The following is a 57,671-nucleotide window of genomic DNA, read 5'->3' as shown; positions in this document are numbered from 1 at the left end:
CGCGCAGCTCGTCGTCGGGGACGAATCCGGCCAGGTGTACGAGGTCGCCGGCGCTCTCCAGGTCGATCTGGCTCTGCAGCTCGGCCAGGTACGAACCTCGCCCGGCGATGGTGCAGTGCAGGTCGGGCACCTTGTCGCGCAGCCGGGCGACGGCTTCGGCGAGCACCTGGAAGCCCTTCTCGTACTGCACCCGCCCCCACGCGAGCACAAGTGCCGAGCGTTCCGGCGGCGGCTTCTCGCTCGGCGCCCAGAGAGCCGGGTCGACCCCGTTCGGCACCAGATGCAGCTTCTCGTGCGGCAGCTCGAAGCCGTCGACGACCTCACGGGTCATGAACTTCGAGCAGCAGATCACCTCACGTGCCTGGTACGTCAGCCACCACTCGACGGAGTTGACCACCGCCGGCTGACCGTCGGGCACGTGGCCGCCGTGGCGGCCGCGCTCGGTGGCGTGGATGGTGGCGACGAGGGGGACGTCGAACAGTACCTTCAGCGTGTCGGCGGCCCACGCCACCAGCCAGTCGTGCGCGTGGACGACGTCTGGGCGCCACGGGCCCAGCTGGGCGGCGAGTTGCACCAGATGGTGGTTCGCCGATGCCATCTGGGTGACGAAGTCGCGGTCGGGGATCCACGGCAGGTCGGCCCGGGCCCGCAGCACCCTCACACCGTCGATGAGCTGGTCCTCGGGGGCGCCCGGGTGGTGCAGGCTGAGCACGACCACCTCGTGGCCGGCGGCGGACATCGCCCTCGACAGACCGTCGACGTGAGCGGCGATGCCGCCGATGATCCGCGGCGGGTATTCCCAGGACACCATCAGCACTCGCACCGGCTCGAACGTAGCCGGGCCAGTACCCTCAGACGCGATGCCACAGACCACCTTGCTCGGCGATATCGACCTCTTCCTCTTCAACGAGGGCACCCATCGCGCGCTTTGGACCGTGCTCGGTGCCAACCACGTCGATACGGCCGACGGGCCGGCCGTGCGCTTCGCGGTCTGGGCGCCGAACGCCCGCGCCGTGTGGGTGGTGGGCGACTGGAACGAGTGGAAGCTCGGCCCCGATCCGCTCGCCCCCCAGGAGTCCTCGGGGATCTGGGCGGCCGACGTGGGCATCGCCGCTGCCGGTCAGCGCTACAAGTACGCGATCGAAGACCGGTGGGGCCACGTGATGTACCGCGCCGACCCGGTGGCCCGCCAGAGCGAGCGCCCGCCGTCCGACGCGAGCGTGGTGCCGGTGCTCGAGGAGTACGTGTGGGGCGACGAGGAGTGGATGGCACACCGCCGCCTGCACGGCGGCCAGCCGGACCAGCCGCTGCGCATCTACGAGGTGCACCTCGGCTCGTGGCGGCCCGAGCTCGACTACCGCGCCGCGGCCGAGCAGCTCGCCGAGCACGTGAGCGAGCTCGGCTTCACCCACGTCGAGCTGTTACCGCTCGCCGAGCATCCCTTCGGCGGCTCGTGGGGCTACCAGGTGACCGGCTACTACGCGCCGACCGCTCGCCACGGCGAGCCCGACGACCTGCGCGCGTTCGTCGACGTGCTGCACCGGCGGGGGATCGGTGTGCTCATGGACTGGGTGCCGGCCCACTTCCCCCGTGACGAGTGGGCGCTCGCCAAGTTCGACGGCACGGCGTTGTACGAGCACGCCGACCCACGCCTCGGCGAGCATCCCGACTGGGGCACGCTCGTGTTCAACTACGCCCGCCACGAAGTACGCAACTTCCTCGTCGCCAACGCGCTGTACTGGATGCGCGAGTTCCACGTCGACGGGCTGCGCGTCGACGCGGTGGCCTCGATGCTCTACCTCGACTACAGCCGCCCGGCGGGGCAATGGGTGCCGAACGAGTTCGGCGGGCGCGAGAACTTGGGCGCGATCGAGTTCTTGAAAGAGCTCAACACGGTCGTGTTCGCCGAGGAGCCGGGGGTGATGATGATCGCCGAGGAGTCCACCGCCTGGCCGAGCGTCACCCGGCAGGTCGACCACGGCGGCCTGGGCTTCAGCCACAAGTGGAACATGGGCTGGATGCACGACACGCTCGGCTACTTCGCTCACGACCCAGTGCACCGCCAGTGGCACCACCGCGATCTCACCTTCGGTCTGTTGTACGCCTTCAGCGAGCGGTTCGTGCTCCCGCTCAGCCACGACGAGGTGGTGCACGGCAAGGGCTCGCTGCTCGCGAAGATGCCAGGGGACGACTGGCAGCGGTTCGCCAACCTGCGGGCCCTCTACACGTGGATGTGGGCGATGCCGGGCGCGCCGCTCGTGTTCATGGGAGCAGAGCTCGCGCCGTGGACCGAGTGGAACGAGACCGAGAGCTTGCCCTGGCACCTGCTCGACCACGCCCCCCACCGCGGCGTGCGCGACCTGGTCGCGGCGTTGAACCACCTCGCTGCCGGTTGGCCCGCGGTCTGGGCGGGCGACCCCGACCCGGCGTCGTTCCGCTGGCTCGATGCCGACGACGCCGCGCAGTCCGTGTACGGGTTCTTGCGCTGGGGCACCGGCCGCGATCGCGACCTGGGCGCCGTCGCCTGCGTCGCCAACTTCACCCCGGTTCCCCGTCCCGGCTACCGGGTCGGGCTCTCCCACGCCGGGCCGTGGGAGGTGCTGGTCGACAGCGACGACGCTCGCTTCGGCGGAAGTGGCTTCCGCGCCGCCGCGGGCGGCACGGTCGAGGCGACCACCGAGGTGCCCTGGCAGGGTCAGCCGGCGTCCGCCGTCGTCGACCTGCCCCCGCTCGGCGTGCTCTGGCTCGGCTCTCGGCCCTGAACCGGCCACGACACCGCGAGCGCGGGCCGTGAGCGACTTCGCACGGCGTCACGGCGAGCTCCGCTCGGTCGTGACCGCGAGCATGACGCTCGGTCTGGCGGTCGGCGTCTTCGCGATCTCGTTCGGGGTCGGCGCCGTCGCCGCCGGGGCCTCGGTGTGGCAGACGTGTGCGATGTCGCTGCTCGTCTTCACCGGGGCCTCGCAGTTCTCCGCAGTCAGCGTCATCGGCGCGGGCGGGTCACTCGGGCTCGCCCTCGGCGGCGCCCTGCTGCTCGCCGCCCGCAACGCGGTCTACGGGTTGGCGATGGCCGATCGCATCGACGGTGGGCTCCTGCGCCGGCTTCTCGCCGCGCAGCTCACGATCGACGAGTCGACGGCGATGGCCGCCGCGCAACCCGACCGGCGATCGCAGAAGCTGGCGTTCTGGGTTACCGGGGTGTCGGTGTTCGTCTGGTGGAACCTCGGCACGCTCGTCGGTGCACTCGCCGGCAACGCCATCGACCCGCTCACGTTCGGTCTCGACGCGGCCTTCCCGGCGGCGTTCGTCGCGATGGTCTGGCCGCTGCTGCGCGAGCCGCTGGCCCGTCTGGCCGCCCTTCTCGGGGCGGTCGTCTGCTTGGCCACCATTCCGTTCACGCCGATCGGGGTGCCGATCCTGCTGGCCGCGACGGTGATCGTCGTCGGATGGAGGGCACCTCCGCCACCGCCGCCTCCGCCGTCACCGAATCCACCGGCCGCCGACGATGCGGGATCACGGCGATGACGTGGACGTTGGTGCTCGCCCTGGCCGCCGGCGCCTACGGGTGGAAGGTGCTCGGGATGGTGGTGCTCGGCGGGCGCACGATGCCGGCACCGATGATGCGCTGCTTGGCACTCATCCCCGCGGCGATGCTCGCCGCCCTCGTCGTCAAGGACACGTTCTCGTCCGGGCAATCGCTGGTGCTCGACGCCCGGGCCGCAGGTGTCGGCGTGGCGGTGATCGCCGCGTGGCGCCGCGCGCCGCTCGTCGTCGTGATCGCACTCGCCGCGGCGGTGACGGCCGGCGTCAGAGCCCTGTCCGGTTGAGCCTCGGGCGCCGGCCAGCGCTCAGGCGGTGGCGGCTTCGACGATGTCGTGCAGCCGGCGCAGGTTGAGCTGCCAGACCCGTCGAATCACGAACCTGCCGCCCAAGACCTCGCCGAGACGGCCGCCGAGGTACCAGGGCAAGCGCAGCTGCTCGCTCCAGGTGAACCGAGTGCGGGCGCCCGCATCGATCGGTTCGAGCTCGAACCTTCCCGAGCCGGTGACCACCCCGGTGTGACGCACGCCCATGGTGTGCGGAGGGTCCCACACGGTGATCTCCATCCGGTCGGTGAGCCGGATCGGGCCGAACTTCGTGTCGCACACGAAGCGCGTGCCGACCCCACGGGTATCGGGCCCCTCGAAGCGGATCGACTCGGCGTCGGCCATCCAGCGGACGTGGTCCTCGATCGGCTCCAGGATCGCCCACACCCGCTCCGGTGAGGCGGGCAGGTCGATGCCGACCGCGATGTCGTGACCGCGCGGGTCGGCCACCGGGCGCTTCAGGTGTGGATGCTGACGCGACGCAGCTCGGCGGCGGCGTCCTCGGGCGGGACGATGTTCAACAGCACGCCCGTGCCCTGCTCGAACCCGGCGGTGGTGACGAGCTTGGGCCACAGGTGCACATGCCAGTGGTACTGGCCCTCGTGGTGGTGGGGCGCGGTGTGGAACACGAGGTTGTACGAGACGTCGCCGAGCACCTCACGCAGGTGGCTCACCGAGTCGCGGATCGCCCGTCCGACTCCGGCCAGCGTCTCGTCGGAGGAGTCGGGCAGATGCAGGTGGTGCTCGCGGGGGATGAGCAACAACTCGTAGGGCGAGCCGCTCCAGAAGGGGCAGATGGCGATGGCGTCGTCGGTGGCGAAGACCACCCGCTCGCCACTCGCGAGTTCGGCCTCGATCGTGGTGCAGAGGATGCAGCCGCCTTCGAAGCGGGCGAAGGCGCGTTCCTCGTCGACGATCTCCCCGGGCACGAACGGCAGCCCGAGCAGCTGCCCGTGGGGGTGCGCCAGCGACGCCCCGGCCTCACGGCCGTGGTTGACGATCGCCTGCGTGTAGCGGATGTTCGGTGTGCGGGAGTGCTCGGTCAGGCGCCGCTTCAGGGCCTGCATCACCGTGGCCACCTGCTCGTCGGAGAACTCGCCGACGCTCTGGTCGTGGCGGGGACCGAGCACGAACACCTCGTGGATCCCGCTCGCCTCGGCCATGACGTGCACCGGCCCGAGGTTGCGCACCGCCAGGCGCTCGTCACCGTCGAAGGCCGGGTACAGGTTCGGGATCACCCGCATGACCCACGCCCCGGCCTCGTCGATGGTCTCGAGTGCCGGAAGCGTGGCCTCTTCGTTGCCGGGGCAGAGCGGGCAGGGACGCCCGAGATCGGCTTCTACCTGCACGGTGCGCGGCGCGAAGTCCGTCGGTCGGTGGGCCCGCTCGGCGACGATGGTCACCCACCTGCCGGTCATCGGGTTCAAGCGGAGCTGGCTCACGTCGCCTCAGGATACGACCGCGCGGTCGCCGAGGGTGCGATCGAGCCGGTACACCGAGATGTGACGTTCGCTGCGCTCGTCGAACGGGTCGCCGGCGAAGGATCCCCACCGCGACTCCAGCACCATCCCGGCGGCGACTGCCATCACGTCGAGCTGGGCGGGTGTGGCGTAGACGATGCTCCACGGTCGCAGTCGCACCCGCCCGTCAGCGGTGAGCTCGACGAACTGCCCCTCGGCGCGCTGCGACGCCGGATCGTGGACGTCGACGGACAGCACGACCCGGTCGGCGGCGATCGAGCGCACGCCGACGGTGGACTGGGCGGGGCGGTCCGGGTCGGGGACGAAGACCTCGACGACGAACCTGCCTTCGCCGGTGAGGCGGGAAGCGACGGCCGCGAAGCAAGCCTCCATCCGCTCCAGCGAGCGGAGGCCGAAGAGCGTGTTGTACGCGGCCAGCACGACCGCGTAGGGCGCGTCGGGCAGCCCCTCGACCATGTCGGCGCAAGTGAGCGTCACCCGTTGCGCTCCCGGCTTGGCACGCAGGCGGGCGAGCATCTCGGGGCTCACGTCCACCCCGTGCACCTCGAGCCCGGCGGCGGCGAGGGGCAGCGCGAGGCGGCCGGTGCCCACGCCGAGCTCCAGCAACGGCCCCGCGGGCGCGGAGCCGGCGAGGCGGACGAGGGCGGTGACCGCGGTGGCGACGTCCCCGGCGCCGACGTCGTCGGGGTACCACTCGTCGTACACGTCGGCGAAGGCCTTCCCGTAGGTGGTGTCGTCGTAGCCGTCCACCCGACGATTCCAGCACGCACCGAGCCCCGAGCGGCCGCGACGCGCACCGGTAGCTTGGACGGGGTGCTCGTGTACCTCGACCACGCGGCCACGACGCCGATGCACCCCGAGGCCGTCGCGGCGATGGCGCCCTACTTCGCCGACTCGTACGCGAACCCCTCCGGATCACACCGCCTCGCGCGCGCCGCTCGGCTGGCGGTCGACGAAGCACGGGACGCCGTGGCCGCCGAGATCGGCTGCCGTTCCGGCGAGGTCGTCTTCACCGGGTGCGGCACCGAGAGCGACAACGCGGCGATCACCGGCGTGCTCGCAGCTACCGGGGGAGGCAGGGCTGTGTGTCCCGCCGCCGAACACCATGCGGTGCTGCACTGCGTCGAGGCCGCGCAGGGAACCGTCGTCGGCGTCGACGGGAAGGGCTGCGTCGACCTCGACGCGCTCGCCGACGCGCTCGCCCGCGCAACTACCGACGACGCGGTGGTGCGGGTGGTGTCCGTCATGGCGGTCAACAACGAGGTCGGCTCGATCACCGACCTCGGCGCGGTGGCACGGCTGGTGCGCTCGCTCGCCCCGGACGCGGTGTTCCACACCGACGCGGTGCAGGCCGCGAACTGGCTGGCGCTACCCGAGCTGTGGTCGCACGTCGACCTGCTCTCGCTCAGCGCCCACAAGTTCGGCGGGCCGAAGGGGGTCGGCGTGCTGGCCGTGCGCGACGGCGTCACGCTGGAGCCGCTGCTGCGCGGCGGCGGCCAAGAGCGCGACCGCCGTAGCGGCACCCACAACGTCGCCGGCATCGTCGGTGCGGCGACCGCGCTCGGCAACGCCTGCGCCGAACGCGCGGCAGAGGTGGCCCGCCTCGGTGCCCTTCGCGACCGGCTCGTCGACGCGCTGGTCGGCGCCGACCTCGGTGTAATCGAGACCGTGCCGCGGTCCGCGAAGGTGGCCGGCTCGGCACACGTCTGCATCGAGGGCGTCGAGAACGAAGCCCTGCTCTACCTCCTCGACGAAGAGGGGTTGTGCGCGTCAGCGGCGTCCGCCTGTGCGAGCGGGGCGATGGAGCCCTCGCACGTGCTCGCGGCCATGGGGGTGCCGCGGGACACGGCGCTCGGTGCTCTGCGGATGACGCTCGGGCGCACCACCACCGCGGCCGACGTCGACCGCGCGATCGAGGTCGTCACCTCCGCTGTCTCACGTCTGCGCCAGGCCATGGGCCGAACACGTCCGGCCCGTTCCCAGACGGCGGGCACGTAGATGGCGCGGGTGCTGGTGGCGATGTCGGGTGGCGTCGACTCCTCCGTCGCCGCCCTGCTCGCGCGGCGCGCCGGCCACCACGTGGTCGGTGTCACGATGAGGCTCTGGGGTGGTGACAGCGACACGGGGTGCTGCAGCGTGGCCGACGTCGACGACGCGCGGCGGGTGGCGCAGCAGATCGGCATCGACCACCTCGTGTTCAACTTCTCCGACGACTTCGACCGCCACGTCGTCGGTCCCTACGTCGCCGCGCACTCCGCAGGCCGCACACCGAACCCCTGCATCGAGTGCAACCGGCACCTGAAGTTCACCCGGCTGTTCGATCGCGCGGCGTTGCTCGGCTTCGACCTCGTCGCGACCGGCCACCACGCCCGGGTCGAGCACCGTCGCGGGACGCCGCCCCACACCCTGGGGCTGGCCCGCGGCGCAGACCGGTCGAAGGACCAGAGCTACGTCGTGCACATGCTCGACTCCACCGAGCTGCGCCGGTTGTGGTTGCCGATCGGTGCGCTGCGCAAGGACGAGGTGCGCGCCGTCGCCGCGCAGGCCGGGCTGCGCACCGCGGCCAAGGCCGACAGCCAGGACGTCTGCTTCGTGTCGGCCGCAGCCGGTGGTCGCCGTGAGTTCCTGCGGCGGCGGATCCCGCTCCGCGCGGGCACCGTCGTCGACGCGACGGGCGCCGACGTGGGCAGCGTCGACGCGGTCGAGCTGGTCACGGTCGGCCAGCGCCGCGGACTCGGCCTGGCGGGTGGGGGTGATCCCCGTTTCGTCGTCGACGTCGACGTCGCTGCCGCGCGTGTCGTCGTCGGCAGCGCGGCCGAGCTGGCCCGGTCCGAGATCCGCCTCGAGCAGACGACCTGGGTGGACGAACCGGCCACGGGTGCGGTGCTCGTGCAGACGAGCGCCCACGGCGAGGCGCATCAAGCCTGCGTCGAGCCCGGCGCGGCGGGTACGGCCACGCTACGGCTCGAGCGTCCGGCGCGCAGGGTGGCGCCTGGGCAGAGCGTCGTGCTGTACGACCTCACCGACACCTGGGTGCTGGGCGGCGGCATCGCGAGCTGACGGCGAGTCAGCGGTTCACGATGGCGATGGCGCGCCCCGGTCGGCTCGGCGCGAGGAGCACCGCCCGCGCGTGCAGCGCGCGGCCGCCGGGGTGCGACGGAGTCCGGGCGAGGACGACGGTGGCCGCTTCGGCGAGCGACAGCTCGAGTGCATGGCCGAGTGCACCACCGGTGAGGTCTGCCGCCTCGGTGTCGGCCAAGGCGAGCGCGCAACCCCGCACCTCCGCGCGCGGGAACATCGCCGTCTCCGCGAGCACGGTGTGGTCGTGCACCACGAGCCCGGCCGGTACGACCACCAGCCAACGCCGGCTCAGTTGGTGGAACCTGCGGGAGAGAACCGCCACGAGCACCACCGCCGCGACGCTCACGAGCGCGCCAGCGACGTAGGCCCGCGCCGCGAGCAGCAGCGGCCCGGCGACGACCGCGGCCACGAGCAGCGCCCAGGCGATCGCAACGACCGGCAGCATCGGCCCCGGCGCGCGCAGGGGGAGCCTTCGCTCCTCGCCGTAGGCAGACGCCTGGACGAACACCTCGCCGACCTCTGCCGAGAGCACGAGCACGCTGGCGAGCAGACCGACCGCGGCCAGCACCGCGGCGAGGGCGCCCGCGCCCTCTACGGTCGCCCAGGCGTAGACCACCACCGACACCGGCACCGCGAGACGGGCGGCGGTGAGGGTGACGGTGCTCGGCACGAGCAGTGCGAGGAGGGTCAGCGACCACCCGAGCCACAGCATCACGGTCGCCACCACCTGCACCGGGCGGGAGTGGTCGGCGAGCACGTCGCCGAGCACCGCCAGCCCTCCGAGCAGCGCGAACCAAGCGAGGCGCAGGGCGGCGACGAGTGCTCGGGCGAGGCTCGACTGGTCGCCCGGTGGGGTCGTCGGTTGTGATCTGGTCTGTACGCGCACGGTGTTGGCCTCACGACTCACCAGAGCAGGGTTTGTCCGGTGGCCGAGGTCTCGACCAACCTAACGTCTGGGGGAAAGCGCACGCGGGGTGACGGCATCGACGGAAAGGGTGAAAAGGCGGTGAAGGTAGGGGCTCTGGCGATCGGAGGTACGGCGACCGGTGTCGGCAGCCTGCCCCACCGCGACGCCGAGGCCGCAGCTGCGTTCTCGCTGCGCTACACCCCAGAGCTGCCGGCGATCCCCAGCCTGCCCCGCCGTTCTCCCGCCGAGGGCATGATCGCCCAGGCGGTGGTCGGCATCCGCGGCGTCGGGCTCGGCCCATACGGCAGCTTCACCGTCGACCTCGACCGCATCGACCCGCTCGCCCCGGTAGCCACCGATATCGGCCACGACGCGTTCGGAGGGTTCAGGGCGTTCCTCGCCCTCGCCGCCGGGCGCACCGCGCCCGTCAAGTGGCAGCTCACCGGACCGGTCACGCTCGGCCTCGCCCTGATGAGGGCCGGAGTTCCGGCCTCGACCGCCTTCGACGTCGCCGTGCGCGCCGTGCGCTCCCGGGTGCAAGCGCTGCACGCCGAGGTCACCTCCGCGCTCCCCGCCGCGCCGCAGGTGGTGGTCGTCGACGAGCCGTCCATCGGCGAGATGATGTCGCCGAGCTTCCCGCTGCCGCCCGACGTGACGATCGACATCATCTCCGGGGCGCTCGCCGCGGTCGAGAACTACGCGCTGGCCGGCGTGCACTGCTGCGCCGACGCCGACTGGGCCTCGGTGCTCGCGAGCGGTCCGTCAGTGCTCTCGTTGCCGATGAGTCCCTCGCTCGCCGACGTCGCCGGCTACCTCTCCGGCTTCCTCGAGCGGGGCGGGATCATCGCGTGGGGGGTGATCCCGACGGACGGCCCGCTCAGCCGGTCCTGCGACCGCCCGTGGCGAAAGCTCAGCGCACTGTGGTGTCAGCTCGTCCAGCGTGGTTGCGACGCAGCCCGCCTGCGCCAACAGAGCCTGATCACCCCCTTGTGCGGGCTCGGGATGCACGCCGAGCAGGTCGCCGCGGGGGTGTTCGAGCAGGTCGGCATCGTCGCCTACCGCGTACGCACGCAGGCGCTGGCCACCCGCTTGAACCTCGGAGCTTGAACCGCGGCGCTGGCGCGCAGCCCTTGGGTAACGTCGACCGGGTGACAGCTCGCGACCCTGGCTCTCGTGCGGCCGAGCTGCGGGAGCTGATCGGCTACCACAACGAGCGCTACTACCTGGACGACGCTCCCGAGGTCGCCGACGCCGAGTACGACGCGCTCGTGCATGAGCTGCGCTCGATCGAGGCCGCGCACCCCGAGCTGGCCGTCGCCTCGCCGACGTCGAAGGTCGGCACGGCGACCGGGGCCACCACGTTCGCCGCCGTCACGCACCGGGTCCCGATGACGAGCCTCGACAACGCGATGAGCGGTGACGAGCTGACGGCTTGGGGCGAGCGGGTGCTCCGCGGGCTGCATGGCCAGGGCGACGCGGCGGTCACACCGCGCTACGTGTGTGAGCTGAAGATCGACGGGCTGGCGGTGAGCGTGCGCTACGAGCACGGCCGCTTCGTGCAGGCGGCGACCCGCGGCGACGGGCGTGTCGGAGAAGACGTCACCGCGAACGTGGCCACCATCGCCGGGCTGCCCCACCGCCTCGCGCCCGACGCGCTCGACGCGCTCGACGTGCCCGAGGTGCTCGAGGTGCGCGGCGAGGTGTACATGCCCGTCGCCGCCTTCGAGCGGCTGAAGGCGGCGAAGGAGGCCGAGAACGTCGAACGAATCGCCGCGGGCCGCAAACCCGAGCCGGTACCGGTCAACCCGCGCAACGCCGGCGCGGGCAGCCTGCGCCAGAAGGATCCAGCCGTCACCGCCGGCCGCGGCCTCGCGTTCTTCGCGTACCAGCTCGGCGAGGTCGTCGGCGGCCCGGCCTTCACGAGCCACCACCACACCCTCGAGCTGCTCTCCCGGCTCGGGTTGCCGGTCAGCCCGGAGACCCGATTGTTCGACTCGCTCGCCGACGTGGCGGCCCACTGCCTGCACTGGCAGGAGCGGCGCCACGACCTGCAATACGAGATCGACGGTGTGGTGGTGAAGGTCGACGACCTCGCCCAGCGCGAGCTGCTCGGGTTCACCTCGCGCGCTCCGCGGTGGGCGATCGCCTACAAGTTCCCCCCCGAGGAACGCACCACGATCTTGCGGGACATCCAGGTGTCGGTGGGGCGCACCGGCCGGGTGACGCCGTTCGCGGTGCTCGAGCCGGTCTTCGTCGGCGGTTCGACCGTCGCCATGGCGACGCTGCACAACGAGGACCAGGTCCGGGCGAAGGACGTGCGCCCCGGCGACACGGTCGTCGTGCGCAAGGCCGGCGACGTGATCCCCGAGGTGGTCGGGCCGGTCCTGTCGCTGCGGTCCGACCTCGCCGCGCCCTGGCAGTTCCCGACCACCTGTCCCTGCCCGCTGCAGACCGAGCTCGTACGCGCGCCCGGAGAAGCAGACACACGCTGTGTCGAGCCCGACTGCCCGTTCCAGCGCGACCAGCGCATCGTGCACTTCGCGAGCAGGGGGGCGATGGACATCGAGGGCCTCGGGGAGAAGACCGTGTTGCAGTTGAGCGAGGCCGGCTTGGTGCAGGACCCCGCCGACATCTACCGGCTCACCAGCGAAGACCTGCTCACGCTCGCCGGCTTCGCCCAGGTCAGCGCCGACAAGCTCGTCGCGGCGATCGACGGTTCCAAGGATCGCCCGCTGCCGAGGCTCATGACCGCGCTCGGCGTGAAGAACCTCGGCCCGGCTGCGTCAGAGGCGCTGGCGCGCGCGTTCGGCAACCTCGACGCCGTGCTCACCGCGTCGGAGGCCGACCTCGCGACGGTCGACGGCGTGGGCGCGGTGATCGCCGCATCGATAACCCGGTGGTACTCCGACCCGGCCCACCGGGCCTTCGTCGACAAGCTGCGTGAGTCGGGTGTCCAGTTCGGCAACGTGGTGGTCAGCCGCCAGCCCCAGGTGCTCGCCGGCAAGGCGGTGGTGGTCACCGGCACGCTCGACGGCTTCACGCGGGAAGAGGCCGAAGCTGCCATCAAGGACCGCGGCGGCAAGAGCCCCGCCAGTGTGTCGGCCAAGACCTTCGCGGTGGTGGTCGGTGCCGATCCCGGCGCGTCGAAGCTGGGCAAGGCCGAAGCCCTCGGCGTGCCGGTGCTCGACGAAGCCGGGTTCGGCGCGCTGCTCGCCACCGGGGAGCTGCCCGTGCGGTGAGGCGCCGGAGAGACGCTCAGAGCACCTCGAAGGTCCAGGTGAACGAGCGGGCCGCGGCCCTTCCCTCTTCGATCTTCCAGTAGAGCACCGTCGCCGTGTGCTCGCCCACGTGGTACTCCTCCACCTCGGCCCCCTCGGTCGGGCGGAAGCTGATCACGAAGTTGCCCGGGTCCCAGATGGCCGTCGCCGGCAGCTCCACCTGCTGACCGGGCTCGGCGGAACCTCCCGGACCGGACAGCTCGTCGAGACTGACCACGGTGAGCTCGACGCCGTCGAGGATCAGCGCCGCCTCGTGGTTGGCGGCGAGGTCGACGACGATCTCCGTCTGGCGCAGTACCTGCCTGTCGTTCGGAGTGGGCGAGATCGCCTCGATCTCGTCGGGCAGCCCGAGCGCGTCCGGGCCGGTGCGGCTGGCGTTCACACCTATCCCGATCAGCATCACCCCGACGGCGACCGCGAAGCTGACCGCGAGCAGCTCGCCGTTGATCCGCCGTCCGAGGAGCCGCACGGCGACATTCTCGCCGACCGGTGGGTGAACTCCACCGCGCCGGACACCGCCCTGTGCCGCCGCGGAAGTCACGCCGCGCTGTAGGTTCGCCGTCCGTGGCTGGAGGTGATACTGCAACTGGGCTCGCCGGTCGTGTGCTCGGAGGGCGGTACCGGCTCACGTCGCGCCGCGGCGGGGGCGGGTCGTCAGAGGTCTACGTCGCCACCGACATGCAGCTCGACCGCAGCGTGGCGGTGAAGCTGCTCGCGCCAGAGCTCACCGCCGACGCCGAGTTGGGCAAGCGTCTGCGTGCCGAGGCCCAGGTGGCGGCATCGCTCGACCATCCGAACGTCGTACGGGTGGAGGACTGGGGTCAAGAGGACATCGGCGGGCGGACACGTTCGTACCTCGTGCTCGAGTACCTGGCCGGCGGCAGCTTGCGCGACATGCTCGATCGCGGCCGCCTGCTCAGCCCCTCCCAGGCGCTCGTCGTCGGCCTCGACGTATGCCGTGGCCTCGACTACGCGCACCGGCGGGGCCTGGTCCACCACGACATCCGGCCGGGCTCGATCCTGTTCGGCGAGGATCGCCGGGCCCGCGTGGCCAACTTCGGTCTGGCCCGAGCGCTCTCCGAGCAGGCTTGGTCGTCGCCGTCGACTGTCGACCAGGACCGCGCGCGCTACGCCTCGCCCGAGCAGGGCCAAGGCCTGCCGGTGGACGAGCGCACCGACGTCTATTCGCTGTGCCTCACGTTGATCGAGTCGGTCACCGGGCAGGTTCCGTTCGAGGCCGACTCGGTCGTCGCGACGCTGTCGGCGCGCGCCGACCGGCTGATGCCCGTCTCCGCCGACCTCGGCCCTCTCGCCTCGGTGTTCGAAAAGGCGGGCCGCGCCGACCCAGGGGAGCGATCGACCGCGGCTGAGCTCGGCCGCTCGCTCGTGCAGGCCGCCGAGAAGCTTCCCCGCCCGGCCCCGATCGCCGTCGTCAGCTCGGGCATGTTCGCCGCGGACAACACCGCCACCCTGGCGCGCCCGACGACGAGCACTGCCGAAGCGGCGCGGCGGGGCTCGGCGACGGGCATGCGGATCAAGGAAGAGCCTGCCGACGACTCCGCCCCCGAGGCGGTCGACAAGCCGCACGTGCTGCGCTGGGCGCTCGCCGCGCTCGCGCTGGTGGCGCTGGTGGTAGGCGCGTTCGTCGCCTGGCGCGCGCTCTCGACGACGAGATACGACGTCCCCGACCTCGTCGGGCTAGATGTCGGCGCCGCGTTGAACCAGATCTCCGGCTATGACTGGGACGTACTCCAGACCGACGAGTCGAGCGAGACCGTCGAGAAGGACATCGTCTTGCGCACCGATCCCGCGGAGGGCGCGTCGATCGCGGAGGGCGGACGGTTGACGCTCGTCGTCTCGACCGGACCGGCGCCACGCGTCCTGCCCGAGATCGCGGGCATGTCGGTGGAAGAGGCGACAGCCGAGCTGGGCGCGCTCGACCTGGGGCTGCAGGTGGTCGCCGAGGTGCCCGACGAGGAGGTGCCGGCGGGGACGATCCTCACGTGGGCGGTGCCCGAGCAGCCCTCGCTGCTCGCCGGCGACGACGTGGTGCGCGGCACCACCGTGCACGCCACTGCCTCGAGCGGGCCGGCACCGCGCACGGTGCCGCCCGTGACCGGTCTGACACTCGACGCGGCCACCGCCGAGCTGGAGGCGCTGCGGCTGAAGGTGGAGCGCGGTGTCGACGTGTTCTCCGACAACATCCCGCCCGGCTCGGTCGTATCGCAGTCCGTGGAAGCGGGCAGCCAGGTGGAGCGTGACTCGAGCGTCGAGCTGTCGGTGTCGAAAGGCCCCGACCTGATTGCCGTTCCCCCGATCGCCGGCCTCGACTGCCCTGGTGTCACGAACGCACTGGAAGGTGCCGGTTTCACGATCGGCAGCCTGCTCGGCGTGTCCACCGCGAAGCCGGCGTCGATCCTCGTCGAGGGCCGCCCGATCGAGGTCGGCGAGTTGCTCCGCCGCGGCACCCCGATCGACCTGATCTGCCTGTAGGCCGGTTTCGGCGCGGCGCGCCGGCACCGTTACGCTCCCGCGAACACCACACCGGATCGAAGGACGGGGATCGCATCATGGGAGCACTGGACGGACGCGTGGCGATCATCACCGGGGCCGGGCGTGGCCTGGGACGCGAACACGCGCTGCTCTTCGCGGCAGAAGGCGCCAAGGTGGTCGTCAACGACCTCGGCGGAGCCAACGACGGCACCGGCACCGACCTCACTCCCGCCGAGCAGGTGGTGGCCGAGATCGTGGCTCTCGGCGGCGAGGCCATCGTCAACGGTGACAACGTGGCCGACTGGGAAGGCGCCCAGCGGATGGTCAACTCCGCCGTCGAGGCGTTCGGCGACCTCGACATCCTCGTCAACAACGCCGGCATCCTGCGCGATCGGGTGCTCGTCAACATGACCGAGGAGGAGTGGGACGCGGTGATCGCCGTGCACCTGAAGGGTCACTTCGCGCCCACCCGGTGGGCGGCGACCTACTGGCGCGAGCAGGCGAAGGCGGGGGTGCAAAAGCCCCGCAACGTAGTGCACACCTCGAGCACGTCGGGCCTGCTCTCCAACCCCGGGCAGTCGAACTACGGTGCCGCCAAGTCGGGCATCGCCACGTTCAGCCAGATCTGCGCGAAGGAGCTCGCTCGCTACGGGGTCAAGAGCAACTGCATCGCTCCCGCGGCGCGAACCCGGCTGACGCTCGCTACGCCCGGTCTCGGCGACATCATGGCCCCGAAGGAGGGCGCGTTCGACGTGTGGGATCCGGGCAACGTCAGCCCGCTCGTCGCGTACCTCGCCTCCACGGACTGCGCGTTCAACGGCGAGACGTTCTTCGTGCAGGGCGGGACCGTGACGCGGGTGCAGTCGTGGACGATGGCCGAAACGGCCCAGCACGACGGCCGGTGGACGGTGTCCGGGCTGACCGCCGCGCTCGCGGACCTCACCCCGAAGACCTGATCCGATCCCCGTGGGCGGCGGTCCGGCGCCGGCGGCGAAGGATCCAGCATCGGCGCCGCGCGACGAGGGCGACGCCCAGCACGCCTCGATGCGCGTCGACGCGGCCGGCGTCGACGAGTTGGGCGTGGTGCCCTGGCCGATCATCCTGCGTCGGCGCATCGCGCAGCGGGTAGGCCTCGACCGGCGGTGGGCGTCGCTGCTCGTGGTGCTGACCGGGCTGTTCACGGTCTCGTTCACGATCACTCTGCTCGCGGTGTCTCTCGGCACGATCGCCGACGACCTCGATTCGTCGATCAGTGTCGTCTCGTGGTCGATCACCGGGCCGATGCTGGCGTTCGGGGTGGTCGGCCCGGCCTACGGCAAGGCCGGCGACCTGTGGGGCCACAAGCGGGTGTTCGTGCTCGGCCTGCTCGGCTGTGGGATCTTCGCCGGTCTCACCGCCGTCGCCCCGAACGCGGCGTCGATGATCGCCTTCCGGATCCTGTCGGCGTCGGCCGGGGCGGCGACCGGGCCGTCGACGATGGCGTACATCAACCGCCTGTTCCGGCCGGAGGAACGGGTCAAGCCGCTCGGCTACTGGAGCCTCGTGAACGCCGGGGCTCCCGTCCTCGGTGTGGTCGCCGGTGCACCCCTGATCGATGCGGTCGGCTGGCGGGTGATCTTCGCCGTGCAGGCGCCGCTCTGCGGTCTCGGTGTGCTCATCGCGCTGTGGCTGCTGCCCGACACCGAGCGGATGCCCGGGGTGCGCTTCGACGTTCCCGGTTCGATCTCGCTCGGCCTCGGTGCGGCGTCGTTGCTGGCCGGCGTCAACCAGGGGCCGCGGTGGGGCTGGTCGAGCCCGGCCACGCTCGCGTGCTTCGTGGTCGGCGTCCTCGGGATCACGACGTTCGTCCTCGTCCAGCGCCGGTCCGTGGCGCCGCTGATGCCGCTGCACTGGTTCCGAACGCGCAACGTCGTGCTGCCCATCGCCTCCCAGACGCTGACCAACTTCGCCTACATGGGTGGCTTTTTGCTTGCTCCGCAGGTGCTCGGCAGGCTGCTCGACTACTCCACCGAGCGCACCGCCTTCGTGGTCATCGCCCGACCGCTCACGTTCGCGATCGTCGCGCCCCTCGCGGGCTACGTGACGATCCGCGTGGGCGAGCGCGTGTCGGGCGTCGTCGGAGCCCTGCTCGTGACCTCGTCGATGGTCGGCTTCGTGGCGATCCGGCCCGACACGGAGCTGTTGTTCGTCGTCGTCGCGCTGGCGTTGTCGGGAGCCGGCGTCGGCATCGCCGCGCCGGCGCTCACCTCGCTCGTCGCGAACGCGGTCGACGAGCGCGACCTCGGGGTGGCCGGGGCGCTCCAACAGCTCATGTCACAGCTCGGGGCGGTGCTCGGCTCGGTGGTGATGATCAGCGTGCAGCAGGCGGCGGAGGACTCCGGCGGGCTGCAGGGCTCGTTCCGCCCGGCGTTCACCGTTGCCGCCGCTTGCGCCGCGACGGGCGCCCTGGCGGCGTTCTTCGTGCGCTCCACATCGCGCACGGTGGCGTGACCTACCCCGTTCGACGCGTCCGCGGACGCGTCGGGGGTTTGGTGGCGTCGGGTCGGCGCGTCCGCGGACGCGCCGGGGGGTCGGTGTCACACCGGCTTCGTAGGCTGGTCGTAGCGCAGCTCGACCAGCCCTGCGGTTCCGGTGGTGCCGGGACAAGTGCCCCGACTGGGGTGCTGATCGGTGGTCCTTCATCCGGTTCGTTGTGTGGAGGTTCCCCGATGGCTGCCCGTGGTTGTTTGCTGCTCGATCGTTTGCGTGCGGTTGCCCACGCTTGGGCTCGTCATCAGAGCGAGCTGGTGATGTTGGCCGCCGAGCTCGCCGACGGCAGCGAGTGGATCGCGGACGGTTCGCCGACCGCGGCGCATTGGCTGGCCGCGGTCGCCGATGTAGAGACGTGCACCGCGCGTGAGTGGATCCGTATCGGACGCCAACTCGCCCGCCTGCCCGCGTCCGCGGACGCGTTCGTTGCGGGGCGGATCTCGTACTCCAAGGTCCGCACCCTGACCCGTATCGCCACCCCCGACAACGAGACCGACCTGGTCGCGATCGCCGAACACACCCCGGCGAGTGACCTCGCTCGGGAGCTCGCCCGGTGGATGCACCGCACCCACAGCGCAAGTGAGATCGCCGGTCATCAACACCGCCAGCGGGGGCTGCGCTGGCGTCACGAACCCGACGGCACCGTCGCGTTCAGCGCCCGGTTGGAGCCCTTGGCCGCTGGCAGGCTGATCGCCGCCTTGCAGGCCAAGGTGATGATCCACACCCGACCCACCACGGGACCCGGTGTCTGTGATGGGGGCTGGCCGAGCGTCGCGCAGCAGTACGCCGACGCGCTCGATGCGCTGGTCACGAACGGCACCGGGGGCATCTTGACCGAGGTGATCGTGCACGTACGCGGTGACGGCGTCACCCTCGACGACGGCACCCCGATCGCGGGTTCGATCGTCGAGCGGATCGCACCGGCAGCGTTCCTGCGGGTCCTCACCCACGACGCGAACCGGCGCCCGATCAATGCCTCGGGCCGCCACCGCCACCCCAGCACCCGTCAGAAACGAGTGGTCAAAGAACGCGACCGGTGCTGCGTCGACTGCGGACGCAACGAGCTCCTCGAGTACGACCACGTACCCGACTACGACACCACCCACCACACCCTCGTCGAAGAGCTACAACTCCGCTGCGCACCCTGCCACCAGGCCCGTCACAGAGAACGAGTGGTCGAAGGGGCTGATCGGCGCGCTACTCGGTGATCTGTTTGATCTCCTCGGCGATCTTCTGGGTGATCTCGGTCTGGGGCATGGCGGTCTGCAGCGCCATCATCTTCATCATGTCGCCCTGCACCTTGATCTTGCCGCCCATGAATGCCTGCATGCCGGCCGCCTGGTCGCCGAGGGCGAAGATCGCGCGTGCCGTCGCCCAGTCGGTGGTGATGGTGACGTCGGGTTCGTCGAGCTTGCCGAGCTCGACCTCCATCTCACCGTTGGACGTGTCGACGTAGGCCTCGATCGTGCCGCCGCCGAACGGAGCGTCGGTGATCACCTGGTTGACCTTGATCACCTGCGTCACCGGAGGATGCTGGTCGGCGTACTTGTGCCGGATCTCCTTGGCTGCCTGGATCCATGCTTCCGACAAGAAGGGGTGCGTCATGGGCGCCGACGCTACCGCGCGGCAGCGGTGACGGTCTCCGTGGAGGTCGTCACCGAGTCGACCAACGATTCGTCCAGCTCGACGCCCGTTCCTGGGCCGGTGGGCACCGGCACATGACCGTCGACGACCTGCATCGGTTCGGTGACGATGTCGCGCGTCCAGAACCGCGTGGAGGCCGAGATGTCTCCGGTGAGGGTGAAGCCGGGTAGCGCGGCGAGCGCCGCGTTCATCGCGCGTCCGATGCCGGTCTCGAGCATGCCGCCGCACCACACGGGCACCCCGTGCGCGGCGCACACGTCGTGGACGCGCCGGGCCTCGAGGTAGCCGCCCACGCGCCCGGCCTTCACGTTCACGATCGAGCAGGCCCCGAGCGCGATGGCGTCGGCGGCCGCCCGTGCGGACGTGATCGACTCGTCGAGGCAGACCGGCGTGGCGATGCGGGTGGCGAGCTCGGCGTGTCCGAGCAGGTCGTCCTCGGGCAGCGGCTGCTCGATCAGCAGCAGGCCGGCCTCGTCGAGCTGGGCGAGGTGCCGGGCGTCGCCACGGCGGTACGCGGCGTTCGCGTCCACTTGCAGAGGGAGCGCGTCGCCGAACTCGGCGCGCACCGCGCGGACGGGCTCGACGTCCCACCCCGGTTCGATCTTCAGCTTGATGCGTACGTATCCGGCGTCGAGGTATCCGCCGACGACGTCGATCAGCTCGGCGATCGAGCCGACGATGCCGACCGATACGCCGGAGGGGACCCGCTCACGCACGGCGCCGAGGTGCTCGGCCACCGATCGTCCCTGGGAACGCAACTCGGCGTCGAGCACTGCGCACTCGAGCGCGGCCTTGGCCATGCGGTGGCCCTTCACCGGGTCGAGCGCCACGGCCACCTCGTGGGCGGCCACCCGGGCACCGCGGTGCGCGAACAAGCGCGGTAGCAGGTGGGCGCGGATGACGTGCTGCGCGGCCTCGGTGTACTCGCTCGAGTAGAGCGGATCGTCGCCGGCCACACACTCGCCCCACCCGTCGCCGACGTCGGTCGTGACGTGGACGAGCAGCACGTCACGGTCGGTCTGCGTGCCGAACGAGGTGCGGAAGGGAGTGACGAGATCCAGCGCGATGCGGCGCAGCTCGACTGCGCGGAGTTGAGCGGGTTCCATCCGGTCCTCCATCGGTCAGGGGTGGACGGGGTCGGCCGGGGTGAGCACGTAGGCGCCGTCGGTGGTCAGCTCGGTGATCCGCCAGCCGGTGGCGAGGGGCCCGTCGAGCTCTTCGCGGAGACGGTGTCGCCAGGCCTTGGCTTCGAGCGGGGACTCACGTCGCATGGCGACGATGTCGTCCGGGGTCGGCACCACGCGCTGGGGGCGCGCGACTTCGGCGCTGCGGCGCCCCGGTCGGGGGCTGTGGGGGGTGCCCAGCTCCCACACCGCGAGCAGCCGGTCGGTCTCGTCGTCGCTGTTGATCTCGTCGTGCAGTGGGCCGTAGAAGTTGACGATGTACTCGTCGACGCTCACCCCCAGCACCTGCAGGTTGAACCACGCGTTGCGGCGCACGAGCGGGTCGAAGGTCCAGGTGATGCAGTGCAGGCCGTGCTGTAGCGCCCAGGCCCGCTGGTGGTACTTGATCAGGCGTCCGTAGCCCCGGTGCTGGTATGCGGGCACGATGCCGGTCACGTGCGAGTGCAGGCTCAGCTCGGTGCCGTGGCGACCGAGAAAGCCGAACGAACCCCCCACCCACCGCCCCGTGGAGTCGACCGCGGCCGACGCGTAGCCGCCGGCATGGGTGAGCGCGACGAGGAAGTCCGGGCTGACCAGGCTGCCTTCGGGGAAGGCCCACACCTCGTGGAACACCCTCATGAGGGCGCGCATCTCGTCGAGGTCGAACAGGTTGACGACCTTCAGATCACCCTGGTTCACGTGGTCGCCGCCGGAGCTCACGAGTGCCGACCCTACCGATCCGGCCGGCGTCACATTGGTCCACGGCGGTTGGCGCCGATAAGCATTGATCACGATGTCCCGCATCCTCGTCACCGAAGAGATCGCCGAGGGTGGTCTCGAGCGGCTCCGCGCAGCCGGCCACACCGTCGACGTCCAGCTCGGCCTCACCGGGGCCGGGTTGCTCGATGCCGTCGCCGACGCGAATGCCCTGATCATCCGCTCCGCCACGCAGGTCACCGCCGAGGTGCTCGCGGCGGCCTCCAGGCTGGTCGTCGTCGGCAGGGCCGGCATCGGCCTCGACAACGTCGACGTCGACGCCGCCACCCAGCGCGGGGTGATGGTGGTCAACGCCCCGCAGAGCAACATCGTCTCCGCCGCGGAGCACACGGTGGCGCTGCTCCTGGCGGTGGCCCGCAACGTGCCCCAGGCCCATGCCGCGTTGAAGCAGGGCCGCTGGGAGCGCAGCAGGTGGGAAGGGGTGGAGCTCGCCGACAAAACCCTCGGGGTGGTCGGCCTCGGCCGGATCGGCAAGCTCGTCGCGCAGCGGGCGCTCGCCTTCGGCATGCGGCTCGTCGCGTACGACCCGTTCGTGTCCACGGAGCGGGCCCGCCAGATGAGCGTCGAGCTGCTCCCGCTCGAGGATGTGGTCGCCCAGAGCGACTTCTTGACGGTTCACCTGCCGAAGACGAAAGAGACGGTCGGGCTGATCTCTGCCGACCTGCTCGCCCGGGCGAAGCCCGAGCTGCGCCTGGTCAACGTCGCCCGCGGCGGCATCGTCGACGAGGAGGCGCTCGCCGACGCGGTGTCCCGAGGCGTGATCGCGGGAGCTGCCCTCGACGTGTTCGCCACCGAACCCTGCACCGAGAGCCCGCTCTTCGGGCTCGACGACGTGATCGTCACCCCCCACCTCGGGGCCAGCACCCGTGAGGCCCAGGACAAGGCGGGCGACACGATCGCCGACCAGGTCCTGCTCGCACTCGCGGGGGACTTCGTACCGTTCGCGGTGAACGTGTCGGCGGTCGAGGCGAACGAGACCGTAAGGCCGTTCCTGCCGCTCGCCGAGCGCCTCGGACGGCTGTTCGCGACGCTGGCCGTGCAAGACGGCGAGGTGCGCCCCGGCCATCTCGAGGTGTGCGCCGAGGGCGAGATCGCCCGCTACGACAACAGGCTGCTCACCCTCAGCGCGCTGAAGGGGTTCTTTGGAGCGATCAGCGAGGAGCCGGTCAGCTACGTCAACGCGCCCCAGCTCGCCCGGGAGCACGGGGTCGAGGTGCGTGAGTCGGCGTGCGTCGATTCCGCCGACTTCGTCAACCTGGTCACGCTGCGCAGCGGGAGGCACTCGATCGCGGGCACCCTCACCGGGCGTCGCGGCGAGCCGCGGCTCGTGATGATCGACGAGCACACGTGCGACGTCCCGCCCGCCGAGCAGATGCTCGTCGTGCGCAACGACGACCGCCCGGGCGTGATCGGCGTCGTCGGTACCGTCCTCGGTGCCGCAGGGGTGAACATCGACGACATGGACGTCGGTCGGGCCCGTGAGCCCGGTTCGGCGCTCATGGTGATCGCCTCGTCGAGCGTGGTGCCCGACTCGGTCCTCGCCGAGCTGCGTGCCGCGCCGGGCATCACCTCGGTGCACGTACTGCACACCTGAGCCAACGCCCTGCCGCGGGCGGGGCTCAGGCGCGGTTGATCTCGTCGCGGGTGGCGGTGGCGGCCGCGAGCGCCGCCTCGGCGAAGTCTTCGCCGCTCGACGCGTACAGGATGGCCCTCGACGACGAGATCATCAGTCCGCCGTCGTCGGTGCGCCCCGCCCGGACGGTTGCGGTCACGTCGCCGCCCTGGGCTCCCACGCCGGGCACCAGCAACGGCATGTCGCCGACGAGGCCACGCACGACGGCCACGTCGGCGGGGTACGTGGCGCCGACGACGAGGCCGACCTCGCCGAGCTCGCTCCACCGCTCGGCGGCGAGCCTCGCGACGTGCACGTACAGCGGCTCACCGTCGACGAGCAGTTCCTGTATGTCGGCGCTGCCCGGGTTGGAGGTGCGGCACAGCACGATCGCCCCCCGGCCCTCGTAGGAGAGGAACGGCTCGACGGCGTCCGTGCCGAGGTATGGGTTGACGGTGACCGCGTCGGCGCCGTAGCGAGCGAACGCCTCGCGCGCGTAGTGCTCCGCGGTGGAGCCGATGTCGCCACGCTTCGCGTCGAGGACGAGCACGGTGTCGGGGTGATGCTCGCGGATGTGGTGGCACAACCGCTCGAGCTGGTCCTCGGCGCGCTGCGCGGCGAAGTGGGCGAACTGGGGCTTGAAGGCGCACACGACGCCTGCTGTGGCGTCGACGATCTCGCGGCAGAAGTGGAAGAGCGCGTCGTCGTAGCCGTCGAGGGGCAAGGGCAGCGCCAGCGGGTCGGGGTCGAGCCCGACGCACAGCAGCGACCCGGTGCGCAGCCACGCTGCGCGGAGCTTGGCGTGGAACGACATCGAGGGGAGGAGTTGTCCCCCTGCTAGCCCTCGACCGTGATCGCGGCCGTCGGGCACAGGTCTGCGGCCTGGACCACCTTCTCGCGCAGCTCCTCCGACGGCTCGCCCTGCAGGATGTAGAGGTAGCCGTCGCGGCGCACCTCGAACACCTCCGGGCAGACCTGCATGCAGGAACCCGTCGATGCGCACACGTCGAAGTCGACCGTGACCTTCATCCGCTCATCTCCCGTCGATCGTCACCCGCGCGTGCGGGCTCAGGCCTTGGCCCGACGATAGCCGTCGGCCTGCGCGTCGGCCGGGTCGGCGTAGCAGCGCTCGGGGATCGTGCGCTCGTAGAACCGGCCGCCCGGCACGTGGAAGATCCCCGAGCCGGCGTTGGCCTTGATCGGGTAGCCCGGGGGGCAGGCGCCGCCGATCGGCGGGCGCCAGCGAGGGGTGACCTCGGTGGCCGCGGCGAGCTCCGCGACCTCGGTCTGCTCCGACGGAGCGCTCGCCGCCGGGGCGTCGGGGGTGAAGCGCGGCCACTGCGGTTCGGGCAGGTTCTCCAGCTGAGCCGGCCGAGCACCGAAGCGGCGCCACGCGGCCAGCACGGCCGCGCCGAGCGCGGCCACGATGGCCAATCTCACCACCAAGCGACCGATGCGGCAGCGCATGGGGGCGAGCCTACGCGCGTGGGCAGCGCCGTCAGTGGAGGTGGCGCTCGTAGGCCGAGAGCACGGCGCGCAGCGAGGCGGTGATGATGTTGGGATCGGTGCCGACTCCCCACAGCACCTGCCCGTCGCCGTTGGTCGTCTCGACGTAGGCCACCGCCGTCGCCTCGGAGCCCTGCCCGACAGCGTGCTCGGCGTAGTCGACGACGTCGACCACCGCGCCGAGACCATCGCGCATCGCATGCACGAACGCGTCGATCGGGCCATTGCCGGCACCGGTGATCGTGCGGTGCTCACCGTCGACGACGAGCTGCGCGGTGATCCTCGACCCGGTGCCGTCGCTCGCGCTCTTCAGCTCGTGGCTGACGAGGCGCAGCCGGGGCGTGGGCGGGAGGTATTCGGCCTCGAAGGCCTCCCACATCGCGACCGGGCTGATCTCGGTGCCGAGATCCTCGGTGACCTTCTGGATGCTCTTCGAGAACTCGATCTGCAGCCTGCGGGGCAGGTCGAAGCCGTACTCGGCCTTCATCACGTAGGCCACCCCGCCCTTGCCGCTCTGGCTGTTGACGCGGATCACCGCCTCATACGTGCGCCCGACGTGCTTGGGGTCGATCGGCAGGTACGGCACACCCCACTCGGCGTAGTCGGTCGGGGGTCGGTTCTGGGCCCGCGCGCCGCCGTGGAGCGCCTCGATGCCCTTCTTGATCGCGTCCTGGTGGCTGCCGGAGAACGCGGTGTACACGAGGTCGCCGACGTAGGGGTGGCGAGGGTGCACCGGCAGGCGGTTGCAGTACTCGGCGGTGCGGCGCAGGGCGTCGATGTCGGAGAGGTCGAGCCCGGGATCGACACCGTTCATGAACAGGTTCATCGCCAGCGTCACGATGTCGACGTTGCCGGTGCGCTCGCCGTTGCCGAAGAGCGTTCCTTCCACCCGATCGGCGCCGGCCATCACGCCGAGCTCGGCCGCGGCGACCGCGCACCCGCGGTCGTTGTGGGGGTGCAGCGACAGCACGACCGAGTCACGTGAGCGCACGTTGCGGCCGAACCACTCGATGACGTCGGCGTAGACGTTCGGCGTGTAGCACTCGACCGTCGCCGGCAGGTTCAAGATGATCGGCTTGTCCGGTGTCGGCTCGATCACGTCCATCACCGCGTGGCAGACCTCGACCGCGAACTCGGGCTCGGTCAAGGTGAAGCTCTCCGGCGAGTACTCGTAGCAGATCTCGGTTCCACCCATCGTCTGCTCGAGCTTCTTGCACAGCCGTGCCCCGGCGACGGCGATGTCGACGATGCCGGCCCGGTCCAGGCCGAAGACCACCTCGCGCTGCAGCGGGTTGGTCGAGTTGTAGAAGTGCAAGATCGCGCTCTTCGCCCCGCGCAGGGCGTCGAAGGTGCGCTCGATCAGTTCTTCGCGGCACTGCACGAGCACCTGCACCACGACGTCGTCGGGGATCAGGTTCTCGTCGATGATCATCCGCAGGAAGTCGAAGTCCGGCTGGCTGGCCGACGGGAAGCCGATCTCGATCTCCTTGAACCCCGTGCGTACGAGGGCGTCGAACATGCGGCGCTTGCGCTCGGGGTCCATCGGGTCGATGAGGGCCTGGTTGCCGTCGCGCAGGTCGACCGAGCACCAGCGCGGGGCGGTGTCGACGACGACGTTCGGCCAGGTGCGGTCGCGCAGCACGAGCGGCACGAACGGGGTGTACTTCTCGAACGGCATCTTCCTCGGTGCTACTGGTGTCGTCGGCATGGCGGCGGTGCTCCTGGGGTGGGGTGTCTCGGTGGGCGTCGTGGTCCGAAAAACGAAAGAACCCCCTGGGCCGCAGGCGCAGGAGGTTCGGCGACAGCGATATGTGGCGGTCGCCGTTACGTAAGAAGGAGGCCCAGCGAGGTGGTCATCGGGAGCGAACGCTACCCGGCTCCACCCGCCGGCGCAACGAGTGGTGCCAAAGGGTTTCCCGGAATACGGGGAGGGGTATAGCGGTTGAAGACTCCGGACCAACAGGAACCACGTGGCGAAGACGCCAATTCCGAGACACCAAAGAGGAGCAGCCCCGATGGGCACCGCCGTCAACCTCACCGCAGAGACGTTCAACGACACCATCGAGCGCGACGGCATCGTGCTCGTCGACTTCTGGGCGGCCTGGTGCGGCCCGTGCCGCGCGTTCGCCCCGGTGTTCGAAGAGGTGGCTCAGGCGAACCCGGACATCGTCTTCGGCAAGGTCGACACCGAGGCCGAGCAGGAGCTCGCGTCCACGCTCTCGATCCGCTCGATCCCCACCCTCATGATCTTCCGCGACCAGGTGCTGCTCTACGCGCAGCCGGGAGCGCTCCCCAAGCACATGCTCGAGGATCTCGTCGAGAAGGCCCGTGCGCTGGACATGGACGAGGTGCGCCGGCAGATCGCCGAGCAGACCGCCGCTCAGCAGCCCGCGTGAGATTCGCTCACGCGACGGCCAGCTCGAGCCCGGTCAGGCCCCTGATCACGAACGTCGGGTTGTAGCTCGGCTCGGCGGCCAGCACGAGCCCGGGCGCCAGCGAGGCCAAGGTGGCCAGGCTCACCTCCAGCTCCAGCCGGGCGAGAGGGGCGCCGATGCAGAAGTGGGTGCCGCCGCCGAACCCGACGTGGGTGGCGTCGCCACGGCCGGCGTCGAAGCGATCCGGGTCGGCGAAGTGGTCGGGATCGCGGTTCGCGGACCCGAACAGCATCGCGATCTCGTCTCCCACCCGAAGGTCGACGCCGCCGACCTCGACACCCTCCTCGAGCACCCAGCGTTCGAAGAGCTGCACGGGTGTGTCCCAGCGGACCATCTCCTCGACGGCGGTGCGGGCGGCGACCGCGCCCGACGTCACGCGTGCCCACTCCCCGGGGTGCAGCATGAATGCCCGCATCCCGTTGCCGAGGGTGTTGACGGTCGCCTCGTGGCCGGCGTTCAACAACACGATGGTGGTGCAGACGATCTCGTCCTCGGTGAGCCGCTCGCCTGCTTCCTCGACGGCGACGAGCTGCGCCACGAGCAGGTCGTCGGGGCGGCGGCGCTTGTCGGCGAGCAGGGCCCGCGTGTAGGCCACGAAATCGCGCGCCGCGGTGTTGGCCGCACCTCGCTGCTCGTCGGTCGTGGTGAGCTCGTACATCTTCACGATCGCATGTGACCAGTCGAGCAGCATCTGCGTGTCTTCTCGCGGCACGCCGAGCATCGAGCAGATCACCGCCACTGAGTACGGCTGGGCGTAACCGGTCAGCAGCTCGAACCCGCCGCTCTCGACGAGCGGTGCGAGCACCATGGCGGAGAGCTCTTCGATCATCGGCCGCAGCGCGGCCACCGCGGAGGGGGTGAAGACCTTCGTGACGAGCGAGCGCAGCCGGGTGTGATCGGGCGGCTCGAGGTTGAGCAGGCTCCAGCGCTCGCTCTCGACGAAGTCGCTCCAGCGGGGGTCCGGCGCGGGCCGCCCGAGCTCGGCATGTGTGTACCGATGGGTGTAGATCCGCCCGAGCCTGCGATCGCGCAGTGCGCCGTGCACCGCGTCCCAGCGGGTGACCATCCACTGCTGGGAGGGCTCGTACCAGAACACCGGGGCGCCGGCGCGCAGCTCGGCCAGCACCGGGTAGGGAGCGGCGATGAACGCCGGATCGGTGAGGTCGAAGCGCGTGAGCAGCTCGTCCGAAGGTGCCACAGGTCGGCGACGCTAGCGGGCATGTTCCACCCGGCGGGATCGACGGGGGAGCGAGTCGACCCTGGCACACTTGGTCACGTGCCGGTGTGGAAGGTGCCCCTGCTCGCCGCCGAGATCGGCCCCGTCGAGCGAGACCTCGTGGCCGAGGCCCTGGCCTCGGGCAGGGTCGGCACGGCCGGCCCCGACATCGACTCGTTCGAGACCGAGCTGGAGCGGTTCACCGGGGCCGGAGCCGTCGTGGCCGTGGCCAGCGCGAGCGCCGCGCTGAACCTCGCACTGGCGGTGCTCGGCGTGCAGCGCGGCGACGAGGTGCTGGTCAGCGACCTCGCCCGGCCCCATGCCGGTGCCGCGGTCGTCGCCGCCGGCGCTCATCCGTGCCTGGTCGATTGCGAGCCCGACGGCTGGCACCTCGACCCCAACCTGCTCGCCGACGAGCTACGCCGCCGTGCCCACCGCAGTGCTCTGCCGGCGGCGGTGGTGTGCAGCCACCTGTACGGGTCCATGGCCGACGTCGGGCGCATCGCCGCGACGTGCGAGGACTACGGGGTGCCGCTGGTGGAGGACGCGACGAGTGCCCTCGGCGCCATGGTGAACGGAGTGCCTGCGGGGCGCACGGGAGCTCTCGGAGTGCTCGGGTTCGACGGGCCCGAGATCGTCACCGCGGGGACCGGCGGCGCCCTCTTGTCACACCACGTCCACCTCGTCGACCATGCCCGGCACCTCGCGGGCCGCGACCCTCACTCGTCGGTGTGGCCCGACGACACCGAGATCGTGGCCGACCACCGCATCGGCAACCTCCAGGCCGCGCTCGGGCGAGGTCAGTTGCGGACGTTGCCGCAGCGGATCGACGCGCGTCGCCGCGTCCGCAACGCCTACGAGCGCTCTCTCGGAGCGGCTCCCGGCATCCGGTTCCAGGCCGGCCCCGAGGGGGTCGAACCGAACCACTGGCTGACGGTCATCTCCGTCGACCCGGTGCTGTTCGGCGCCACGGCCGACGAGGTGGTCGCCGCGCTGCACGCCGAGCGCATCGACGCGCGGCGCGCGATGACGCCGGTGCACATGCGGCCCGCGTTCGCCGGTGCCGAACGTGTCGGCGGCGGTGTCGCCGAGCGGGTCGCGGCGAGCTGCGTCTGCCTGCCGTCGGGCGCCGCGCTCACCGAAGCGGATGTGGCGTGGATCGCCGACGTGCTCGTCAGGGCACGCGGTGAACGGGCGTGAGCCCGGTTCCGGCCAGCACGCTGCGGCCCGTGATCTCGCCGCCGTAGGCCGACAACACGGTGCCGTCCGGTGCCTCGACGATGATCGACACATGCGCCGGCTGCCCCGGTTGCGGGCGGATCACCAGGTCGCAGCTCTGCGCCTCGATGCCACCCTCGAGCTCGAAGCGCAGTGTGGCCCGCTCGCTCGGGCCCAGCTCGACCTCCGTGGAGTGGACCTGCCAACCCGCCTCGGTCTGCGATGCCGAAGGGGCGAAGCGCCCGTTGAGCTCCATCTTGGCCAGGTCCTGCGCCGAGTAGAGGCTGACCAGGGTCCGGCTGGTCCCGGAGGGATCACCGCCCTCGTTCGGCGCGCGGTTGGTGAGGGTCACCGCGGCGATCGCCTCTACCTTGCCGGTCTTCGCGTCACAGGTCGACTCGTAGCGGATCTCTCGCTCCACGAACGCGTCGACATGGTTGCCGTCGAGGTTGTTCGTGACGACGCCCAGCCCGTCGCGCCCTTCGAGCGGTGGCAGGGCTCCGTCGACGCCGAGCCTCTCCATCAGCAGCTGCTCGCTCGCGCGGTTCGACCAGACGACCAAGTGGCCCGCCGCGGCAGCCGGGCCGAGAGTGGCCCCGATCGTCGGAGGAGGCGGCAGCGACGCCGTGAGCAGCACCCCGAACACGGCGTTCGCGCCCAGCGCGTCGAGACCGGTCGGCGTGATCCCCGCCGGCGGCACGCCCGCGGCCGCGAGCAGCTCCTCGTCGACGAGCGAGCCGAGCGCGACGAGGCCGGCGGTGTCGACGAAGGCCACGGCGTCGACGGTGCGGCCTGTTGTCTGCTCGTAGAGCTGGGCGGCCACCGCGGCTGCGGCCGGCGCGTCGGCCGGCATGGTCACCGTGCGCCACATCTCGGCGGCCACAGGCGTTCGGGCAGTCCCGGCGCCGTGATCGCCGTACCGCTCGAAGAACTCCGCGGTCGCGTCGAGCGGCCAGCGCTCCCCGGCCGCGAGCGCGTCGACGAGGTCGTCGACGGCACCTACACCGGCGACCCGGAGCTTCCCGCCCGAAGCGACCAGCTCGGTCCAGCCGACGATCGCACCCGATTGCCCGCGAGCCTCGGCGCCCGTCGTGACCGCGACGAGGTAGCGCCGCTGGCCGTCGCCACCGAGCATCGCGGGGAGCTGCTCTGCGGCGAGGCGACTCCGCGCGGTCTGCTGCTCCACCTCGGCCGTCTCCTCCATCGCGCGGTCGAGTCGGTCACGCAGCGGCGGGGCGAGCCACGGCGAATCGGCGTCGTCCAGCGCGAGCCGCATCGCGGTCAACGACTCCTCCAGAGCGGCGAGGGGTGCCGCGAGGACGGAGACGGCTTCCAGGTCGATCGCCCCGTCGGTGAGGGTCAGTGCGTCGAGGTCGAGGAACTCGAGCGCGTCGGCGGCGGCATCGGCCGCGACAGCCGCGTGGTCGATCACCCCTTGGATGCTCGAGCGGTGCTGGGCGAGTACGGGAACCGCCCGCGACGGCTGGGTCCAGGGGGAGTCGAGCCGTTCGTGCGCGTCGTCGAGCAGGGTGCTCGCGTCGTGGAACGCGGCGGCGGCGCCGTGGGGATCGCCCGCGCGGAGCAGGTCGAGCCCGTCGAGCAGCCGGTCGTAGCCGTCGCCGGCCGACGCGCGCGCCTGGATCGCCCCGGCGACGAAGCCGCCGAGCGCGAGCGCGACGAGCACACCGGCGACGATCGCCAACCTCGACGCGCCGAGGCGGACGTCGGGCGAACGCCGTCGCAGGCCCGTGCCGACGAGCAGCACTGCGGTCGCGGCGGCGACCATCGCCGAGCCGGCGAACACCGGGCTCCATTCGAGGCGCAGCACGAGCTGGACGATCAGCCCGGCGACGAGTGCCCGCAGCGCCGTCTGGCCGCTGGCGGCCAGCGCGATCGCGACGGCTGCGCCGAGCGCGACGACGCTCAGCGCGAACATTGCGGGCTGGCCGAGGTTCGCCGCCCCGACTCCGCTCGCGGCGAGCACGAGCGCCCACGTCGGCGCCGTGGCGCCGGCCCAGGTGACGAACGCGGCGGCGCAGAAGCAGATGATCGCATCGGCGACGGGGGTCCCGGTGGGCTGGCAGCCGGCGACGGTGGCGAGCAGCCCGCTCAACACCGCCACCGCGCCGACGAGGGGTGCGTCGTGGTGCAGTGTCGGGGCCTGGTGGGGAAGGCTCATGTCCGGCCATTCTCACCCACTGTCGGCGGCGCCTCGGCGCGGGGTGGGGTCGTCACCGGCCTCTGTGCAACGCTGCATCGCTGTGCCCGCAGACGCCTGGATCACGCTCGTCGTCCTGGTAGCCACGTTCGCCGTGCTCGCGCTGGAGCGCGTGCCGGCGGCGGTGGCGATGGGCGGGGCGATCGCGGTGCTGGTGCTCGCGGGGGTGATCGACGAGGAACAGGCCCTGTCCGGCTTCGGTTCGTCGGCGCCGGCGACCATCGCCGCGCTGTACGTCCTGGCCGGGGCGGCGACGGTCACCGGTGCTGCCGGACCACTCGTCGACCGCGCCCTCAGCGGGGCGCGCAGCGACCGCGCCCGGCTGCTCTACGTCGCGGGCGGCACGGCGGCGGTGTCTGCCTTCGTGCCGAACACCCCGCTCGTCGCGTTGCTCGCCCCGCGGCTCGTCACCTGGGCGCGAAGGACCGGTGGCTCGGCAACGAAGTACCTGATGCCACTGTCGTTCGCCGCGGTCCTCGGTGGGGTGGTCACGGTCATCGGCACCTCCACCAACCTCGTCGTGTCCGACCTGTTGCGCCGCTCCGGCGAGGAGCCGCTCGCGATCTTCGAGATCACTCCGGTGGGACTGCCGGTGGCGCTGGCGGGCGTCGCGGTCTTGGTGCTGCTCACCAAGCGCCTGTTGCCCGACCGCGCCTCGGTCGAGTCATCGCTCCAGGAGTCCGCGAGGCGCTTCACGGTGGCGATGCGGGTCGTTCCCGGTGGCCCGCTCGTCGACCGGTCGGTGTCCGAGGCAGGGCTTCGCCACCTTTCCGGGGTGTTCCTCGCCGGTCTCGCCCGTGGCGCCCACGTGGTGCCACCTGGGCCGGACACCGTGCTCGCCGAGGACGACACGCTGTACTTCGTCGGTGACGTGACGAAGGTGGTCGACCTTCACGACGTGGCCGGCCTGGTCTCCGCTGAGCAGCCGCACGTCTCGGGGGTGGGTGACCGGCCGGGCGCGCAGCTCTACGAGGCGGTCGTGTCCGAGCGCAGCGCTCTCGCGGGGTCGACCCTGAAGGCCGGAGGCTTCCGCTCGCGCTATTCCGCGGCCGTGCTCGCCATCCACCGCGCGGCCGAGGAGGTGAGCGGCAAGCTCGGCACGGTGGTCCTGCGCCCAGGCGACGTGCTGCTCGTGCTCGCCGGGTCCGAGTTCGACGAGCAGTGGCGCCAGCAGGGCGACTTCTCCCTCGTCGCCTCCCTCGGCGAGCAGGCCCCGCCGCGGCGCGCCCGAGCTCCACTCGTGTGGATCGCGGTCGCCGGCTTGGTGATCGCGAGCGCGCTCGAACTGCTCTCGCTGCTCGAAGCCTCGGTGCTCGCCGCGGGGGCGATGCTCGCACTGCGCGTGATGTCGCCCGCCGAGGCGCGGCGCTCGGTCAACTTGAACGTCGTGCTCACCATCGCGCTGTCGATCAGCCTCGGTGCCGCCGTCGGCGAGAGCGGTCTGGCAGACGAGATGGCCTCGCTGCTCGGTTCCGTCGGCGATCCGTTCGGCGACGTCGGTCGGCTGGTCGCCGTTCTGGCGGCGACGATGCTGCTCACCGAGCTGCTCAGCAACAACGCGGCGGCGGCGGTGATGTTCCCGGTCGCCGTGGCGACCGCGAACGAGGCCGGTCTCGACCCGCGCTCGTTCGCGATCGCGGTGCTGATCGGCGCGTCCTGTTCGTTCCTGTCCCCGATCGGCTACCAGACGAACCTGATGGTGTACGGCCTTGGTGGCTACCGCTTCGGCGACTTCGTGCGCCTCGGGCTGCCGGTGACGCTCGCCACCCTCGTCGTCACTCCTGTGGCCGTGATGCTCACGCTCGGCATATGACCGCGCCCCACCTGACTCGCCCACTGGTTCGCCGTGGCGGTCACGGCTCAGCTCGTCCCGTGTTGTGGGCGATCGGTGTCGAGGGGATGACGGTCAGTCCGCTCGCCTCGAGCATCATCGGCGGCGGGGTGTTCGTCATGGGCCTCGTGGTGGCCGGAACTCTCTCCGACTACAAGGACGCCGAGCGGGCGCCCACCGACCTGGCGGCCGGTCTGTACTCGATCCTCCGTGAGACCGAGTCGATGAACGCGACCTGGCACCTGCCGGAGATGAACCAGATGCGTGCCCGGCTCACCCAGGTCGTCATCGCGCTTCGCGGTGACATCAACGCCGGCGACACCAGAAACGGCCAGGCGGCGATCGAGGATCTCTCGTCGTCGTTCCTGACCCTCGAAAACACCGACGTCCCCGCCAACTACGTCGTGCGGCTCCGACAGGAGCAGGCCGGGCTCCGCAAGGCGATCCTGCGCATCTACCACCTGCAGCGCGAGCAGTTCCTGCCGTCGGCCAAGGCGATGATCGTCAGCATCGTGCTCCCAGGAGGCCATGGAAGCCGCCGCGTTCATCGAGGCAACCGAAGGTGAAGCCTCCGACAACCAGGCCGCCAACGAACGCTGATCAGCTCGTCCGAAGGCGCCGACTCAAAGACCGGCCTGTCCGGACAATGTCCGGACACTGCTATCCTCACCCGCATGAGTGAGCCCGCCACAACCTCGTCGCGCCGACACCGACTGGAGGTGCGCGTGACGCCCGAACAGGACGCCCTCATCCGTCAGGCGGCCGACCTCGAGTTCACGACAGTCACCGCGTTCGTCCTCGAGTCAGTGACCTCGAAGGCGAAGCGGGTCGTGAAGCAGCACCAGGACCTGGTGCTGTCTAACGAGGCCTTTGATCGCTTCATCGTCGAGCTCGACAAGCCGGCCGAGGTCGTGCCCGAGCTCGTCGAGCTGTTCGAGAAGCACCCGAAGCTCAGCGAGGGGTGAGGCCTTCGCAGGGTTTGCGTCTAGAGCGGCTGGACGCCGAACACGACCTCTTCAAGTTCGACTCGGGCAACGACGAGCTCGATGGTTGGCTGCAACGCCACGGTCTCGCAGCCCAGCAGATGGATTCGGCACGCACGTTCGTCCTCGTGGAGCAGGACCGGGTCGTGGGCTACTTCAGCCTCACCATGGGTTCCGTCCTGAGACAGGACGCGCCCGCGAAGCTCGTGCGTGGACTCCCCGCGTACCCAGTCGGAATGGTCTTGCTCGCTCGACTCGCTGTCGACCGGAGTGAGCAAGGAATTGGACTCGGCGCGACGTTGCTGGCCGAGGCGCTCCGGAAGGCGGTTGCAGCCGGCGACGCAGCCGCCGCGCGGCTGGTCGTGGTCGACGCGATCGACGAGGACGCCGCCTATCTCTACGAGTGCCACGGGTTCATCCCCGCGCCCGACAACCCGCTCCGGCTCTACCGCCGAATGAAGGACATCGCCGCCAGCCTCGAGACGAGCAAGAGGCTCAGGGCGACTGCCACGTGACGCACAGGCCGGCCGGGAACAGGTTCTGGTTCCACGAGTAACCCGACTTGGTGAGCGAGGTCACGCAGAACCGCAGCGTCCCGCCCGGAGCGAGGTTGGTCACCGTCCCCGACTTGAGCGTCACCTTGCCCTTGTCGTTCGTCAGCCCTGTGACGGTCTTGTAGACGGTGCCGTTGCGCGCCCAGGTGCCGCTCACGCTGACCGCGGCGATCTTCGCCCCGTTCGCGCCGACGACGGTGACGACGGCCTTGGCCGACTTGCCCCCGGCCACCGCCCCACCGGTGATCGTCACCGCCGAGACGTCGAAGGCGGCCCCCGGCGGGGAGCTGGTCGTGGTCGTCGTGCCCGGCACGGTGGTGGTGGTGGTCGTAGTCGTGGTCGTGGTCGTCGTGCCCGGCGGTGTGGTGGTGGTGGTCGTCGGTGTCGTCGTGGTCGTGGTCGATCCGGTCGGGATCGTGCCGGTGAGCGAGTACCGACCGAGGCTCGCGTAGTCGGAGTAGCCGGTGTTCAAGGGGTTCGCGTAGCCGATGCCGTCGACGAACACCGTGTAGGTGCCAGCGGGGACCGATGCGGTGATCGAGGCACCGAGACCGGTGGCGACGTCACCGGTGCCGCCCGAGGCCGGGTCTGCCGAAGCGACGACCGCCCCGGTCGAGTCGCGCAGCTCGAGGCGGATGTCGAGGTTCGCGCTCACCTCTGCCGGCGCCGCGGTGAGGTTCACCGTGCCGCCCGCCGTGACGAAGGAGAACGCGTCGAGGTCGGTGCGCGCCCCGATGATGCCGGTGGAATCGACGGCGGGGCCGGCCAGAGCGGTCGCGGCGCCGGCCGTGCCGCCGTGGTCGTCGCCCGCGAGCGGCGCGCCGTACGACGCGATGACGGCGAGGTCGTCCTGGGGCTGGTTCGCGCCGGCGTACTCGCCGCGGCTCCACTGCGTGATCGGCCGGTTGTAGCCGACGCCCATGATCGGTGCCCACGATCCGTGCCCGGAGTAGTAGCCGACTGATGCGGTGCCGTCGTGGCTGAGCCCGAGGTTGTGGCCGGCCTCGTGCGACGCGGCTTCGGAGATGCCCTTGGCACCCGAACCCGTGCCGCGCTGGAAGACCCATGCGGGTTGGTAGTAGGCGTGGCCGGGGGCGGCGTCGAAGGTGCCGACGTAAGCCACACCGCCACAGCTGCAGCTCGAGTAGATGGTGGTCGTGTTGGTGACGACGACGCGGGTGCCGAAGACGGTGTCGGCGGAGCCGGAGCGGTCGATCGCTGCCGCGCCGGGGTCCTCGGTGGTGACGTTCACGTCGAACGGCGCGTAGTCCTCGGCCACGCGTAGCCAGACGCTCTGCACGACCTCGCGTTCGGCGTTGGAGAACGTGGCCGGAGCGCCGTTCGTGTCGTACGCCCCGGCGTTGATCGGCAGTCCCGACGTGAAGCTGTCGTTCCAACCGGTGCCGCTGACGCTGTGACCGTCGAAGTCGAGGTAGATCGTGCGGCTCGCGCCCGGACGGCTCTGCAGCTCGAACGCCTGGGCCGGCGGGTACGGCGCGTCGAGCACCGGGTCGGCGGTGGGCACGGCCAGTGCGGCCTCTTCGACGACGAACAGCTGGCCGGAGCGGTCGGCCCACGTGGTCGGATCGGCCAGCAAGCGGTCGACCGTCGCCGCCGGCAGGTGGCGGTTGCGGTCGCGCAGTTCCTGGCGGCCACCGGCGAGGGTCACCGCCTGGGTGGCGGGCAGCGCCTCGTCGAAGATCTGGTCGATGCCCGGCGGTGAGTCGGCGGCCGTGGCGCCCGGTTCGGCACGGGCGAAGGTCGAGCCCGTCACGAGGACGGCGCCCGATCCGGCCACCGCCGCTACGACTACTGCTACTACGCCTCGACGCACCGGACGACACCACCTTCGTGCTCGTGCCGCACCCGCAGTCCGGTCACACTTCCCCGGTGTATCGGCGGTGATCAGGTCCGGCTGAAGCTTGATCTGCTCGGTCTGCGGACGCTACAGCACCTCGCCGGTGTAGGCGTGGCCACGTAGCAGGTTCTTCGCGTCGAACACGCGCCGCGAGTGGGAGGCGATCGTCGCCGGGGAGAACTCCGGGTGGTCGACGAGCACGACGACGACCTCGGCGCCGGCGAGCTCAGCCGCGTTGAAGGCCACCAGCGGGAAGCGCAGGCGCTCGGCGTTCACCTCGGCGATGTGGGGGTCGCAGAAGCGCACGTCGGCGCCGCTCGCCGCCAGCCGTTCGGCCACGACCAGGCTCGGGCTCTCCCGCCAGTCGCTGGTGCCCGCCTTGTACGCCAGGCCGAGCAGCAGCACTCTGGCGCCGTTCACGGCCAACCGGTCGCGGTTCAGCATCGCCGCCACGCGGTCGTGCACGTAGTCGGGCATGTGCTCGTTCACGTCGTTCGCGAGCTCCACGAACCGGAACGTGTGACCGAGGTGTCGCTTGACCCTCCAGGCCAGGTAGCTGGGGTCGATCGGCAGGCAGTGGCCGCCCACCCCCGGGCCGGGGGTGAACTTCATGAACCCGAACGGTTTGGTGGCGGCGGCGTCGATCGCCCGCCAGATGTCGACGCCGAGCTCGCGGGCGAACATCGCCATCTCGTTGACGAGGGCGATGTTCACGTGCCGGTAGGTGTTCTCGAGCAGCTTGACAAGCTCGGCCTCGGCCGGCGAGCCGACCGCCACGGTGGTGTCGACGAGCGTGGAGAAGAACGCGTCGACCGCCTGCAACGAGGTGTCGTCCACCCCGGAGACCACCTTCGGGGTGTTGACCAGCCCGTGGCGGGGGTTGCCGGGGTCGATCCGCTCCGGCGAGTAGCCGAGCGAGTACTCGCCTCGGGCCAGGCCGGACTCGGCCTCGAGGATCGGGGCGAGCAGCTCTTCGGTGGTGCCCGGGTACGTCGTGGACTCGAGCACCACACAGCTTCCTGGGCGCAGGTGCCGGCCCAGGTCGCGCCCGGCGGCCTCGATGTAGGTGAGGTCGGGCAGGCCGTCGCGCAGCGGTGTCGGCACGCTGATCACGGCCACGTCGAAGTCGGCCAGGTCGGCAGGGTCGGTGGTGGGCGTGTAGCCACCGGCGAGGGCCGCCGCGAGCTCGGTGTTGGTGACGTCGCCGACGTAGCTCTCGGCAGCGGCGAGCGACTTCACGCGCTCGGCGGACGCCTCGTAGCCGACCACGGTGAAACCCACCGCGCAGGCCCGCATCGCCACGGGCAGCCCGACGTAGCCCTGCCCGACGACGACCACCTTGGCGGAGCGGTCGGCGAGACGTGTCCGGAGGGTGTCGTGGACGGAGGCAGACATGGCGCTCCAGGCTACGTTCTCGGCGATGACACACAAGCTCGAGGTGGATGCAGACCCGGCCGAGCTCGGCCTCGACGCCGGTCGACTCGGGCGGGTCGACGCGTTCTTCCGCCGCTACGTCGACGACGGGCTGCTGCCCGGATGGCTCATCGCCGTCATGCGCGACGGCAGGCTCGGACACCTGTCCACCTATGGCTGGCGCGACGTCGAGACGCGCGATGCCGTCACCACCGACACGGTCTGGCGGATCTACTCGATGACCAAGCCGATCACGACCGTGGCCGCGCTGATGCTGTGGGAGGAGGGGGCGTTCGAGCTGAAGGATCCGGTGAGCCGGTTCATCCCGGCCTTCGGCGATTTGAAGGTGTGGCGGGCGGGTTCGGTGACCAACCCGGTGCTCGACCCGCTCACCGAGGAGATGGCGATCTGGCACCTGATGACGCACACGTCAGGGCTGACGTACGGCTTCATGTTCGCCCACTCGGTCGACGAGCTGTACCGCCGCGCGGGGTTCGAGTGGGGGGTGCCACCCTCGACCGACCTCGCCGGCGTCGTCGACACGCTCGCCGGGTTGCCGCTGCTGTTCCAGCCCGGCGCGGAGTGGAACTACTCGATGGCCACCGACGTGCTCGGCCGTGTGGTGGAGGTCGCTGCCGGCGCGCCGCTCGACGAGGTGTTGCGCACGCGGGTGCTGGAGCCGCTCGGGATGCACGAGACCGGCTTCTCCGTGCCGGCGGAGTCGGCCGATCGCCTCGTGTCGCTGTACGGACCCCATCCGGCGACGAAGCAGGCCGTGAAGCTCGATCAGTTCGGCAAGGCGGCGTTGCGGCCCCCCGCCGCGCTGCTCGGTGGCGGTGGTCTGGTATCGACCGCGGCCGACTACCTGCGCTTCGCCGAGATGCTCCGCCGTCGTGGCGAGCTCGACGGCACCCGGTTGCTGTCGCCACGCACGGTCGAGTACATGGCCTCCAACCACCTCCCCGGCGGGGCTGATCTCACCGAGTTCGGCAGGCCGCTGTTCTCCGAGACGACCTTCGACGGCGTCGGCTTCGGTCTCGGCGTGAGCGTCACCGTCGACCCCGTCGCGGCCAAGGTGCCGGGCTCCGTCGGCGACTTCGGGTGGGGCGGCGCGGCGAGCACGACGTTCTGGGTCGACCCGGTGGAGGACATGACCGTGTTGATGATGACCCAGCTGCTGCCGTCGTCCACCCACCCCCTGCGCAGCCAGCTGAAGCAGCTCGTGCACCAAGCCCTCGTCGACTGACGGCGCGCGTTCAGTCCGCCGGCGGGGGCTCGCCGGCTTCCGTCTCGAAGGTGACCTCGATGCGCTGGTCTCCGAGACGCTGCTGCGCGGCGGCGGCGCCGGCGAGCGCCTCGCGGTCGGCCGGCGTGGCCGCGCTGGTGAACAGCGAACGAGGCCAGAGACCGCGATGAGCGACGACGTTGACCTCGGCGCAGAACACGAAGAGCTGGGCGACGAGGTACAACCAGCTGAGCAGGCCGATCACCACTGCGAAGGTGCCATATGTGTCGACGGCGCCTTTGACGGTGCGGTCGACGTACCAGCGTCCGACCTCCTGCAGCAGCAGGTAGCCGACTGCTCCCACCGCGGCGCCCGGCACCAGGGCCCGCCACGGTGGCTTGCCGACGGTGAGTGCGTAGAACGCGACGAGGAACAACAAGAAGTTGACGACCAGCGCGAGCGCGATGCCGCCGATCCTCGCCGCCCCGGCGACGCCGGGGATGAGCGGGACGAGCTGGGAAGCGGCCGTGCTGGCGATGAACACCAGGCCCATCGCGCCGAGCAGGGCGAGCGAGCGGGCTCGCTTCGCGAACCAGTTCGGCTCGTCCATCCGCGGGACGTTCCACACCGCGTTCATCGCCTCCTGCGCGGCGAGCATGCACCTCAATCCGGCGTAGATCGCGAGGGCGACCCCGACCACCAGAGCGGGCACGCTGCCCTCCAACGCGTTCACCCCACCGGCGAGCTGGCTGCCGATGATCGGGATCTCGGCGAGGATCGAGTCCTGCAGCTCGGCGGCGTCCTGCTCGCTGACCACGAAGCTGACGATCGTCGTGACCGCGAGCAGCAGCGGGAAGAGCGAGAAGAACCCGAAGTAGGCGATCAGCGCGGCCTGACGCCCGGCGCGGTCGTCGCCGAACTTCTTCACCACCCCGACCGTGAAGGCCAGCGGCGTGTGGCGCTGCTGCCACGTGTCGAGGCGCTCCTTCCACGTCGCGACGAAGCCGGCTGCCATCGCGGCGATGCTCGCGCGTCGCGAACCGGGGTCAGTTCACCTGGCGGGAGCGGCCCGACCAGTACGGCTCACGCAGCTTGAACTTCTGCAGCTTGCCGGTGGCCGTGCGGGCGAGCGATTCGCGCAGCTCGACCTGTTTCGGGCACTTGTAGCCGGCGAGCCTGGTGCGCGCGTAGGCGATCACGTCGGCCTCGGTGAGCGTGCTCCCGGGCACGGTCACCACCAGGGCCATCACGAGCTCACCCCACTTCTCGTCGGGGACGCCGATCACGGCGACCTCGACGACGTCGGGATGGCTGAAGATGGCGTCTTCGACCTCGATCGAGGAGACGTTCTCGCCTCCGGTCACGATGACGTCCTTCTTGCGGTCGCTGATCGTCAAGAGGCGTGCGTCGCCGGCCGCGCCGAGGGCGTCGATCGAGCCCCCGTCGCCGGTGTGGAACCAGTCCGGGCCGTCCGGGTCGTCGGCGGCGGGGTGGATGGCTTCGCGCGTCGACTCGGGTTGGGCCCAGTAGCCGTCCATCACCACGTTGCCGCGAGCCAGCACCTCGCCGTCGGGCGAGATGCGCAACTCGATGCCGACCGCCGGCCCCCCGGCCGGGGACAGCGCCTGGGCGCGCTCGGCCGGCGACAGCGGATCGAGCTCGGCTCGGCACCTGTTCATCGTCAGCAACGGAGACGTCTCGGTGAGGCCGTAGATCTGCGCGAACTCCCATCCGAGCTCGGTTTCGACCCGTTCGATGGTGCGTGTCGGCGGCGGCGCGCCGGCGACGACGATGCGTACCGCACCCCTCCCGGGAATCGGGCCTTCCCAGTCGGTGGCCGCATCGAGGATCGCGTTGACGACGGCCGGTGCCGCGCAGAGCATCGTCACCGAGTGCGCCGCCACGCGTCGCAGGATCTCGGCGCCGTCGATCTTGCGTAGCACGACGTGCATGCCGCCCATCGCCGTGACCGCGTACACCATCCCCCACCCGTTGCAGTGGAACTGGGGCAGCGTGTGCAGGTACACGTCGCGGTCGGACACGCCCATGTGCCACCCGAAGGTGGTGGAGTTGATCCACAGGTTGCGGTGGGTGAGCTGCACCCCCTTCGGCCGAGCGGTGGTGCCGCTCGTGTAGTTGATCGTCGCCGTGGCGTCCTCGTCGGGGATCCACGGGCGGGGTTGCACTCCCGGGCGCAACAGCTCGGCGTCGCTCTCGGCGCCGATCACGAAGCGGCGCTCGCAGCGCACGTCGGCGAGCGCCTCGTCGAGCTCGGGGTCGACGAGCAGCACCCTCGCGCCGGAGTGCTCCACGATGTAGCGCACCTCCTCGGCGACGAGGCGGAAGTTCACCGGTACGAGGATGCGACCAGAACCGCTCACCCCGAACAGGCTGGTGAGCAACCTGGCCGAGTTGTGACTGACCATCGCCACCCGCTCGCCGACACCGATGCCGAGCGCGTCGAGCCCGGCCGCCTGGGCGCGGGCGCGGTCCGCGATCTCGCCGTAGGTGAGCGAGCCCCACGACTCCGCGGGCTGGTCGGGCTCGTCGATCACACCGATCCGCCGCGCGTACAGCTGCTCGGCGCGGCGCAGGTGGTCGTTGATCGTCAGCGGCACCTTCACGCGCGGGAGCGTAGATCGCACCCGCGCGGCAACCACCATGCAACACTGCGGCGATATGCCGCTCGGTCATGGGTAAAGGTCGGCGCCATACGGGCCGATTGCCTGACCAGAACGCCGGATGAGAGCGGCGTCTCCCGAACACGTGAGGTCTCGATGCACGACACGTCAAGCCGCCAGCCTCAGCCTGCCGCCGGCCGCCCGCGCCGCGCCGGTTTGGTGGTGCTCGTCGCCGCGGCGCTCCTCGCTGCGGCCTGCAGCGGCGACGACGGGGGCAGCCCGGGCAGCGAGCCCGACGACTCGTCGCCGACGACCGAGTCCGGCCCCGACACCGGTGCGCCCGGCGACTCGTCGGCTCCGGGCACCGACGCCCCGGCGAGTGAGACGCTCACCGTCGGCGTGGTGATGCCCGACATCGGCTCCTTCGCCCGGTTCGCCTCGGCGCAGTCTGCGGCCGTGGCGCTCGCGGCGAGCGACATCAACGACGCAGGTGGTGTGCTCGGCCACGACGTCGAGGTGCTGGCGTTGCCCCAACGACTGGGTGAGGGGATCGACGTCGCGATCGACGAGCTGGCCGCGGCCGGAGTGCGCGCCTTCGTCGGCCCCGCGTTGTCGGTCGACACCGCCGACGCGACGCGCTTCCTCGTCGACCGGGACATGTTCGCCTGCTCGGCGTCGTCAACGCGCCCCGGGCTGGTGCAGCCCGGCCACCTGGCGAGGACCGCCCTCGACGACCGGCTGGTGGCCACGAACGCCGCGCACTACGTGCGCGATCGGCTGTCCGACCCCGAAGATCCGCCCACCGTGGCCGTGCTCCACCGCGACGACGACTACGGCACCGGCATCGCGGCAGTTCTGCGATCCGTGCTCGAGTACGAGGACATCGCCGTGACCACCGTCTCGTACCGCTCCGAGGCGAACCTGTTCGCGGAGCAGGTGGCCGAGGTCCGTCAGGCCGCCGCCGACCTGGTGGTGGTGGTGTCGCTCGGCGAAGGCCTGAACGCGGTGCGCGAGCTGCTCGCCGCCGGCGTCGACCCGGCGACGATCGTCGGCCTCGACGGCCTCGGCACGCCTCGCCTCGCCGAACAGGTGTCGGCGAGCGATCCCACCGCGGCCGACGGCATCACCGTCATCGGCACGAGCGGCGACCTCGCGTTCATGTCCCGGCTCGCCACCAGCGCCGATGCCCAGGTGCTCTACGGCGCGCAGGCGTACGACTGCGCGATCTCGGTCGCCCTCGCGGCCGAAGCCGTCGGCGGGCGTACGGATCCGTTGGTGTTCGCCGAGGCGATGGCCGACGTGACGACCGGTGGCGAGCCCTGCACCACCTACGCCGACTGCCTGGCCAAGCTGCGCGCCGGCGACGACATCGACTACGACGGCCCGAGCGGCCCGCTGGAGCTCGGCTCCGACGGCCAGCCCGGCGGGGGCCGGTTCATCATCGCCTCCGTGCAGGACGGCCAGCTCACCCAGTTGGAGTCAAACCGTGTGGTGGTGGCCGACATCCTGGCCGATGCCGCGGCACGCCTCGCCCTGCAGGAGGGGCAGTTCACCGCCGCCCTCCAGAGTGACCTGCGCCTGCTCGGCTACTACACCGGCGAGGTCGACGGCATCGCCAGCACCGAGCTGGCCGATGCGATCTCCCAATTCCAGGCCGACGAGGGGCTGCCGGCGACCGGCGTCGCCGACGACGCCACTATCGCGGCGATCGCCGAGCGCGTCGGCACCCGCAAGTCGGCGACACTGCTCGCCACCGCCGAGCTGCAGTGGGAGATGCAGCAGCTCGGCTTCTACGACGGCCCGGTCGACGGCATCTACCGCCCGGCGCTGGCCGACGCGGTGAGGGCGTTGCAGGCCAGCCTCGGTGTGCCCGAGACCGGTCTGCTCGACGTGGCCACGGTACGCGCGGCGTTCGCGGCCGGGCTCCTCGCCCAACCCGCGCCGCCCGCCACCACGGTGCCGCCGGGCACCACCGCCCCGCCGGCCACGCAGCCGCCGCAGACCAGCGCGCCGCCCGAGACGGCGCCGCCGGCAACCCAGCCGCCGGTGACCCAGCCGCCGGAGACGTCCGTACTGGACGTGATCGCGGCCACACCGGAGCTGTCCGCGTTCGCCGCGGTGCTGGAGATGCCGGAGCTCGCTGCATTGAGGGACGAGCTCGCCGACATGACGCACCGGTTCACCGTGTTCGCGCCGTCCAACACCGCCCTCGAGCAACTCGGCGACGGCGGCCTCGACCCGGCGACGGTCGAGCGCGTGGTGCGCTTCCACGTGCTGCGGGGAGCCTTCGCTCTCGGCGACCTGGTCTCCGGTGACTACGCGACGTTGCTCGACGGTCAGTACGTGAACGTCGACGTCGCCGGCGGCGCGGTGTCGATCGGCGGGGTCGGGGTCGAGTCGGGCGACGTCGAGGCGGACAACGGGGTCGTCCACGTGCTCGGCGGGGTGCTCGTGGCTCCGTCCCCGTAGGGCCGGTCATGCGGCAGGGGCGATACCCTGCCCGATCAACATGAACGAACCCGTATCCCGCCAGGGTGCGCCGCGCGGACGTCGCCGGCAGACCCGCGGCCAGGGCGCCCCAAGGCGCCGTCTCGAGGAGCCCGTCGGCTCCAGCCGTCCGATCACCACCGTCACCGCTCTACCCCCCGTCGACACACCGACCGGATTCGCCGATCTCGGCGTGCCCGCTGACGTCGACGCCGGGCTCGCCGCGGCCGGCTTCGCCGCCCCGTTCGCGATCCAGACCGAGGCGATCCCCGTCGCCCTCGAGGGTCGTGACGTGTGCGGGCGGGCCAAGACCGGCTCGGGCAAGACGCTCGCGTTCGGCGTGCCGATGCTCGCCCGGATGAGTGAGCGCGCCGCGCCGCGCCGGCCCCTCGGGCTGGTGCTCGTGCCGACGCGTGAGCTCGCCCTGCAGGTGGCCGAGGTGCTCGAGCCGATCGCTGCCCACACCGGGCGCAAGGTGCTCGCGGTGTACGGCGGCGCCAGCCGCCATCAACAGATCGAGCACCTCGACCGCGGGGTGGAGCTCGTCGTCGCCACCCCGCTACGGCTGATCGACCTGTTGAAGGCAGGCGAGGTCGACGTCTCCGAGGTCGAGGTGATGGTGCTCGACGAGGCCGACCGCATGGCCGACGACGGGTTCACCCCCCAGGTCGAGTGGATCCTGCGCCACTGCACCGGGCGCAACCAGACGATGCTCTTCTCCGCCACCCTCGACGGCGACGTCGGCCACCTGATCCGCCACTACCTGAAGGACCCGGTCGAGGTGGCCGTCGACTCGGCGACGGACACCGTCGGCACGATGCACCACCTGTGGCTCGCCGTGCACCACATGGACAAGGTGCGGGTGGTGGCGTCGATCGCCGCGGGTACCACGAGGACGGTCGTCTTCTGCCAGACGAAGCGCGTCTGCGACCGGGTCGAGCACCAGCTGCTCGAGCTCGGCGTCGACGCCGCGGCGATCCACGGCGATCTTCCCCAGGCCGCGCGCGAGCGCGCGATGCGCCGCTTCGCCGAGGGCCACCTCTCGATCCTCGTCGCCACCGACGTCGCCGCGCGCGGCATCGACATCGACGACATCGGGGTCGTCGTGCACTTCGAGCCGGCGAAGGACTCGAAGGACTACCTCCATCGCTCCGGGCGCACCGCACGGGCCGGTCGCGACGGCTGGGCGGTGACGCTCGTCGAGTACAACCAGCACACTGCGATGCGCATCCTGCAGCGCACGCTGCGGCTGCCGATGACCGAGCCGATCGAGGTGTTCAGCAACAACCCCAAGCTGCGCCACCTCCCCGACTTCGGCGACGAGGCCGCGGCCACCTGAGGCCCCGCTCGGGCTACCTTCGACGCGTCATGTCCCGGCGTCGACGGCTGCCTGCGGCCGTAACCCTTGCGGTGCTCTCGGCCTGCGCCGCCTGTAGTTCCTCCTCGGATGGTTCCTCCTCGGACGGTACGCCTTCGCCCACCACTGCGTTCGCAGCCGGGTCGTCCACGACGGTGGCGGACGACGAGGCGGTGACAGGTCCCGCGCAACCCGCTCCGATCTCGATCGAGGTCACGTTCGACGACGGCGCGGAGACGCTGACCTCGGCGATCGCGGTCGGGTCGGAGCTGCGCGCCGAGCAGGCCGCGGCCACCTACCCCGAAGCCGCGTTCTTCTGCTCGGGCGAGTCGTTCAGCCCGGGGAGCTGTTCGCCGTGAAGATCGACCACTCTTCGACAGCCACGGCATCCGCGCCAGCGTCAGCGGCGGCGAGCGAGCTGTTGGCGGTCGAGGTGGTTTCGACCGAGCCGGTCGACGGCGCGGGGACGTTCCCGGCGGAGGTGTTCGTATTGCTCGCAGGTGGCACCTCGCTCGAGCTGCCGGCGGCCGAGCTCGTCGTGGCGGACGACTTGGTGAGCGGCTCGTTCCACGGCGTCAGCGCTGCGGGGGTGCAACTGGACGCCACGTTCAGCTGTGCTTAGCGCCAGACTGCTCCCGTGACAGGCGGAACCACCGCTCTCGGCACCCGTGTGGACCTCGACGGCGTGACCAAGCGCTACGTCGTCGGCGAGGTCACCGTCGATGCCCTGGTCGACGTGAACATGCACGTGGACGAGTCTGCGTTCGTGGTCATCCTCGGCCCGTCCGGGTGCGGCAAGACGACGTTGCTCAACATGATCGGGGGCCTCGATACGGCCACGAGCGGGCGGGTGGTGGTCGCCGGCAGGGAGCTGACGGCGATGTCGCGGGCAGAGCGGTTCGCGTTCCGCCGACGGTCGGTCAGCTTCATCTTCCAGACCTTCAACCTGCTGCCGGGGCTCACCGCGCGGGAGAACGTCCACTTCGGCGCGGACGTGGCCGGCAGGAACGATGCCGCCCGGCGGGCCGAGAGCGCCCTCGCCGACGTCGGGCTCGACGCGCGGCTCGACCACTTCCCGCACCAGCTCTCCGGGGGCGAGCAGCAGCGCGTGGCGATCGCCCGCGCGCTCGCCACCGGCAACCCGATCCTGCTCGCCGACGAGCCCACCGGCGAGCTCGACTTCCGCACGGGTGTCCAGATCCTGGAGCTGCTTCGTGCCCAGGCCGACGCCGGGCTGACCGTGCTCGTCGTCACCCACAACCGCGAGATCTCCCGCGTCGCCGACAGGGTCGTCGAGCTGTCGAGCGGGCGCATCGTGCACGACGGCCCACCGCTCGGCGGGCGTGCCGCCGTGCGCGACCTGCAGTGGTGAGCCGTTGGCCGGATCACGCTCGCTCTTCGTCCGCTGGTCGCTGCGCGACCTTCGCCAGCGCTGGTTGAGCGTCGTCGCGATCGCGCTGGTGATCGCGATCGGCACCGGCGTCTACGCCGGGTTGAACTCCACCGGCACCTGGCGGCGGATGTCCTACGACGCCAGCTTCGCCGCGCTTTCGTTCCGCGACCTGCGGGTGGAGCTCGGCTCGGGCACCACCGCGCCGTCAGGCACGTTGCGCGGGGCCCTCGCCGACCTGGAGGACGAGGGAACGGTGGTGGCCGCGCAGGAGCGTCTCGTCGTCGACACCCAGCTCGACGCCTCGACCAGCGAGGCGCTCGTGTTGGTGCCCGGGCAGCTGATCGGTCAAGACCTGGGCACCGACGCGGCGGACGTGGACCGTCTGCACCTGGCCGAGGGTCGGCTACCTGTTCCCGGCGCGGACGTGGTCGAGGTGGTGCTGGAGCAGAAGCTCGCCGACCACCACGGCCTGGGGGTGGAGGGCGAGGCGACCCTCGCCGGCGGGGCAGAGGTGCGCTACGTGGGCCACGGCATGCTCGCGGAGCACTTCTGGGTGACCGGTGGGCCGACCGTCTCGTTGATGCCTGGCGGCTTCGCGATCGTGTACGCCGAGCTAGCCGACGTGCAACGCCTGGCGGGGCTCGACGGCCAGGTGAACCAGCTCGTCGTCCGCCTCGCCGAGGGGGTCGACGCGGACGAGGCCGCCTCCCGGCTGGAGCAAGCGGTCGAGGCGTTGAGCGGCGTCAGCGCCACCGTGCTCTCCCGTCAGGACGAGGACGGGTACCGCCTGCTCTACGACGACATCGAGGGCGACCAGAAGATCTACAACGTGCTCTCGCTGCTGGTGCTGCTCGCGGCGAGCCTCGCGGCGTTCAACCTGATCGGGCGCATCGTCGACGCGGAGCGACGCGAGATCGGGGTGCAGATGGCCCTCGGCGTGTCGCCGGCCAGGATCGCCGTGCGCCCGCTGCTCGTCGCGGCCGAGATCGCTCTCGCCGGAGTGGTGCTCGGCCTCGCCGTCGGCTGGGCGATCAGCGCCGCGGTCAGCGGCGTGATGTCGTCGCTGCTGCCGCTGCCGGAGTGGCGTGACCCCTTCCAGTTCGGGGTCTTCGCGCTGGCGGCGTTGCTCGGCTTCGTCGTGCCGTTCTTCGCGTCGGCCCTTCCCGTGCGGCGCGCGGTGCGCGTCGAACCGGTCGAGGCCATCCGCACCGCGCACGTCGCCGTGCAGGGCCGCGCCGTCGCCCGGTTGCTGCGGGTGCTGCACGTGCCGGGCAACAGCATGGCCCAGCTCCCGGTGCGCAACGTGCTGCGCGCTCCGCGGCGCACGCTGCTCACGGCGCTCGGCGTCGGCGCGGCGATCGCCGTGCTCGTCGGCGTGCTCGGCATGGTCGACAGCCTGCGCACCACGATCAGCCACGGCGAACGCGAGCTGCTGCAGGACGTACCCGAGCGCGTCTCCGTACAGCTCGACGGGTTCCGCCTCGTCGACTCGGCCGAGGTGCGGGCGGTCGTCGACTCACCCCTCGTCGCGAGCGCCGACCCGCTGCTCCAGGTGGGTGGCCAGGTGCGTGCGGCCGGCGAGGAGGAGGCGGCGGGGCTCGACCTGATCGTCACCGTGCTCGACATCGGTGAGGCGGCGTGGACACCGACGATCGTCGACGGCGCGGCGCGCTCGGACGGCAGCGGCCCGCCCGGGATCGTGCTCGCCCGCAAGATGGCCGACGACCTCGGCGTCGAAGTCGGCGACGCGGTCGTGCTGCGCCATCCGTCTGCGGGGTCGGCGGGCTTCGAGACGACGGAGACCGAACTGGCCGTGGTCGGGCTCCACCCGAGCCCGCTGCGCTCGCTCTCCTACATGGACGCGGGCGAGGTGGCCACCTTCGGCCTGGCCGGTGTGACCAACGCGGTCGACGTGCTGCCGGCGCCCGGCGTCTCGCTGGACGAGCTGCGCCGGGCGATGTTCGAGACCCCGGGTGTGGCGTCGGCACAGCCCGTGGCCGAGATCACCGAGCTGTTCGGCGAGATGCTCGAACAGGTGCTCGGCTTCCTCGCGATCGCCGGCGCAGCCGTGCTCGCGCTGGCGCTGCTGATCGCGTTCAACTCCACCAGCATCGCCGTCGATGAGCGCACCCGTGAGCACGCCACCCTGTTCGCGTTCGGCCTCCCGGTGCGCTCGGTCGTCGCCCTGATCGCCGCGGAGAGCCTGATCGTCGGCGTCGCCTCGACCCTTGTCGGCATCGGGCTCGGGTACGGGCTGGTGCGCTGGATGGTCGGGTCGCTGATCTCCGAGACGGTGCCCGAGCTCGGCTTCGTCGTCGATCTGCACCCGGTGACGCTGCTCGTCGCCCTGCTCGTCGGCGTCGTGGCGGTGGGTCTCACCCCCGTGCTGCTCGCGCGGCGGCTCTCCCGGATGAAGATCCCCGACGCGCTGCGCGTGATGGAGTGAGCCCGCTCGCTCAGGTGGTCGGGCGCATCTCCACCACCCACGTGTCACCCGCCTGATCGAGGACTTCCACCTGCCATCCGACGCCGCTCCAGCGCTCGCCCGGCTGCAGCAGGTCGGTGAACGGCGTGCCCCCGACGAGCGGTTGCTGGGAGCGCTCGGTAGGCCCGCAGCGCTCGCTCTCGCCCCGCCCGCAGGAGGGGCCGTCGAGCGAGACCAGGTGCACGGCGACCCCGCTCGCGGGCAGGTGGTCGTTCGCCTCCTGGTCGGCGAGGACCTCGACGGTGAGCAGGCTGTCGCTGTCCACGCCGACTACGCCGGCGCGCATCCCCTCCGCTGACGAGCTGGGCTCGAGCCGCAGCACGCCACCGTTGCCGCTGACCACCGACACGTCGGCGAGGGGCAGCCAACCCGCCGCGATGCGGTTGACGGCGAGGGTGCCCGGGGCGTGTCTTCGCGCGGGGTCCGTGTCGCGGGGTGCGGCGCTGTTGCTCATCACGTCGAGCGCGCTCGCGTAGACGTGGCCCGTGTCGTCGATCGTGTCGTCGATCGTGTCGTCGATCGTGTCGTCCGCGCTGTCCGTGCTGCCCGTGCTGTCCGCGCTGTGCGGCCACCCGAGGGCGTGGCCGAGCTCGTGCTCGATCAGGTCGACGGCGGCGATCTCGCCCCAGTCGGGGTGGAAGTCGCTGGCGCCGACGTACACGATCCGGCGCGTCGTGGCCGCCGGGCATGGCAGTGCCGGGCAACCGGCGCCGGGTGAGCCGAACCCACCAGAGCTCGTCGCCTGGTGCTCCGCGTCGGCGACGGCGATCACGCCGCGGGCTGCCGGGTCGGCGCTGTCGAGGGCGCGAGCCGAGCACTGCTCGGGCCCGTCGCTCGGGCCGAGGCGGATCTCGCCCCCGGGGGTGAACCGGGGTTCGTACGCACCTGCCGAGAGCTGTTCGAAGTAGGGCCGAACGTGTTCTTCGAGCTCGGCGGCGACGCCGTCGGCGGTGAGCGTCAGGCGCAGGGCGAGTCCCGCGTACGGCCAGGCGGTGGTGTCCGCCGGTACCTGGCAGACCCACACCTGCCAGTCGTCCTCCCCCTCGGCGAGCAGGCGGAAGTCCGCGGTGGCGGCCACCAACTCGGCGAGTGCCGCCGGTGCCGAGTCCTGCGCGCTCGGCAGCTCCGGTGTTTGCGCGTCGTCGCCTCCGTCGCCGGCCGGCCCGCAGGCCGTGAGCACACCCACCGCGACCACCGTGAGCGCGCGGGCAACCATCGACAGCGGTGGACGCGACACGCTTGGATTCTCGCAGAGCGCCCGGCGGCGACTCGCGCGGCCCTTGCGGGCATGCCGTCGTGTCTGGTCGAGGGGCGTTCCAGGCGCTGTTACGGTGGCGCCACCCGGCGGGGGCGTCGGGTGGTTCGTCCTAGGGGTGGACCTCAAAGTGTTTGGAGGTGAGCGATGTCTCGACGTCCGTGGGCCCTCCTCGCCGCCGCCGCCACCGTCGTGTCGATAGGCACGATCGCGGCGGGGGGCGGCGCAGTGCAGGCCCAGTCCGATTCGGTGCAATGCGTCACGCCCGATGGTCCGCAAGGCCCCGACGGTCCCGCGGGTCCCGCGGGTCCGCAAGGGCCGACAGGTCCGCAGGGCCCGCAGGGTCCCCCAGGACCGCCAGGCCCGGAGGGGCCCGCGTGGTGGGATGTCCCTTCCGGTCCGTCACGGCTCGTGCACGCGAGCGATGCCCCCGACTGTGCGACCCTCGTCGGGATCTGCATCGTGAGCGAGCCCGGCGCCGCCGGCGCGGAGGGGCCAGAAGGGCCGATGGGTCCGACGGGGCCGACGGGGCCGATCGGGCCGCCAGGCCCGCCAGGCCCGCCAGGCCCGCCAGGTGACGGGCCCAACGACACGGATCAAGGTCCGTCCAGGACGGTCCATCCGGCGCAGCAGTCCGGTTGTGAGAGCTACCCCGACGAGTGCGTCGCCACGGTCACCGGCCCCGACGGCGCCGAGGGGCCCGAGGGTCCTGCCGGCCCGCCAGGTCCACAAGGCCCGCCAGGGCCGCCAGGGCCGCAGGGCCCCCCTGGCCCGCAGGGTCCGTCGTGGCCCGAGCAGCCGCCCGGCGGACCGTCGAGGACGGTCCACGGCCTGGTCGACGCGGTCGAGCCCGCCGACGTCTTGTTGACGTTCCCGGGAACCTGTGTCGAGTCGATCTCGCCGACGACGGTGCCCCAGACCACGCTCGCCCCGACGACCACCGTCACCGGTGGGTCCGGTGGCCAGTTGCCCTCGGTCGGTTCCGATTCCAGCCCCGCGCTGGCGATCGGCGCCCTCTTGGTGCTGGCCGGCGCGAGCGCGGTGGTGGTGAGCTGGCGGCGTAGGCCGACCAGCGCCTAGCAAGTCCCGTTCTCGGTCGGATCTGTGACGCATAGCGCGACAGATCCGACCGAGAACGCCGTATGTTGCGCGCGTGGACCCGTCTGAACCAGCGCGCCGGCGCCGCTACGGCTGGCTCGACTGGGCCGTGCGCTTCCGGCCGTCGGCGGGCGAGCAGGCGGGACCCTCCGCGACGCTGCCGATGTCCGGGCTGGGGCGGCCGGTGTCGCTCGCGGCGCGAGCGATACCGGTGGTGATGGTCGTCGTCGGGATCGCCGTCGCCGTACCTTCGGCGGTCTGGGCCGAGCGACCCTCGGGCGAGGGCCTCGGTTCGTTCGGTGTGGAGGCCGGGGCAGCCGTGTGGTTCGCCGGGGCGGTGACCCTCGGCGTCAGGCGGGCGACGACCGTGCGACGCGCGCTGCTCATCCTGCTGACGGCCTTGCTCGGCGCGGTGCTCGTCGTCATCGCGCTCGTCCTCGACTGGAGCGGCGCCGCGCTCACGCTGGCGATGGAGTTCGGCGTCGGGGCGTTGGCGGTGCTGGTGATCGACGTCATCGTGGTCGGCAGGCTGCAGCCGGGGTTGGAACGGATCGCTCGGGATGCCGAGACCGCGAGCGTCGAGGTCCGCCTGCGCCGCTCATGGATGCCGGTCGAGCTGCGGATCGACCACGACTCGCAATCTTCGGCGTGACGACGCGGCAGTGGCTCAGGCCGTGAGCCAGGAAGCGCGGCGCGCCTCGTAGGCGTCGATCGCGTCGGCGTGCGTGAGCGTGATGCCGATGTCGTCGAGGCCTTCGAGGAACCGCTGCCGAGTCGGCGCGTCCATCGGGAACGGCTCGACCAGCCCGATCGCGGGCACCTCGACGACCAGGCGCTCGACGTCGACGACGATCGTCGTACGCGGGTCGGCGTCGATCGCATCCCAGATCCGCTCCACCGCAGCCGTCGCCAGGACCACCGGCACGAGGCCGTTCTTGGTGCAGTTGTTGAAGAAGATGTCGCTGAAGCTCGGCGCGATGACGGCGTCGAAGCCGCCTTGCTGGATCGCCCACACCGCGTGCTCCCGGCTGGAGCCGACCCCGAACGCCGCCCCGGCGACGAGCATGCTCGCCCCGGCGAAGCGCTCGTCGTTCATCACGAAGTTGCGGTCGTCACGCCACGACGAGAAGAGGCCCTGCTCGAAGCCGGTGCGCTCGACGCGCTTCAGCCACTCGGCGGGAATGATCTGGTCGGTGTCGACGTCGCTGCGACGCAGCGGTAGGCCCGTGCCGGTCAGGACGCGTGCGGCTCTCATCTCAGATCCTCCGGGGTGGCGAAGTGGCCGGCGACCGCGGTGGCGGCGGCGACGGCCGGGGACACGAGGTGGGTGCGCCCGCCGCGCCCTTGGCGGCCTTCGAAGTTGCGGTTGCTGGTGCTCGCCGACCTCTCGCCGGGGGCCAGCTTGTCGGGGTTCATCGCGAGGCACATCGAGCAACCCGGCTCGCGCCACTCGACACCGGCGGCGACGAAGACGCGGTCGAGCCCCTCGGCCTCGGCCTGCGCCTTCACCGCGTGGCTGCCGGGGACGACCATCGCCCGCTTCACCGTCGCCCTCCGGCCGTCGAGCACCGCGGCCGCGGCACGCAGGTCTTCGATGCGGCTGTTGGTGCACGAGCCGATGAAGACGGTGTCGACGGCGATCTCGCGGATGCGGGTGCCGGCGGTGAGGCCCATGTACTCGAGTGCCCTCGCAACCGCGTCGCGGCTCGTCGGATCGGCGGCGTCGTCGGGGGAGGGCACGGCCGCGTCGATCGGGGCCACCTGGGCGGGGTTCGTCCCCCACGACACGTGTGGGGAGAGCAACGTGGCGTCGATGCGCACCTCGGCATCCCATGCGGCGGAGTCGTCGGTGTGCAGCGTGCGCCAGTCTGCGAGAGCGGCTTCCCACGCGGCGCCCTGCGGGGCGTGGGCGCGGCCTTCCAGGTAGGCGAACGTGGTGTCGTCGGGGGCGATCATCCCCGCGCGCGCCCCGGCCTCGATCGACATGTTGCACACCGTCATCCGTCCCTCCATCGAAAGCGCCTGGATGGCGGACCCGCGGTATTCGATGACGTGGCCGATGCCGCCGCCGGTACCGATGCGCCCGATGACCGCGAGGATGATGTCCTTCGCCGTCACCCCGGCGGCAAGCTCGCCGTCGACGTCGATTGCCATCCACTTCGGGCGGCTCTGCGGCAGGGTCTGGGTGGCCAGCACGTGCTCGACCTCGCTGGTGCCGATGCCGAAGGCAAGCGCGCCGAACGCCCCGTGGGTGGCGGTGTGGCTGTCGCCGCAGACGATCGTCATCCCCGGCAGGGTGCGGCCCTGCTCGGGGCCGATGACGTGCACGATGCCCTGGCCGGGGTCGCCCATCGGGTACGAGGTGATCCCGAACTCGGCGGTGTTGGCCCGCAGCACGTCGACCTGCTTGGCCGAGATCGGATCCGCGATCGGCAGGTGGATGTCCTGCGTCGGCACGTTGTGGTCCTCGGTGGCGACGGTGAGCTCCGGGCGCCGCACCCGCCGGCCGCTCATCCGCAGGCCGTCGAACGCCTGCGGGCTGGTCACCTCGTGCACGAGGTGGAGATCGATGTAGAGCAGGTCGGGCTCGCCGGGGGCGGAATGCACCACGTGGCGGTCCCAGACCTTCTGCGGCAGGGTCACACCTGGCATATGTCGTCTCACTCTCTGGGATAGACTTCCTGAGATATGGAAAGCGTATCCGGTGTCGGCGTGCTCGACAAGGCGGTGGCCGTGCTGCGGGCCGTCGCCGCAGGCCCGCTCTCGTTGAACGATCTCGCGCACACGTCCGGGCTGCCCCGGGCCACCGCCCACCGCCTGGCGTCGGCGCTCGAGGACCACGGTCTCGTGCGGCGCGACGGCGCCGGTCGCTTCTGCCTCGGGCTCGGGCTGATCGGCCTCGGCCGGTCGGCAGCCGAGGGGTTCGCGCTGGCCGAGGCCGCGCGTCCCGTCCTCACCGCACTGCGCGACGCGACGGGCGAGGGTGTGCAGCTCTTCGTGCGCGAGGCCGACGCGCGCCGCTGCGTCGTCTCCCTGCAGGCGCTGCACGGCCTGCGCTGGATCGTGCCCGAGGGGGCGCTGCTGCCGCTCGCCGCCGGCTCCGCCGGTCACCTCCTGGGCGGCGAGCCGATACCGGCGCGCGGCTACGTCGAGAGCGTCGAAGAGCGTGAGCCCGGCGTGGCCTCGGTGAGCGCGCCCGTGCTGGGGCCCGCCGGCGAGGTGGTCGCCGCGGTCTGCGTGAGCGGCCCGCTCGAACGCCTCACCCGGCGGCCGGGCCAGCGCCTCGGTGGCGCCGTCGTCGCCGCGGCGTCCGAGCTCACCTCGCTCGCGCTTGTGCTGCGGTAGGGACTGCCGCGCGGCACGACTGCGCGCACACACACAGGTGTGACGCACCGCGACCTGGCCCCGCTCGCTCTGGCTCTCGTGCTCGACGCACGGCTGCAGGCGACGCTCGACGACCCGTTCCACATGCGAGCTGCCCGGCTCTACGGATTCACCGTGCACGACCCCGCGGCGCTGGCGAGCCTCGTCAACGGACCGAGCGACGTCATCGCCGCCACCGACGACGCCGTGCGCGCCACCTGCCTCGGCGAGGGGGACGACCCGTATTGGCTGCTCGCCGGCCCACTCGGGCTGTTCGCCTGCTCGTTCGACGCGGCCGGCCTGGTCACGCTGGGGTGGGCGGCACCGCTGCTCGACGAGCGCGACGAGTACGGCCGCCTGACCACCGGAGTGCGCCCGAGCCTGCACCCCGAACGGGTGCGCATCCGCATCTCGGCCACGGTCTGCGACCAGGGCGTCGCGACCGTGCTGCGGCGCAGCGACGACCCCGACGCCGCCGTCGCCATCGGCGAGCGCGGCGAGGGCGAGCTCGTCGACACGCTGGAGCGGTTGTGGTTCGGCGACCCGCTCGAGCTGGCGCTCTCGCGTGTGACCGCGCGCGCGGATCGCAGCCGGCGGGCTCGGCACCGTCGGTCGCCGTGAAACACCCCTTACGGCAGCCGCCTTGCGAGGACCTAGCCTCTCAGTCGTGACGACTGACGAGGTCTCGTTCGACGCGTGGGCCGCAGAGGTACGGGCACTCGCGGCCGAGCGCGACGCGGTGATCCTCGCCCACAACTACCAGGTGCCCGAGATCCAAGACGTGGCCCACCACGTAGGCGACTCGCTCGGGCTCAGCCGGGTTGCGGCGCAGGTCGAGCAGTCCACGATCGTGTTCTGCGGCGTCCACTTCATGGCCGAGACGGCCAAGATCCTGTCCTACGACAAGACCGTCCTGATCCCCGACGAGCAGGCCGGCTGCTCGCTGGCCGAGACGATCACCGCCGATCAGCTGCGGGCGTGGAAGGCCGAACACCCCGGTGCGGTGGTGGTCAGCTACGTCAACACCACCGCCGCGGTGAAGGCCGAGACCGACGTGTGCTGCACGTCGTCGAACGCCGTCGACGTCGTCGCCAGCATCCCCGCCGACCGCGAGATCTTGTTCTGCCCCGACCAGTTCCTCGGCGCTCACGTGCAACGGCTCACCGGTCGCGAAAACATGCACATCTGGATGGGTGAGTGCCACGTCCATGCGGGGATCAACGGCGCCGACCTACGCGAGCTGGTGATGGCCGAGCCCGAGGCAGAGCTGTTCATCCATCCCGAGTGCGGGTGCGCGACGAGCGCGCTGTACCTCGCGTCGAGCGGGGTCGTGCCGGCGGAGCGCACCCGGATCCTCTCCACTTCGGGGATGGTCTCGGCCGCGGCCGAGACGAAGGCCGCCAAGGTGCTGGTCGCCACGGAGACCGGCATGCTGCACCAGCTCACGAAGGCCAACCCGCTGACCATCTTCGAGCCCGTCAACCGGGCCGCAGTGTGCAAGTACATGAAGATGATCACCCCGGACAAGCTGCTGCGCTCGCTGCGCGACGGCACCTACGTGGTCGACGTCGCGCCCGACATCGCCGAGCGGGCGCGCCAGTCGGTGGAGCGGATGATCGCCGTCGGCACGCCGAGCCCTACCGCCGAGTGACACGGGCCGGATAGCCACGCATGCGCTTGCCGCTCGTGTTGACCGCGCCCCGCGCTACCTGGACCCGCGACGTCGACGTCGTCGTTCTCGGCTCGGGTGCAGCCGGTCTCGCGGCCGCGCTGGCCGCTCGACCGGTGCGCAGCGTGCTGCTGGTCACGAAGGACGAGCTCGCCGCCGGCAGCACGTCTTGGGCACAGGGCGGCCTCGCTGCCGTGCTCCACCCTGCCGACAGCCTGGAGAGCCACGTGCGCGACACGTTGGCTGCGGGAGCAGGACTGTGCGACGAAGCGGTCGTGCGCGAGCTCGTCGCCAAGGCCCCGGAGGCGATCCGCTACCTGATGCGCCTCGGGGCGGCGTTCGACCCGGCCGCGTCGGGGGAGGGGCCGGCACTCACCCGTGAGGGTGGCCACAGCCACGATCGCATCGTCCACGCCGGAGGCGACCAGAGCGGTGCCGAGGTGCAGCGCACGCTCGACCAGGCGGCCATCGCGGCGGGGGTCGAGGTGATGGGCAACGCGTTCGCGCTCGACCTCGTACTGGGCGCCGGCTCCGGCTACGGCGGCCCCGGCCGGAGCTGCGCGGGCGTACGCGTGGCGCGTACCGACGCGGACGGCCACGTCGTCTCGGTGGGAGTGGTCACCGCCCGGGCGGTGGTGCTCGCCACCGGCGGGTA

General features: G+C 71.4%; 53 protein-coding genes (2 of these 53 running past the window's edge). 31 read left to right on the top strand and 22 right to left on the bottom strand.

The annotated features are described in order from the left end of the window. A protein-coding gene (locus IPM43_04925; protein QQS25716.1) for a glycosyltransferase family 4 protein crosses the window boundary here: on the bottom strand, window positions 1–823 show its 5' portion. Its footprint begins 326 nt before the window's first position; the window shows 823 of its 1,149 coding nt (coding positions 1–823); the start codon lies at window positions 821–823; the stop codon falls past the left edge of the window. A gap of 37 nt (window positions 824–860) precedes the next feature. On the opposite strand from IPM43_04925, the gene glgB reads away from it, so the two are divergent. From glgB to IPM43_04910, 3 genes are all read left to right on the top strand, one after another. Next, the gene (gene glgB, locus IPM43_04920; GenBank protein ID QQS25715.1) at window positions 861–2,762 is read left to right on the top strand and encodes a 1,4-alpha-glucan branching protein GlgB; all 1,902 of its coding nucleotides are present in this window, start codon (window positions 861–863) and stop codon (window positions 2,760–2,762) included. A gap of 82 nt (window positions 2,763–2,844) precedes the next feature. Then, on the top strand, window positions 2,845–3,525 hold the full coding sequence (locus IPM43_04915) for an AzlC family ABC transporter permease (GenBank protein QQS26334.1): 681 nt from the start codon (window positions 2,845–2,847) through the stop codon (window positions 3,523–3,525). Then, window positions 3,522–3,827 (top strand): AzlD domain-containing protein, encoded by a 306-nt coding sequence (locus IPM43_04910; GenBank protein QQS25714.1) that lies wholly within the window; start codon window positions 3,522–3,524, stop codon window positions 3,825–3,827. The genes IPM43_04915 and IPM43_04910 overlap by 4 nt, the downstream gene beginning before the upstream one ends. A 21-nt stretch (window positions 3,828–3,848) precedes the next feature. On the opposite strand, the gene IPM43_04905 is transcribed toward IPM43_04910, so the two are convergent. The 3 genes from IPM43_04905 to IPM43_04895 are packed head-to-tail and all read right to left on the bottom strand — an operon-like array spanning window position 3,849 to window position 6,097. After that, window positions 3,849–4,316, bottom strand: a complete 468-nt coding sequence (locus IPM43_04905; GenBank protein ID QQS25713.1) for an SRPBCC family protein — start codon at window positions 4,314–4,316, stop codon at window positions 3,849–3,851. Window positions 4,317–4,324: 8 nt separating this feature from the next. Then, the gene (galT, locus tag IPM43_04900) at window positions 4,325–5,308 is read right to left on the bottom strand and encodes a galactose-1-phosphate uridylyltransferase (protein ID QQS25712.1); all 984 of its coding nucleotides are present in this window, start codon (window positions 5,306–5,308) and stop codon (window positions 4,325–4,327) included. Window positions 5,309–5,314: 6 nt separating this feature from the next. Then, a complete protein-coding gene (locus IPM43_04895) occupies window positions 5,315–6,097 on the bottom strand; it encodes a class I SAM-dependent methyltransferase (GenBank protein QQS25711.1) in 783 nt (260 codons plus the stop codon). Window positions 6,098–6,151: 54 nt separating this feature from the next. Between IPM43_04895 and IPM43_04890 the strand changes: the two genes are divergently transcribed. Both IPM43_04890 and mnmA read left to right on the top strand, forming a co-directional pair. Then, window positions 6,152–7,345, top strand: a complete 1,194-nt coding sequence (locus IPM43_04890; GenBank protein QQS25710.1) for a cysteine desulfurase — start codon at window positions 6,152–6,154, stop codon at window positions 7,343–7,345. Next, complete coding sequence (mnmA, locus tag IPM43_04885; GenBank protein QQS25709.1) at window positions 7,346–8,407, top strand: tRNA 2-thiouridine(34) synthase MnmA; 1,062 nt, start codon at window positions 7,346–7,348, stop codon at window positions 8,405–8,407. Between the two features lie 7 nt (window positions 8,408–8,414). Here mnmA and IPM43_04880 read toward each other — a convergent pair whose 3' ends face one another. Then, on the bottom strand, window positions 8,415–9,335 hold the full coding sequence (locus IPM43_04880) for a hypothetical protein (protein QQS25708.1): 921 nt from the start codon (window positions 9,333–9,335) through the stop codon (window positions 8,415–8,417). A gap of 99 nt (window positions 9,336–9,434) precedes the next feature. Here IPM43_04880 and IPM43_04875 point away from each other — a divergent pair, with 99 nt between their 5' ends. Both IPM43_04875 and ligA read left to right on the top strand, forming a co-directional pair. After that, entirely contained in the window at window positions 9,435–10,442 is a 1,008-nt protein-coding gene (locus IPM43_04875) for a hypothetical protein (protein ID QQS25707.1), read from the top strand. Further along, window positions 10,439–12,574, top strand: a complete 2,136-nt coding sequence (ligA, locus tag IPM43_04870; GenBank protein QQS25706.1) for an NAD-dependent DNA ligase LigA — start codon at window positions 10,439–10,441, stop codon at window positions 12,572–12,574. Before IPM43_04875 ends, ligA begins: the two co-directional genes overlap by 4 nt. Window positions 12,575–12,590: 16 nt before the next feature. On the opposite strand, the gene IPM43_04865 is transcribed toward ligA, so the two are convergent. Continuing rightward, window positions 12,591–13,082 (bottom strand): hypothetical protein, encoded by a 492-nt coding sequence (locus IPM43_04865; protein QQS25705.1) that lies wholly within the window; start codon window positions 13,080–13,082, stop codon window positions 12,591–12,593. Between the two features lie 95 nt (window positions 13,083–13,177). Between IPM43_04865 and IPM43_04860 the strand changes: the two genes are divergently transcribed. From IPM43_04860 to IPM43_04845, 4 genes are all read left to right on the top strand, one after another. Continuing rightward, window positions 13,178–15,106 (top strand): PASTA domain-containing protein, encoded by a 1,929-nt coding sequence (locus IPM43_04860; protein QQS25704.1) that lies wholly within the window; start codon window positions 13,178–13,180, stop codon window positions 15,104–15,106. Between the two features lie 77 nt (window positions 15,107–15,183). After that, window positions 15,184–16,062 carry an SDR family NAD(P)-dependent oxidoreductase gene (locus tag IPM43_04855; protein QQS25703.1) on the top strand — a complete coding sequence of 293 codons (879 nt, stop codon included), beginning with the start codon at window positions 15,184–15,186 and terminating at the stop codon, window positions 16,060–16,062. A 10-nt stretch (window positions 16,063–16,072) separates the two neighbouring features. Then, a complete protein-coding gene (locus IPM43_04850) occupies window positions 16,073–17,596 on the top strand; it encodes an MFS transporter (protein QQS25702.1) in 1,524 nt (507 codons plus the stop codon). 218 nt (window positions 17,597–17,814) lie between these two features. After that, window positions 17,815–18,843, top strand: a complete 1,029-nt coding sequence (locus tag IPM43_04845) for a DUF222 domain-containing protein (GenBank protein ID QQS25701.1) — start codon at window positions 17,815–17,817, stop codon at window positions 18,841–18,843. Here the strand turns inward: IPM43_04845 and IPM43_04840 are convergent. Genes IPM43_04840 through IPM43_04830 form a run of 3 tightly spaced genes read right to left on the bottom strand, consistent with a single transcriptional unit; the run spans window position 18,833 to window position 21,162 of the window. Next, complete coding sequence (locus IPM43_04840; GenBank protein ID QQS25700.1) at window positions 18,833–19,240, bottom strand: SCP2 sterol-binding domain-containing protein; 408 nt, start codon at window positions 19,238–19,240, stop codon at window positions 18,833–18,835. The two genes, IPM43_04845 and IPM43_04840, sit on opposite strands and share 11 nt — an antisense overlap. Window positions 19,241–19,251: 11 nt before the next feature. Further along, window positions 19,252–20,385, bottom strand: coding sequence for an o-succinylbenzoate synthase (menC, locus tag IPM43_04835; protein ID QQS25699.1), 1,134 nt, complete (start codon window positions 20,383–20,385; stop codon window positions 19,252–19,254). A 15-nt stretch (window positions 20,386–20,400) separates the two neighbouring features. Continuing rightward, on the bottom strand, window positions 20,401–21,162 hold the full coding sequence (locus tag IPM43_04830) for a GNAT family N-acetyltransferase (protein ID QQS25698.1): 762 nt from the start codon (window positions 21,160–21,162) through the stop codon (window positions 20,401–20,403). 73 nt (window positions 21,163–21,235) lie between these two features. Here IPM43_04830 and IPM43_04825 point away from each other — a divergent pair, with 73 nt between their 5' ends. Next, window positions 21,236–22,813 (top strand): phosphoglycerate dehydrogenase, encoded by a 1,578-nt coding sequence (locus tag IPM43_04825; GenBank protein QQS25697.1) that lies wholly within the window; start codon window positions 21,236–21,238, stop codon window positions 22,811–22,813. A gap of 25 nt (window positions 22,814–22,838) precedes the next feature. On the opposite strand, the gene pyrF is transcribed toward IPM43_04825, so the two are convergent. The 4 genes from pyrF to leuA are packed head-to-tail and all read right to left on the bottom strand — an operon-like array spanning window position 22,839 to window position 26,015. After that, window positions 22,839–23,645 (bottom strand): orotidine-5'-phosphate decarboxylase, encoded by an 807-nt coding sequence (pyrF, locus tag IPM43_04820; GenBank protein ID QQS25696.1) that lies wholly within the window; start codon window positions 23,643–23,645, stop codon window positions 22,839–22,841. A gap of 23 nt (window positions 23,646–23,668) precedes the next feature. Beyond that, window positions 23,669–23,860: a ferredoxin gene (locus tag IPM43_04815; GenBank protein ID QQS25695.1), complete on the bottom strand. Its 192-nt coding sequence runs from the start codon at window positions 23,858–23,860 to the stop codon at window positions 23,669–23,671. Window positions 23,861–23,899: 39 nt separating this feature from the next. Next, on the bottom strand, window positions 23,900–24,298 hold the full coding sequence (locus IPM43_04810) for a hypothetical protein (protein QQS25694.1): 399 nt from the start codon (window positions 24,296–24,298) through the stop codon (window positions 23,900–23,902). A 31-nt stretch (window positions 24,299–24,329) separates the two neighbouring features. After that, window positions 24,330–26,015: a 2-isopropylmalate synthase gene (leuA, locus tag IPM43_04805; GenBank protein QQS25693.1), complete on the bottom strand. Its 1,686-nt coding sequence runs from the start codon at window positions 26,013–26,015 to the stop codon at window positions 24,330–24,332. Window positions 26,016–26,352: 337 nt separating this feature from the next. Here leuA and trxA point away from each other — a divergent pair, with 337 nt between their 5' ends. Then, the gene (trxA, locus tag IPM43_04800) at window positions 26,353–26,733 is read left to right on the top strand and encodes a thioredoxin (protein QQS25692.1); all 381 of its coding nucleotides are present in this window, start codon (window positions 26,353–26,355) and stop codon (window positions 26,731–26,733) included. Between the two features lie 7 nt (window positions 26,734–26,740). On the opposite strand, the gene IPM43_04795 is transcribed toward trxA, so the two are convergent. Beyond that, entirely contained in the window at window positions 26,741–27,838 is a 1,098-nt protein-coding gene (locus IPM43_04795) for a cytochrome P450 (GenBank protein ID QQS26333.1), read from the bottom strand. Window positions 27,839–28,048: 210 nt separating this feature from the next. On the opposite strand from IPM43_04795, the gene IPM43_04790 reads away from it, so the two are divergent. Further along, window positions 28,049–29,188, top strand: a complete 1,140-nt coding sequence (locus IPM43_04790) for an aminotransferase class I/II-fold pyridoxal phosphate-dependent enzyme (protein ID QQS25691.1) — start codon at window positions 28,049–28,051, stop codon at window positions 29,186–29,188. Here the strand turns inward: IPM43_04790 and IPM43_04785 are convergent. Beyond that, entirely contained in the window at window positions 29,163–31,385 is a 2,223-nt protein-coding gene (locus tag IPM43_04785) for a DUF4012 domain-containing protein (GenBank protein ID QQS25690.1), read from the bottom strand. The genes IPM43_04790 and IPM43_04785 overlap by 26 nt on opposite strands. Window positions 31,386–31,467: 82 nt before the next feature. Between IPM43_04785 and IPM43_04780 the strand changes: the two genes are divergently transcribed. From IPM43_04780 to IPM43_04765, 4 genes are all read left to right on the top strand, one after another. Continuing rightward, entirely contained in the window at window positions 31,468–33,237 is a 1,770-nt protein-coding gene (locus IPM43_04780; protein QQS25689.1) for an SLC13 family permease, read from the top strand. A 59-nt stretch (window positions 33,238–33,296) separates the two neighbouring features. Further along, complete coding sequence (locus tag IPM43_04775; GenBank protein QQS25688.1) at window positions 33,297–33,821, top strand: hypothetical protein; 525 nt, start codon at window positions 33,297–33,299, stop codon at window positions 33,819–33,821. Window positions 33,822–33,929: 108 nt separating this feature from the next. Further along, complete coding sequence (locus tag IPM43_04770; GenBank protein QQS25687.1) at window positions 33,930–34,220, top strand: DUF1778 domain-containing protein; 291 nt, start codon at window positions 33,930–33,932, stop codon at window positions 34,218–34,220. Between the two features lie 119 nt (window positions 34,221–34,339). Then, entirely contained in the window at window positions 34,340–34,753 is a 414-nt protein-coding gene (locus IPM43_04765) for a GNAT family N-acetyltransferase (GenBank protein QQS25686.1), read from the top strand. Here the strand turns inward: IPM43_04765 and IPM43_04760 are convergent. Next, a complete protein-coding gene (locus tag IPM43_04760; GenBank protein ID QQS25685.1) occupies window positions 34,734–36,590 on the bottom strand; it encodes a hypothetical protein in 1,857 nt (618 codons plus the stop codon). The two genes, IPM43_04765 and IPM43_04760, sit on opposite strands and share 20 nt — an antisense overlap. Before the next feature lie 147 nt (window positions 36,591–36,737). Beyond that, window positions 36,738–38,045, bottom strand: a complete 1,308-nt coding sequence (locus IPM43_04755) for a nucleotide sugar dehydrogenase (protein ID QQS25684.1) — start codon at window positions 38,043–38,045, stop codon at window positions 36,738–36,740. Between the two features lie 25 nt (window positions 38,046–38,070). On the opposite strand from IPM43_04755, the gene IPM43_04750 reads away from it, so the two are divergent. Beyond that, window positions 38,071–39,309 carry a beta-lactamase family protein gene (locus tag IPM43_04750; protein QQS25683.1) on the top strand — a complete coding sequence of 413 codons (1,239 nt, stop codon included), beginning with the start codon at window positions 38,071–38,073 and terminating at the stop codon, window positions 39,307–39,309. 10 nt (window positions 39,310–39,319) lie between these two features. On the opposite strand, the gene IPM43_04745 is transcribed toward IPM43_04750, so the two are convergent. After that, window positions 39,320–40,303, bottom strand: coding sequence for a YihY/virulence factor BrkB family protein (locus IPM43_04745; GenBank protein ID QQS25682.1), 984 nt, complete (start codon window positions 40,301–40,303; stop codon window positions 39,320–39,322). Window positions 40,304–40,334: 31 nt separating this feature from the next. Further along, window positions 40,335–41,912 (bottom strand): AMP-binding protein, encoded by a 1,578-nt coding sequence (locus IPM43_04740; GenBank protein QQS25681.1) that lies wholly within the window; start codon window positions 41,910–41,912, stop codon window positions 40,335–40,337. 153 nt (window positions 41,913–42,065) lie between these two features. On the opposite strand from IPM43_04740, the gene IPM43_04735 reads away from it, so the two are divergent. The 6 genes from IPM43_04735 (at window position 42,066) to IPM43_04710 (ending at window position 49,592) form a co-directional block, all read left to right on the top strand. Continuing rightward, window positions 42,066–44,378, top strand: a complete 2,313-nt coding sequence (locus tag IPM43_04735; protein ID QQS25680.1) for a peptidoglycan-binding protein — start codon at window positions 42,066–42,068, stop codon at window positions 44,376–44,378. A 40-nt stretch (window positions 44,379–44,418) separates the two neighbouring features. Next, entirely contained in the window at window positions 44,419–45,735 is a 1,317-nt protein-coding gene (locus IPM43_04730; GenBank protein QQS25679.1) for a DEAD/DEAH box helicase, read from the top strand. A 191-nt stretch (window positions 45,736–45,926) separates the two neighbouring features. Beyond that, a complete protein-coding gene (locus IPM43_04725) occupies window positions 45,927–46,112 on the top strand; it encodes a hypothetical protein (protein QQS25678.1) in 186 nt (61 codons plus the stop codon). After that, the gene (locus IPM43_04720; protein ID QQS25677.1) at window positions 46,109–46,375 is read left to right on the top strand and encodes a hypothetical protein; all 267 of its coding nucleotides are present in this window, start codon (window positions 46,109–46,111) and stop codon (window positions 46,373–46,375) included. Before IPM43_04725 ends, IPM43_04720 begins: the two co-directional genes overlap by 4 nt. 120 nt (window positions 46,376–46,495) lie before the next feature. Beyond that, window positions 46,496–47,125, top strand: coding sequence for an ABC transporter ATP-binding protein (locus IPM43_04715; GenBank protein ID QQS26332.1), 630 nt, complete (start codon window positions 46,496–46,498; stop codon window positions 47,123–47,125). Between the two features lie 4 nt (window positions 47,126–47,129). After that, a complete protein-coding gene (locus IPM43_04710) occupies window positions 47,130–49,592 on the top strand; it encodes an FtsX-like permease family protein (GenBank protein ID QQS25676.1) in 2,463 nt (820 codons plus the stop codon). Between the two features lie 10 nt (window positions 49,593–49,602). Here IPM43_04710 and IPM43_04705 read toward each other — a convergent pair whose 3' ends face one another. Beyond that, complete coding sequence (locus tag IPM43_04705; protein ID QQS25675.1) at window positions 49,603–50,868, bottom strand: hypothetical protein; 1,266 nt, start codon at window positions 50,866–50,868, stop codon at window positions 49,603–49,605. Between the two features lie 480 nt (window positions 50,869–51,348). Here IPM43_04705 and IPM43_04700 point away from each other — a divergent pair, with 480 nt between their 5' ends. Together IPM43_04700 and IPM43_04695 are read left to right on the top strand one after the other, a co-directional pair. Then, on the top strand, window positions 51,349–51,966 hold the full coding sequence (locus IPM43_04700) for an LPXTG cell wall anchor domain-containing protein (GenBank protein ID QQS25674.1): 618 nt from the start codon (window positions 51,349–51,351) through the stop codon (window positions 51,964–51,966). 73 nt (window positions 51,967–52,039) lie between these two features. Continuing rightward, a complete protein-coding gene (locus tag IPM43_04695) occupies window positions 52,040–52,636 on the top strand; it encodes a hypothetical protein (protein ID QQS25673.1) in 597 nt (198 codons plus the stop codon). 15 nt (window positions 52,637–52,651) lie between these two features. Here IPM43_04695 and leuD read toward each other — a convergent pair whose 3' ends face one another. Continuing rightward, on the bottom strand, window positions 52,652–53,239 hold the full coding sequence (gene leuD, locus IPM43_04690) for a 3-isopropylmalate dehydratase small subunit (GenBank protein ID QQS25672.1): 588 nt from the start codon (window positions 53,237–53,239) through the stop codon (window positions 52,652–52,654). Continuing rightward, on the bottom strand, window positions 53,236–54,636 hold the full coding sequence (gene leuC / locus IPM43_04685; protein QQS25671.1) for a 3-isopropylmalate dehydratase large subunit: 1,401 nt from the start codon (window positions 54,634–54,636) through the stop codon (window positions 53,236–53,238). Before leuC ends, leuD begins: the two co-directional genes overlap by 4 nt. 36 nt (window positions 54,637–54,672) lie before the next feature. On the opposite strand from leuC, the gene IPM43_04680 reads away from it, so the two are divergent. The 4 genes in view from IPM43_04680 to IPM43_04665 are tightly spaced (at most 46 nt apart) and all read left to right on the top strand, a layout consistent with a single transcriptional unit that may run on beyond the window. After that, window positions 54,673–55,329, top strand: a complete 657-nt coding sequence (locus tag IPM43_04680) for a helix-turn-helix domain-containing protein (protein QQS25670.1) — start codon at window positions 54,673–54,675, stop codon at window positions 55,327–55,329. A 39-nt stretch (window positions 55,330–55,368) separates the two neighbouring features. Beyond that, window positions 55,369–55,968 carry a hypothetical protein gene (locus IPM43_04675; GenBank protein QQS25669.1) on the top strand — a complete coding sequence of 200 codons (600 nt, stop codon included), beginning with the start codon at window positions 55,369–55,371 and terminating at the stop codon, window positions 55,966–55,968. Window positions 55,969–56,014: 46 nt separating this feature from the next. Beyond that, entirely contained in the window at window positions 56,015–56,998 is a 984-nt protein-coding gene (nadA, locus tag IPM43_04670; protein ID QQS25668.1) for a quinolinate synthase NadA, read from the top strand. 20 nt (window positions 56,999–57,018) lie between these two features. Continuing rightward, window positions 57,019–57,671 carry the beginning of an L-aspartate oxidase gene (locus IPM43_04665; GenBank protein ID QQS25667.1) on the top strand. Its footprint extends 1,048 nt past the window's final position, so the window shows 653 of its 1,701 coding nt (coding positions 1–653); it begins with the start codon at window positions 57,019–57,021; its stop codon lies beyond the right edge, outside the window.

This window comes from Actinomycetota bacterium, assembly GCA_016700055.1.
In the GTDB taxonomy this organism is placed as follows: domain Bacteria; phylum Actinomycetota; class Acidimicrobiia; order Acidimicrobiales; family Ilumatobacteraceae; genus Kalu-18.
The sequence above is the reverse complement of the archived record's forward strand: the minus strand, read 5'-3'. Positions and strand labels throughout refer to the sequence as shown.

Bases quoted from the DNA above. Each gene is read 5' to 3' on its own strand.
- IPM43_04680 (QQS25670.1), top strand. From the start codon at position 54,673: ATGGAAAGCGTATCCGGTGTCGGCGTGCTCGACAAGGCGGTGGCCGTG.
- IPM43_04770 (QQS25687.1), top strand. From the start codon at position 33,930: ATGAGTGAGCCCGCCACAACCTCGTCGCGCCGACACCGACTGGAGGTG.
- IPM43_04755 (QQS25684.1), bottom strand. From the start codon at position 38,045: ATGTCTGCCTCCGTCCACGACACCCTCCGGACACGTCTCGCCGACCGC.
- IPM43_04765 (QQS25686.1), top strand. From the start codon at position 34,340: ATGGATTCGGCACGCACGTTCGTCCTCGTGGAGCAGGACCGGGTCGTG.
- IPM43_04715 (QQS26332.1), top strand. From the start codon at position 46,496: ATGCACGTGGACGAGTCTGCGTTCGTGGTCATCCTCGGCCCGTCCGGG.
- trxA (QQS25692.1), top strand. From the start codon at position 26,353: ATGGGCACCGCCGTCAACCTCACCGCAGAGACGTTCAACGACACCATC.
- IPM43_04735 (QQS25680.1), top strand. From the start codon at position 42,066: ATGCACGACACGTCAAGCCGCCAGCCTCAGCCTGCCGCCGGCCGCCCG.
- IPM43_04910 (QQS25714.1), top strand. From the start codon at position 3,522: ATGACGTGGACGTTGGTGCTCGCCCTGGCCGCCGGCGCCTACGGGTGG.
- IPM43_04855 (QQS25703.1), top strand. From the start codon at position 15,184: ATGGGAGCACTGGACGGACGCGTGGCGATCATCACCGGGGCCGGGCGT.
- glgB (QQS25715.1), top strand. From the start codon at position 861: ATGCCACAGACCACCTTGCTCGGCGATATCGACCTCTTCCTCTTCAAC.
- mnmA (QQS25709.1), top strand. From the start codon at position 7,346: ATGGCGCGGGTGCTGGTGGCGATGTCGGGTGGCGTCGACTCCTCCGTC.
- IPM43_04915 (QQS26334.1), top strand. From the start codon at position 2,845: ATGACGCTCGGTCTGGCGGTCGGCGTCTTCGCGATCTCGTTCGGGGTC.
- IPM43_04815 (QQS25695.1), bottom strand. From the start codon at position 23,860: ATGAAGGTCACGGTCGACTTCGACGTGTGCGCATCGACGGGTTCCTGC.
- leuC (QQS25671.1), bottom strand. From the start codon at position 54,636: ATGCCAGGTGTGACCCTGCCGCAGAAGGTCTGGGACCGCCACGTGGTG.
- IPM43_04825 (QQS25697.1), top strand. From the start codon at position 21,236: ATGTCCCGCATCCTCGTCACCGAAGAGATCGCCGAGGGTGGTCTCGAG.
- leuA (QQS25693.1), bottom strand. From the start codon at position 26,015: ATGCCGTTCGAGAAGTACACCCCGTTCGTGCCGCTCGTGCTGCGCGAC.
- IPM43_04810 (QQS25694.1), bottom strand. From the start codon at position 24,298: ATGCGCTGCCGCATCGGTCGCTTGGTGGTGAGATTGGCCATCGTGGCC.
- IPM43_04795 (QQS26333.1), bottom strand. From the start codon at position 27,838: ATGGTCACCCGCTGGGACGCGGTGCACGGCGCACTGCGCGATCGCAGG.
- IPM43_04745 (QQS25682.1), bottom strand. From the start codon at position 40,303: ATGGCAGCCGGCTTCGTCGCGACGTGGAAGGAGCGCCTCGACACGTGG.
- IPM43_04845 (QQS25701.1), top strand. From the start codon at position 17,815: ATGGCTGCCCGTGGTTGTTTGCTGCTCGATCGTTTGCGTGCGGTTGCC.
- menC (QQS25699.1), bottom strand. From the start codon at position 20,385: ATGGAACCCGCTCAACTCCGCGCAGTCGAGCTGCGCCGCATCGCGCTG.
- leuD (QQS25672.1), bottom strand. From the start codon at position 53,239: ATGAGAGCCGCACGCGTCCTGACCGGCACGGGCCTACCGCTGCGTCGC.
- IPM43_04785 (QQS25690.1), bottom strand. From the start codon at position 31,385: ATGAGCCTTCCCCACCAGGCCCCGACACTGCACCACGACGCACCCCTC.
- IPM43_04730 (QQS25679.1), top strand. From the start codon at position 44,419: ATGAACGAACCCGTATCCCGCCAGGGTGCGCCGCGCGGACGTCGCCGG.
- IPM43_04840 (QQS25700.1), bottom strand. From the start codon at position 19,240: ATGACGCACCCCTTCTTGTCGGAAGCATGGATCCAGGCAGCCAAGGAG.
- IPM43_04750 (QQS25683.1), top strand. From the start codon at position 38,071: ATGACACACAAGCTCGAGGTGGATGCAGACCCGGCCGAGCTCGGCCTC.
- pyrF (QQS25696.1), bottom strand. From the start codon at position 23,645: ATGTCGTTCCACGCCAAGCTCCGCGCAGCGTGGCTGCGCACCGGGTCG.